General features: G+C 47.6%; 47 protein-coding genes and 4 tRNA genes (1 of these 51 only partly in view). 20 read left to right on the top strand and 31 right to left on the bottom strand.

The genetic code is table 11. The features are described 5' to 3' along the window. The 16 genes from ACP7H9_RS07410 to ACP7H9_RS07335 all read right to left on the bottom strand — a co-directional run. The coding region (locus tag ACP7H9_RS07410; RefSeq protein WP_439222489.1) for an elongation factor Tu at positions 1-764 on the bottom strand (764 nt) is incomplete at its 3' end. An 82-nt stretch (positions 765-846) separates the two neighbouring features. Continuing rightward, positions 847-922 (bottom strand) — tRNA-Thr (locus ACP7H9_RS07405). Positions 923-934: 12 nt separating this feature from the next. After that, positions 935-1009: transfer RNA gene (locus tag ACP7H9_RS07400), tRNA-Gly, on the bottom strand. A 45-nt stretch (positions 1010-1054) separates the two neighbouring features. After that, a tRNA-Tyr gene (locus tag ACP7H9_RS07395) sits at positions 1055-1139 on the bottom strand. A 19-nt stretch (positions 1140-1158) separates the two neighbouring features. Then, positions 1159-1234: transfer RNA gene (locus ACP7H9_RS07390), tRNA-Thr, on the bottom strand. Positions 1235-1385: 151 nt separating this feature from the next. Then, a complete protein-coding gene (locus ACP7H9_RS07385) occupies positions 1386-2684 on the bottom strand; it encodes an adenylosuccinate synthase (RefSeq protein ID WP_034818786.1) in 1299 nt (432 codons plus the stop codon). 102 nt (positions 2685-2786) lie between these two features. Further along, complete coding sequence (gene hflC, locus ACP7H9_RS07380) at positions 2787-3680, bottom strand: protease modulator HflC (protein ID WP_034818788.1); 894 nt, start codon at positions 3678-3680, stop codon at positions 2787-2789. After that, on the bottom strand, positions 3680-4834 hold the full coding sequence (hflK, locus tag ACP7H9_RS07375) for an FtsH protease activity modulator HflK (protein ID WP_034818790.1): 1155 nt from the start codon (positions 4832-4834) through the stop codon (positions 3680-3682). The genes hflC and hflK overlap by 1 nt, the downstream gene beginning before the upstream one ends. 44 nt (positions 4835-4878) lie before the next feature. Next, positions 4879-6168 (bottom strand): ribosome rescue GTPase HflX, encoded by a 1290-nt coding sequence (hflX, locus tag ACP7H9_RS07370; protein WP_034818792.1) that lies wholly within the window; start codon positions 6166-6168, stop codon positions 4879-4881. A 24-nt stretch (positions 6169-6192) separates the two neighbouring features. After that, positions 6193-6450 carry an RNA chaperone Hfq gene (hfq, locus tag ACP7H9_RS07365; RefSeq protein ID WP_011233595.1) on the bottom strand — a complete coding sequence of 86 codons (258 nt, stop codon included), beginning with the start codon at positions 6448-6450 and terminating at the stop codon, positions 6193-6195. Positions 6451-6627: 177 nt separating this feature from the next. Continuing rightward, positions 6628-7578, bottom strand: a complete 951-nt coding sequence (gene miaA, locus ACP7H9_RS07360; protein ID WP_439222488.1) for a tRNA (adenosine(37)-N6)-dimethylallyltransferase MiaA — start codon at positions 7576-7578, stop codon at positions 6628-6630. Beyond that, positions 7571-9304, bottom strand: a complete 1734-nt coding sequence (mutL, locus tag ACP7H9_RS07355; RefSeq protein ID WP_110014154.1) for a DNA mismatch repair endonuclease MutL — start codon at positions 9302-9304, stop codon at positions 7571-7573. The genes miaA and mutL overlap by 8 nt, the downstream gene beginning before the upstream one ends. Next, positions 9304-10614 carry an N-acetylmuramoyl-L-alanine amidase gene (locus tag ACP7H9_RS07350; RefSeq protein WP_110014155.1) on the bottom strand — a complete coding sequence of 437 codons (1311 nt, stop codon included), beginning with the start codon at positions 10612-10614 and terminating at the stop codon, positions 9304-9306. Before ACP7H9_RS07350 ends, mutL begins: the two co-directional genes overlap by 1 nt. Beyond that, positions 10611-11069 (bottom strand): tRNA (adenosine(37)-N6)-threonylcarbamoyltransferase complex ATPase subunit type 1 TsaE, encoded by a 459-nt coding sequence (tsaE, locus tag ACP7H9_RS07345; RefSeq protein WP_034818801.1) that lies wholly within the window; start codon positions 11067-11069, stop codon positions 10611-10613. The genes ACP7H9_RS07350 and tsaE overlap by 4 nt, the downstream gene beginning before the upstream one ends. Continuing rightward, positions 11062-12582 (bottom strand): bifunctional ADP-dependent NAD(P)H-hydrate dehydratase/NAD(P)H-hydrate epimerase, encoded by a 1521-nt coding sequence (locus tag ACP7H9_RS07340; protein WP_034818803.1) that lies wholly within the window; start codon positions 12580-12582, stop codon positions 11062-11064. Before ACP7H9_RS07340 ends, tsaE begins: the two co-directional genes overlap by 8 nt. A 20-nt stretch (positions 12583-12602) precedes the next feature. Further along, positions 12603-12806, bottom strand: coding sequence for a YheV family putative zinc ribbon protein (locus tag ACP7H9_RS07335; protein WP_011233589.1), 204 nt, complete (start codon positions 12804-12806; stop codon positions 12603-12605). An 81-nt stretch (positions 12807-12887) separates the two neighbouring features. On the opposite strand from ACP7H9_RS07335, the gene ACP7H9_RS07330 reads away from it, so the two are divergent. Further along, positions 12888-14801 carry an ATP-binding cassette domain-containing protein gene (locus ACP7H9_RS07330; RefSeq protein WP_439222487.1) on the top strand — a complete coding sequence of 638 codons (1914 nt, stop codon included), beginning with the start codon at positions 12888-12890 and terminating at the stop codon, positions 14799-14801. Next, the gene (locus ACP7H9_RS07325) at positions 14798-15034 is read left to right on the top strand and encodes a YheU family protein (RefSeq protein WP_011233587.1); all 237 of its coding nucleotides are present in this window, start codon (positions 14798-14800) and stop codon (positions 15032-15034) included. Before ACP7H9_RS07330 ends, ACP7H9_RS07325 begins: the two co-directional genes overlap by 4 nt. Here the strand turns inward: ACP7H9_RS07325 and cysQ are convergent. Beyond that, positions 15006-15818 carry a 3'(2'),5'-bisphosphate nucleotidase CysQ gene (cysQ, locus tag ACP7H9_RS07320; RefSeq protein WP_439222491.1) on the bottom strand — a complete coding sequence of 271 codons (813 nt, stop codon included), beginning with the start codon at positions 15816-15818 and terminating at the stop codon, positions 15006-15008. The genes ACP7H9_RS07325 and cysQ overlap by 29 nt on opposite strands. A gap of 11 nt (positions 15819-15829) precedes the next feature. Then, on the bottom strand, positions 15830-16387 hold the full coding sequence (gene nudE, locus ACP7H9_RS07315; protein WP_417438574.1) for an ADP compounds hydrolase NudE: 558 nt from the start codon (positions 16385-16387) through the stop codon (positions 15830-15832). A 127-nt stretch (positions 16388-16514) separates the two neighbouring features. On the opposite strand from nudE, the gene sthA reads away from it, so the two are divergent. Then, positions 16515-17933, top strand: a complete 1419-nt coding sequence (gene sthA / locus ACP7H9_RS07310; protein ID WP_439222486.1) for a Si-specific NAD(P)(+) transhydrogenase — start codon at positions 16515-16517, stop codon at positions 17931-17933. A gap of 6 nt (positions 17934-17939) precedes the next feature. Here the strand turns inward: sthA and envZ are convergent, their stop codons facing one another. The 5 genes from envZ to ACP7H9_RS07285 all read right to left on the bottom strand — a co-directional run bounded on the left by envZ (position 17940) and on the right by ACP7H9_RS07285 (position 23457). Continuing rightward, positions 17940-19250, bottom strand: a complete 1311-nt coding sequence (gene envZ / locus ACP7H9_RS07305) for a two-component system sensor histidine kinase EnvZ (protein ID WP_439222485.1) — start codon at positions 19248-19250, stop codon at positions 17940-17942. Continuing rightward, on the bottom strand, positions 19250-19975 hold the full coding sequence (gene ompR / locus ACP7H9_RS07300; protein ID WP_146203639.1) for an osmolarity response regulator transcription factor OmpR: 726 nt from the start codon (positions 19973-19975) through the stop codon (positions 19250-19252). Before ompR ends, envZ begins: the two co-directional genes overlap by 1 nt. Positions 19976-20067: 92 nt before the next feature. Then, the gene (locus ACP7H9_RS07295) at positions 20068-20490 is read right to left on the bottom strand and encodes a potassium channel family protein (protein ID WP_011233581.1); all 423 of its coding nucleotides are present in this window, start codon (positions 20488-20490) and stop codon (positions 20068-20070) included. A 3-nt stretch (positions 20491-20493) separates the two neighbouring features. Beyond that, a complete protein-coding gene (locus tag ACP7H9_RS07290; protein WP_439222484.1) occupies positions 20494-23046 on the bottom strand; it encodes an EAL domain-containing protein in 2553 nt (850 codons plus the stop codon). Between the two features lie 156 nt (positions 23047-23202). After that, positions 23203-23457: a DUF4282 domain-containing protein gene (locus ACP7H9_RS07285; protein ID WP_011233579.1), complete on the bottom strand. Its 255-nt coding sequence runs from the start codon at positions 23455-23457 to the stop codon at positions 23203-23205. A 257-nt stretch (positions 23458-23714) separates the two neighbouring features. Here ACP7H9_RS07285 and ACP7H9_RS07280 point away from each other — a divergent pair, with 257 nt between their 5' ends. Then, positions 23715-24713 (top strand): NADP-dependent oxidoreductase, encoded by a 999-nt coding sequence (locus ACP7H9_RS07280; protein ID WP_034818807.1) that lies wholly within the window; start codon positions 23715-23717, stop codon positions 24711-24713. 26 nt (positions 24714-24739) lie between these two features. On the opposite strand, the gene ACP7H9_RS07275 is transcribed toward ACP7H9_RS07280, so the two are convergent. Then, entirely contained in the window at positions 24740-25336 is a 597-nt protein-coding gene (locus tag ACP7H9_RS07275) for a response regulator (protein WP_439222483.1), read from the bottom strand. Then, positions 25333-26415 (bottom strand): sensor histidine kinase, encoded by a 1083-nt coding sequence (locus tag ACP7H9_RS07270; protein ID WP_439222482.1) that lies wholly within the window; start codon positions 26413-26415, stop codon positions 25333-25335. Before ACP7H9_RS07270 ends, ACP7H9_RS07275 begins: the two co-directional genes overlap by 4 nt. Positions 26416-26571: 156 nt before the next feature. Here ACP7H9_RS07270 and ACP7H9_RS07265 point away from each other — a divergent pair, with 156 nt between their 5' ends. Beyond that, positions 26572-27297: an ABC transporter ATP-binding protein gene (locus ACP7H9_RS07265; protein ID WP_439222481.1), complete on the top strand. Its 726-nt coding sequence runs from the start codon at positions 26572-26574 to the stop codon at positions 27295-27297. After that, positions 27290-28027, top strand: a complete 738-nt coding sequence (locus ACP7H9_RS07260; protein ID WP_439222480.1) for an ABC transporter permease — start codon at positions 27290-27292, stop codon at positions 28025-28027. The genes ACP7H9_RS07265 and ACP7H9_RS07260 overlap by 8 nt, the downstream gene beginning before the upstream one ends. A gap of 495 nt (positions 28028-28522) precedes the next feature. On the opposite strand, the gene ybaK is transcribed toward ACP7H9_RS07260, so the two are convergent. Further along, complete coding sequence (gene ybaK, locus ACP7H9_RS07255; RefSeq protein WP_439222479.1) at positions 28523-28987, bottom strand: Cys-tRNA(Pro) deacylase; 465 nt, start codon at positions 28985-28987, stop codon at positions 28523-28525. A gap of 9 nt (positions 28988-28996) precedes the next feature. Then, positions 28997-29419, bottom strand: a complete 423-nt coding sequence (locus ACP7H9_RS07250) for a DUF3617 domain-containing protein (RefSeq protein WP_439222478.1) — start codon at positions 29417-29419, stop codon at positions 28997-28999. Positions 29420-29626: 207 nt separating this feature from the next. On the opposite strand from ACP7H9_RS07250, the gene ACP7H9_RS07245 reads away from it, so the two are divergent. Then, entirely contained in the window at positions 29627-30358 is a 732-nt protein-coding gene (locus ACP7H9_RS07245; protein ID WP_439222477.1) for a FadR/GntR family transcriptional regulator, read from the top strand. Positions 30359-30360: 2 nt separating this feature from the next. Here the strand turns inward: ACP7H9_RS07245 and araD1 are convergent, their stop codons facing one another. Continuing rightward, positions 30361-31356, bottom strand: a complete 996-nt coding sequence (gene araD1 / locus ACP7H9_RS07240; RefSeq protein ID WP_439222476.1) for an AraD1 family protein — start codon at positions 31354-31356, stop codon at positions 30361-30363. A 193-nt stretch (positions 31357-31549) separates the two neighbouring features. Here araD1 and ACP7H9_RS07235 point away from each other — a divergent pair, with 193 nt between their 5' ends. From ACP7H9_RS07235 to ACP7H9_RS07190, 10 genes are all read left to right on the top strand, one after another. Continuing rightward, complete coding sequence (locus ACP7H9_RS07235) at positions 31550-33289, top strand: IlvD/Edd family dehydratase (protein ID WP_439222475.1); 1740 nt, start codon at positions 31550-31552, stop codon at positions 33287-33289. 11 nt (positions 33290-33300) lie between these two features. Then, on the top strand, positions 33301-34083 hold the full coding sequence (locus ACP7H9_RS07230) for an SDR family NAD(P)-dependent oxidoreductase (RefSeq protein WP_439222474.1): 783 nt from the start codon (positions 33301-33303) through the stop codon (positions 34081-34083). Between the two features lie 58 nt (positions 34084-34141). Beyond that, the gene (locus ACP7H9_RS07225; protein WP_110014180.1) at positions 34142-35743 is read left to right on the top strand and encodes an aldehyde dehydrogenase (NADP(+)); all 1602 of its coding nucleotides are present in this window, start codon (positions 34142-34144) and stop codon (positions 35741-35743) included. A 3-nt stretch (positions 35744-35746) separates the two neighbouring features. After that, on the top strand, positions 35747-36787 hold the full coding sequence (locus ACP7H9_RS07220) for an aldose epimerase family protein (RefSeq protein ID WP_439222473.1): 1041 nt from the start codon (positions 35747-35749) through the stop codon (positions 36785-36787). Positions 36788-36859: 72 nt separating this feature from the next. After that, complete coding sequence (locus ACP7H9_RS07215; protein ID WP_417708023.1) at positions 36860-37792, top strand: ABC transporter substrate-binding protein; 933 nt, start codon at positions 36860-36862, stop codon at positions 37790-37792. Positions 37793-37818: 26 nt separating this feature from the next. Then, a complete protein-coding gene (locus tag ACP7H9_RS07210; protein ID WP_439222472.1) occupies positions 37819-39330 on the top strand; it encodes a sugar ABC transporter ATP-binding protein in 1512 nt (503 codons plus the stop codon). A 4-nt stretch (positions 39331-39334) separates the two neighbouring features. Next, positions 39335-40357, top strand: coding sequence for an ABC transporter permease (locus ACP7H9_RS07205; RefSeq protein WP_439222471.1), 1023 nt, complete (start codon positions 39335-39337; stop codon positions 40355-40357). After that, on the top strand, positions 40354-41313 hold the full coding sequence (yjfF, locus tag ACP7H9_RS07200) for a galactofuranose ABC transporter, permease protein YjfF (RefSeq protein WP_417708026.1): 960 nt from the start codon (positions 40354-40356) through the stop codon (positions 41311-41313). The genes ACP7H9_RS07205 and yjfF overlap by 4 nt, the downstream gene beginning before the upstream one ends. Beyond that, positions 41306-42187, top strand: coding sequence for an SMP-30/gluconolactonase/LRE family protein (locus ACP7H9_RS07195; protein WP_439222470.1), 882 nt, complete (start codon positions 41306-41308; stop codon positions 42185-42187). Before yjfF ends, ACP7H9_RS07195 begins: the two co-directional genes overlap by 8 nt. Further along, the gene (locus tag ACP7H9_RS07190; RefSeq protein ID WP_110014187.1) at positions 42180-43160 is read left to right on the top strand and encodes a glycoside hydrolase family 43 protein; all 981 of its coding nucleotides are present in this window, start codon (positions 42180-42182) and stop codon (positions 43158-43160) included. Before ACP7H9_RS07195 ends, ACP7H9_RS07190 begins: the two co-directional genes overlap by 8 nt. A gap of 10 nt (positions 43161-43170) precedes the next feature. Here ACP7H9_RS07190 and ACP7H9_RS07185 read toward each other — a convergent pair whose 3' ends face one another. The 3 genes from ACP7H9_RS07185 to ACP7H9_RS07175 all read right to left on the bottom strand — a co-directional run bounded on the left by ACP7H9_RS07185 (position 43171) and on the right by ACP7H9_RS07175 (position 47944). Then, positions 43171-45531: a beta-L-arabinofuranosidase domain-containing protein gene (locus ACP7H9_RS07185; RefSeq protein ID WP_439222469.1), complete on the bottom strand. Its 2361-nt coding sequence runs from the start codon at positions 45529-45531 to the stop codon at positions 43171-43173. Positions 45532-45592: 61 nt separating this feature from the next. Further along, positions 45593-46540 (bottom strand): glycoside hydrolase family 43 protein, encoded by a 948-nt coding sequence (locus ACP7H9_RS07180; protein WP_110014189.1) that lies wholly within the window; start codon positions 46538-46540, stop codon positions 45593-45595. A gap of 27 nt (positions 46541-46567) precedes the next feature. Continuing rightward, complete coding sequence (locus ACP7H9_RS07175) at positions 46568-47944, bottom strand: MFS transporter (RefSeq protein ID WP_110014190.1); 1377 nt, start codon at positions 47942-47944, stop codon at positions 46568-46570. A gap of 173 nt (positions 47945-48117) precedes the next feature. Between ACP7H9_RS07175 and ACP7H9_RS07170 the strand changes: the two genes are divergently transcribed. The 3 genes from ACP7H9_RS07170 to ACP7H9_RS07160 form a co-directional block, all read left to right on the top strand. Next, positions 48118-49152, top strand: coding sequence for an arabinan endo-1,5-alpha-L-arabinosidase (locus ACP7H9_RS07170; protein WP_110014191.1), 1035 nt, complete (start codon positions 48118-48120; stop codon positions 49150-49152). A gap of 250 nt (positions 49153-49402) precedes the next feature. Continuing rightward, a complete protein-coding gene (locus ACP7H9_RS07165; RefSeq protein WP_110014192.1) occupies positions 49403-51172 on the top strand; it encodes a family 43 glycosylhydrolase in 1770 nt (589 codons plus the stop codon). A gap of 107 nt (positions 51173-51279) precedes the next feature. Beyond that, on the top strand, positions 51280-51643 hold the 5' portion of the coding sequence (locus ACP7H9_RS07160; RefSeq protein ID WP_439222468.1) for a TonB-dependent receptor. 2480 nt of this gene lie beyond the right edge of the window; the window shows 364 of its 2844 coding nt (coding positions 1-364); the start codon lies at positions 51280-51282; its stop codon lies beyond the right edge, outside the window.

The raw sequence follows: 51643 nt of genomic DNA, 5'->3' as shown, positions 1-51643 counted from the left end.
GTGGTCTTCGTCGTATCTTTCATACCAACGATTTCACACTCGTCGCCTGTACGCACGATACCGCGCTCTACACGACCAGTAACAACTGTACCACGACCTGAAATCGAGAATACGTCTTCGATTGGCATGATGAACGGCTTATCGATGTCACGCTCTGGCTCTGGGATGTAGTTATCCAGTGCGTCAGCCAGCTCAACAATTTTCTTAGCGTACTCTTCGTCGCCTTCCAGCGCTTTCAGTGCAGAGCCCTGAATGACCGGCAGGTCGTCGCCCGGGAAGTCATATTCTGACAACAGTTCACGAACTTCCATTTCGACCAGCTCTAACAGCTCTTCGTCGTCGACCATGTCACATTTGTTCATGAATACAACGATGTAAGGTACGCCTACCTGACGTGAAAGCAGGATGTGCTCACGAGTCTGCGGCATTGGACCGTCTGTTGCCGCTACTACTAAGATTGCGCCGTCCATCTGCGCCGCACCGGTGATCATGTTTTTAACATAGTCAGCGTGCCCTGGGCAGTCTACGTGTGCGTAGTGACGAGTTGGTGTGTCATATTCAACGTGTGACGTTGAAATAGTAATACCACGCTCTTTCTCTTCTGGCGCGTTATCGATGGCTGCGAAGTCTTTCGCCGCACCACCATAAACTTTTGCCAAAACAGTTGTGATAGCAGCAGTTAGTGTTGTTTTACCGTGGTCAACGTGACCGATGGTGCCGACGTTTACGTGCGGCTTCGAACGTTCAAATTTTTCTTTAGACATTGCAGCCTCTCTAACAAAATTCTTCGGTGTGTTACCTAAGCTAAAAAGCATGACCGAGGTTTATTAGGGGCCTAAATTGAAATGGTGCTGATAGGCGGATTCGAACCGCCGACCTCACCCTTACCAAGGGTGCGCTCTACCAACTGAGCTATATCAGCACTGACGGAATGTGGAGCGGGTGGCGGGAATCGAACCCGCGTCATCAGCTTGGAAGGCTGAGGTAATAGCCACTATACGACACCCGCAAATTCACAATTTTATGAGGCCACTTCAAAACCAAGGAAATTGCGTGGTGGAGGGGGCAGGATTCGAACCTGCGAAGGCTGAGCCGTCAGATTTACAGTCTGATCCCTTTGGCCACTCGGGAACCCCTCCCGTGTCTTGCAATTTAAATTGGTGCCGGCACCAAGAGTCGAACTCGGGACCTACTGATTACAAGTCAGTTGCTCTACCAACTGAGCTATGCCGGCACCACCGGTTAGGTGGAGCGCATTCTATGGTACTAGATTTGATAGTGCAATAGGTGCGCGTAATTTTTTTAATTTTTTTGTTCTGACTGGTCAGTTTTTATCTACATCGAATAAAAACTGACCGTCTTTTAGTAACATACACTACTTTTTCTTACTGCCCAAATGGGTGACGTAAAACAATGGTTTCTTTACGATCAGGGCCGGTCGAAATGATATCTACCGGTACACCGGTTAACGCCTCGATACGAGCGATATAAGCTAAAGCTTCTGGCGGTAACTCTTTATGCTCTGTTATGCCAACAGTGCTTTGCTGCCAGCCCGGCATTGTTTCGTAAATGGGCTCTACCACTTCATAGTCTTCCGCAGACAGCGGCGGATGCTCTGTCACACTGCCATCGGAGAGCTGATAGCCAATACAAATCTTTAACTCTTCAAGACCGTCTAATACATCTAGCTTGGTTAAACAGAAGCCACTAATAGAGTTGATTTGTACTGCGCGTCGCATTGCCACGGCATCTATCCAGCCAGTACGACGTTTACGGCCGGTCGTTGCACCAAACTCATGGCCTTTTTCACCTAAATGCTGCCCCACTTCGCAATCAAGTTCAGTCGGGAACGGACCACTACCTACGCGAGTGGTATAGGCTTTGACAATGCCTAACACGTAATCAATATAACGAGGACCAAAACCGGCTCCGGTTGCAACACCACCAGCCGTTGTATTGGAAGAGGTCACATAAGGGTATGTACCGTGGTCGATATCCAGCAAAGTACCCTGCGCACCTTCAAACATGATTGATTCACCGTTTTTACGCGCTTTATCGAGTAAAGCAGGTACATCAATCACCATAGGTTTTAATACTTCCGCGAACTCTTCACATTGCTTAAGTACGGTATCGAAATCAATAGCGTCAGCTTTGTAGTATTCCACTAAAGAGAAGTTGTGATAATCCACCAACTCTTTCAGCTTCTCACCAAAGCGTTTCATATCAAATAAGTCACCAACACGCAGACCACGACGTGCAACTTTGTCTTCATACGCAGGGCCAATACCACGCCCCGTTGTGCCAATAGCCTCGCTGCCACGCGCGCGTTCACGTGCCTGATCAAGAGCTACATGGAACGGCAGGATTAATGGACAAGCTTTGCTGATACGCAAACGGTCAGCAACTGGAACATTTCGTTCTTTCAGCATTGCCATTTCTTCCATCAGTGCTTCGGGTGATAAAACCACACCGTTGCCAATAACGCATTGAACATTTTTGCGCAAAATACCTGAAGGAATTAAATGCAGAACGGTTTTTTCACCGTCAATAACCAATGTGTGCCCAGCGTTATGTCCGCCCTGATACCGCACAACCATAGTGGCCTTATCGGTTAACAGGTCAACAATTTTACCTTTGCCTTCGTCACCCCATTGGGTGCCTAGAATTACAACGTTCTGACTCATGATTGCCCCGCGTAAAAAAAATCGGAGCGATCTTACCTTTAATCGGAGGGTTTGTACATCGGAGGTGAGCGCCTGATGGTCACATCAGACGCTCGGTCATGATTACTCTTCGGTTTTTCCCATCATATTTTGTAAATAACGGAAAAAGTCACTGTTCGCATCAAGCACTAACATATCATTGCCAGAGCCAAAGGAACTGCCATAAGCTTCCATGCTGCGAATAAATGCAAAGAACTCTGCATCTTTCTGATAAGCATCAGCGTAGATTTTCGCTGCCTGCGCATCACCTTCACCACGTAATTCACGTGACTGACGTTTTGCATCAGCAAGCATTACCGTTACACGCGCGTCAACATCGGCACGGATAAACTCTGCCTGCTCTTTACCTTCAGAACGATGTTCTGTGGCCACAGCTTTACGCTCTGCACGCATACGTTGATAAATGGACTGACTCACTTCAGTTGGCAAGTTAATTTGCATAACACGAACATCCAGCACTTCAACACCTAAATCTGAAGCACTTTCTGAACCTTGTATTAAAGCTTCACGCATTAACTCATCACGCTCACCAGAAACAATGTCAGAAATGGTACGGTTACCAAATTCACTACGCAAACCGCTGTTAATACGACGAGTTAACAGAGCTTCAGCCTGGAGGTAGTTACCGCCATTAGTACTCAGATAGAAAGTAGAGAAGTCATTAATACGCCACATAACGTAGGTATCAACAATCAAATCCTTTTTCTCACTGGTGACAAAGCGGTCAGGATCTCCGTCTAATGTTTGCAGGCGGGCATCCAGTCTTTTCACTTGTTCAATGAAAGGGATTTTAAAGTGTAAACCAGGTTCGAAAACCATAGCTTCACCAGTTTCTGCATTACGCTCGACCTTACCGAACTGAATTAAGATGGCGCGTTCGCCTTCCTTAACTACATAAACGGAGGAAAGACCCAGAACGACCAGGACCACAACAATTATTGCGATTAGGTTTTTCATTAGTTTCGACCTCCGCTGCGGTTACTGCTGCGCGTATTTTGTGTCTCTGTTCCAGTACTTGAGGAACCACCTGAAACATCTTCAGGAATACGCGTCGGAGAGAATGAATTTGTATTACGACCTTGCTTTTCGAGAAGTTTTTCTAGTGGTAAGTACATCATGTTGTTACCACCTTCAACGTCAACCAGTACCTTAGGCGTTTTCGCATAAAGCTCCTGCAAAGTATCAAGATAAATACGCTGACGTGTGACTTCAGGTGCGTTTTGATATTGAGGCAGCAACTCTTCAAAGCGAGCAACTTCACCCTGAGCCTCAAGAATAATTTGCTCACGATAAGCTTGCGCTTCCTGCAACATACGACGTACCTGGCCTCGTGCCAAGGGTTCTACTTCGCGGGCATAAGCTTCAGCTTCTCTAATGAAGCGCTCTTCATCTTCCTGAGCCGATATAGCATCATCAAAGGCGTCTTTAACCGCCTCCGGTGGCCGTGCTGGCAGCAAGTTAATATCAACTACCTGCAAACCAACCGTGTATGGATTCATTGTTTTTTCGAGCATATCCAGAGTATTCGCTCTGACTTCCTCACGACCACGAGTCAGCACTTCATCCATGGTTGTGTGACCCACCACAAAACGTAAGGCACTGTCAGTAGCTCGTGATAAAACACCATCAGCATTTTCTACGTTAAATAAATACGCACGCGGATCAACAACGCGATACTGAACATCCAGCTCCACACGAACCACGTTCTCATCCTGAGTCAGCATGTAGCCATCAGTTTTATCTGAGCGGATGTTGTTTACGTCTACATGTTCTACCGAATCAATAAACACGGGGCGCCAGTGAAGTCCCGACTCAACCAGGGTATGAAACTGACCGAAACGCAGCACAACACCACGGTCTGCTTCTTTAACCGTATAAAAACCAGCGATAAACCAAACAATTATCGCAATAATTGCGATAATGCCGACGCCTTTTGCCGGGATACCTGAACTGCCGCCCGAGCCGCCGCCTTTTTTCCCACCAAAACCGAATTTGGAAAACAGTTTGCGAACTGCTTCGTCGAGATCAGGCGGCCCTTGATCTTTGCCGCCTTGATTTTTCCATGGGTCACGGTCATTGTTATTACCGTTTCCCGGTTGATTCCAAGCCATTGAGTGCTCCAAGTTTTTTAAGAAAACTGTTGCTATAAAAAATTCTATTGCTGCACGACTAAGTCGTCCAGTTGGTCGCCATAAGCCTTGTGTAAACGCTGCCAGTCTACCGATGACATGCGCACTTGCAACGCAAGTTCACCATTTTCGTTAACATCTTCCGATGTCACGCTATTCCAACGGTATAATGTACCACGTAATTTACCCATTGAGTGGGGGATTTTCAGAGTCAGCTCGACCATCTGCGGGCCAAGTATCTGCCGTAAAGCCTCCAGTACTTCCTCAATGCCAAGGTCTTGCTGCGCTGAAACCCAGACCCTTATTGGCCTTTGATTGTCATCGTAATCAATCCGGGGCTCGGCCCCTTCCACTTGATCTATTTTATTACAAATAATTAACTGTGGTACATCGCCAGCATCGATTTCTTCCAAAACCTCAGCAACCTGATCAATATTATTTTGCTGCTGTTCGTCGCTGACATCAACCACATGTAACAATAAATCGGCCTCTTGAGTTTCCTGAAGCGTCGCTTTAAAAGCTGCGACCAGGTCATGAGGTAAGTGACGAATAAAACCAACGGTGTCAGCCAGAATCACTTCACCAATATCTTCTACTGCAAGTTTTCTAAGGGTTGGGTCAAGTGTTGCGAATAGCTGATCCGCGGCATAAACGCCGGCTTCAGTCAGGCGATTAAATAGCGTCGATTTACCTGCGTTGGTATAACCCACCAGCGATACGGTAGGAATATCCGCCTTTTTACGAGCCCGACGCCCCTGCTCCCGCTGTTTCTGGACTTTCTCCAGGCGCTTTAAGATATTTTTAATACGCCCGCGAATTAAACGTCTGTCGGTCTCGAGCTGGGTTTCACCCGGGCCACGTAAACCAATACCACCTTTTTGTCTCTCAAGGTGGGTCCAGCCTCGCACCAGTCGTGTCGATATATGACGCAGCTGCGCTAATTCAACCTGCAACTTACCTTCGTGGGTCCGTGCCCGCTGCGCAAAAATGTCGAGAATAAGACCCGTACGGTCTAACACCCGACACTTGCAAATGGCTTCCAAGTTTCGCTCTTGCGTTGGTGATAACGCGTGATTAAAGATAACAATGTTAGCGTCCAGCAGTTTTACCTGCTCGGCAATTTCTTCTGCCTTACCACTACCAACAAAGTATCTGGGGGTTGGGGAGTTACGACTTGTGGTCATCACTCCCATAGTTTTCACGCCCGAAGAATCAGCTAAAAGTTGTAATTCAGAGAGATCTTCTCGGTCAACTTCTGCGGGTAAATCCACATGAACCAATATTGCGTAGTCGCCACCTTCATACCTATCGAACAAGTTGTTCAGACCTCTCTTTCACCATTAATCTTCTATTTCAGCCATATCTTCGCCAGCTTGTTGCGGCAAATAATTTTGAGGAATACGCGCAGGTACAACTGTTGAAATTGCATGCTTATAAACCATTTGGCTAACCGTATTCTTTAATAAGACAACGAATTGATCAAAAGACTCAATTTGTCCTTGCAGTTTAATGCCATTAACTAAGTAAATAGATACTGGTATGCGCTCACGACGTAACGCATTTAAGAATGGGTCTTGTAAAGTTTGCCCCTTAGCCATCTTGGATTCCTTTTTATCGTTATTAATATCCAATGTGTAAATAGTAAGCTACAGCACTGCCAATTTGCAGTTCCCTGTAAAGACACACTAGACCAGTAAAGAATTTTTGCAATAAGAAAAACGTTAAGAATTACTCATTTAGTTCAGAATTGGATCTGCGGCCTTGGTCGTCTAATTTCAATCCTTAGTATCAAAAATCTCTGCGGGATGCTGCATTGCCGTCATGAGTTTCGCCTGCATATTGAGGTCACCGGTCTCCAGCCAGTGCACTCCCGGCCAGCCCCGCAGCCACGTCATTTGTCTTTTCGCCAACTGTCGAGTGGCAATAATTCCGCGCTCCCGCATTTCATCATAGCTTAGCTCTCCGGCGAGGTGCTGCCACATTTGCCGATACCCAACACTGCGTATGGACGGAAGATCCGGGTGCAAATCGGGTCTGGCAAACAAGGTTTCAACTTCTTCTTTAAAAGGTTGCGCCAACATTTGGTCAAAACGCTGCTCGATACGCTGGTGTAAAACTTCCCGTTCAACCGGCGCTACCGCAAACTGATAAATGGGCTTAGTTAACTGACCATGACGCTCTTTGGTGAGTTCCGTCAAAGGTTTGCCTGAAATTTCATAAACCTCCAAAGCTCGCAGAATTCGCTGAGGATCGTTAGGGTGAATACGTTTTGCGCTTGTGGGGTCAATCTTTTGCAGCCGACTGTGCAATTCGGCTAAACCTTTCTCATGCAGTTCGCCGGTCAGCTTTTCACGTACGCTGGTATCAGACTCGGGCAAATGGGAAAGCCCTTCAAGCAAAGCCTTAAAGTACAACATGGTCCCGCCAACCAACAAAGGCACTTTGCCACGTTGCTGAATATCATCAATTAAAGCCAAAGCATCTTTTTGGAAATCGGCCGCCGAGTAAGTTTCAGCAGGGTCACGAATATCCAGTAAGTGATGAGGAACTAGGTTTTGCTCTTCGGTGCTGGGTTTCGCAGTACCAATATCCATTCCCCGATAAATCAACGCGGAATCGACAGAAATAATCTCACAATCCAGTTGCTCACAAAGCGCCAGCGACAACGCTGTTTTGCCTGAAGCTGTTGGCCCATAAATGGCAATAACGGCGTCCTTGCTATGCATTATTCTCTCCGGGTAACGGCAACTTTTGTAACGCATCCGCGCTTTCAGCCAATTGCGAACGCCACTGAATAAGCCAGTGCTCCGCCTGAGTCAGACTGTACGACTCAAGACCAGCAAACTGTGCCAACCAACGAGCCAGTTGGTCAGTTTCAGCGTCTTCGGTCAGTAAGGTTAATAAGTCAGTAAAACCACTCACTACATTGCCCTGACGTAACATTTCCGGCATTTGCTCAATAATTGCCTGCTCACGCTGAATTTTATACACCACACCGCACTGGTTTAATTGCTGTTGCGGCCACTGGCTCGCAGGCCCGGGCAGGTTCGCCAAACTGACTGCCACAGGAACCAGTAACGGCTGCCCGTTCAGTCCGTCCTGCAATTGCTGAGTAAGTTTTCTGCTGACACATTCAGTATGAACTTTAGCCAGATTAAGCCAGGCCAGACTGTACTCATTGCGAATAAGGGCATAAACATCATTAAACACAGACAGAACACGCCAGTTTTGTTCCGCCTTTGACTTTGCCTCTGGCTCGGTGCTTAGCTGCGCTCCAGCATTACCATGAGGAATCCTGGCAGCATTCGGCAACAACGAACCCGATGCTTTTCTCTCGCCCAGAAAGCTCGCACCTGACGCTCCCCGACAGGAGTCCGACGTCACGCCTGATGACCGTTCTTGCAAGCTGTAAGAATGCTGATGACTCATCGCAGGTTGTTCATTTTCTATCGCAACCAGCTGGTTTAAAGCCTGTTCAATGCGGGTCAGAATAAAGTCATGCACTTGTCGCTGGCGGTGAAAACGGACTTCATGCTTTGCCGGATGTACATTCACATCGACTTCTTCAGCAGGAAGTTCAAAATAAAGCACAAACGTCGGAACGCGCTCGTTCGGCAAATATTTTTCGTAGGCCTGACGTACCGCATGCGATAACAATTTATCGCGCATCATTCGGCCGTTGACAAAAAAATGCTGAATATCCCCCTGATGCCGACAATGCTCCGGCGGGACTAACCAGCCACTTAAGTGGAAGTCACCATCAACAGCGTCAATTGCTGAAGCCTGCTCAGCAAATCCACCGCCGCAAATTTTCGCCAACCGTTGTAATTGCTGTTTTTCAGTCTGAGCAGAAGGAAACGCTCTTACCGATTTGCCGTTATGATTAAGCTGGAATCCAACTTCAAAACGGCTAAGCGCAATCCGTTTTATAACTTCATCTATGTGGCTGAATTCAGTTTTTTCTGTGCGTAAAAACTTACGTCTGGCTGGCGTATTAAAGAATAGATCCTGTATATCGACGGTTGTGCCGTCCGGATGCGCAGCTGGTTCAACAGTCACTTGCATATCCCTACCTTCGGCCCACGCCTGCCAAGCTTCTTTCTGCTCTGGCGGCTTGGATATTAAGCGCAATCGCGACACAGAACTGATACTGGCCAGAGCTTCTCCCCGAAACCCCAGGCTACCAATATGCTCTAAATCGTCCAGACTCTGAATTTTACTGGTGGCGTGACGGCTCAGTGCCAGTGTCAGCTCCTGCTTAACAATACCACCGCCGTTATCGCGAATTCGAATGCGTTTGCTACCGCCCTGCTCAATATCCAGAATTAATTGCGTAGCCCCGGCATCCAATGCATTTTCTACCAGTTCTTTAACCACCGACGAAGGGCGCTCAACCACTTCGCCCGCAGCAATTTGGTTCGCGAGCTCTATCGGTAATTGTTGAATGGCCATCAGCGACTCGGAATTGTCAGTTTCTGACCAATTTTCAAGCTACTGGTGGTCAGGTTATTCTCGGTTTTAATGGCTTTGACGGTAGTATTATACTTCTGTGCCAGCACCGATAAGGAATCTCCGGACTTAACGGTATAAGTAAAACTGCTTTGGTTAGCTAAGTAGGTATTGTCTATTGGGTTGCTAACAAAATAACGGCGAATCCCGTTGTAAAGAGCCCGCGCCAGCTTTTGCTGATGAGCATTACTGGTTAACAACTGCTCTTCACGCGGATTTGAAATGAATCCAGTTTCCACCAGCAATGACGGTTTATCCGGTGACTTCAAAACCGCGAAACTCGCTGCCTGAGGGGTCTTTTTATGCATTTTGGTTACCGTCGACATTTCATCGATTATATGTTTCGCGGCACTGTAGGCCCCGGCAATGGAACTGTCCATTGACATATCCAACAGAGTCTCGGCCAAATAGGGTTCGTGCCCGTTCTTCCGCAAAATATCAGTAACGCCACCCAATAACTCAGATTGCTGCTCCCGATTTTCTAACCAGCGACCAACTTCGGATTCTGCCCGGCGTTTGGACAACACCCAGACCGAGCCACCGCTGGGCTGTGGTGTTCGAAAAGCGTCTGCATGAATCGAAACAAAAAAATCCGCTTTTACATCCCAGGCTTTTTGCGGTCGCTCGTTAAGGCCAACATAGTAGTCCCCGGTTCGAATCAAATAAGCCTGCATACCAGGGTCATCATTAATGAGTTTGGCCAATGCACGGGCAATACGAATAACGACGTGTTTTTCGTAAGTTCCGCGTGGACCAATAGAGCCGGGGTCATCACCACCATGCCCGGCATCAATTGCTATGGTTACGCGCCTGTCTTTCAGCTCTGAAACCGATTTTGCCGGCCCGCTCAGCTCTTTGGATTTACCGGGTAAATCAACCACCAACCGATCTTTATAGGACTCATTAGCTGGCAAGGTAAAAAGGTTAGCGTCGCTTTTAGAGTCCAGCTCAATAACAATACGGGTACTGTTAGCGTTTTTAGGTGAGCTTGTACGAATTTTATCGACCAGCAGCGATTCTTCGCCCAAGTTCGCCAAACCCGCTTTTAACGAAGTATTGTTAAAATCAATAACCAGCCGGTAAGGCTTTTGCTGATACAACGTAAAGTAAGAATAGTCGGGAGTGTCCGACAAGTCGAAAACCACCCGCGTTTTATCCGGAGATGGCCACACACGCACACTGTCTATACTGTTGTCGGCCCAGGCCCACAAAGGAACACAAGCAAACAAAAACACCCAAAATCGCTTCATCATAATGTTTTAATTATTTGTTGTCCGGCTTCAGTTAGCGCACTGAAAGTAAGTTTACGACCCGTGCCAGCATACTCGATTCTTATCTCAATGTCCGCACCGGGAAGCCAACCATAGCCTTTATCGGGCCACTCTATAAAGTTTAACGTATCTTCAGAAAAATAATCTCGAATTCCCATATATTCGAGCTCTTCCGGATCTGCCAGTCGATATAAATCGAAATGATGAATACGCCAGCCTTGCAGCTGGTAGGGCTCAACAAGAGTATAGGTCGGACTTTTCACCGCCCCTGAATGCCCCATAGCCTGAATAACACCGCGACAAAACGCCGTTTTTCCGGCACCTAACTCGCCTCTCAGATAAACCACTAAAGGGGTCTGTAAAACTTGTGAAAATTTCTTCGCAAGTGCTAACGTTTCCTCTTCATCAGCCAACTCACATTGGTGTACCTCAGTCATCATCCCTTCCATATCCGTTCACCAACTGTCGTATATAAGGCAACAGATCCGAAGCTAAGGTTCCCCTCTCACCATCGTTTCCTGCCTCTTCGCCCGCTATAGCATGCCATAGGCTACCCGCAATCAGCGCTTGTGCCGGAGCCATTCTTTGCGCTAATAAGCCCGCGATTAATCCGGTTAACAGGTCGCCCATGCCACCGGAGGCCATTGCTGGTGAACCGCGGTCAATCAAACACCTACCTCTGTCGGTTACCAGCAAAGACCCCGCACCTTTAAGTAGTACCTGCGCACCGTATTTTTCACGTAGTTTTGTTGCCGCAGCAAAACGATCCGACGCTATTTCATCGGTCGTAATTTGCAGTAACCGTGCGGCTTCACCAGGGTGCGGTGTTAGTAATAATTTGGGTGAATGAACGGGGTTACTGGCTAATAGATTTAAACCATCGGCATCAATAACTTTCAGCACATCGGTTTCCATCACCTGCGAAAAAACCTCCTGACTCCAGGAGCCTTGCCCCAACCCGGGCCCCAAAGCAACAGCAGAAGCTTCTCGCAGCAGCGGCTTAAGAGCATCGGTTTCTTTTATGCCATGCACCATAGCTTCAGGCTGAGCTGCCGCAACAATTGCCTGCACCTGCGGATGACACGCCACGGACACTTTGCCCGCCCCCGCACGCAGCGCCGACTGCATTGCCAATATCACAGCTCCGGACATGCCCGGCTGACCACCGACAATTAGCACGTGTCCTTGCTCACCTTTGTGAGTGCAGCGTGAACGAGGCGCTAGCCAGCCGCCAACCCGGCCTGCATTAACCCTGAACCAGTCGGCTTCATTTTGCTGTCTAAACGTGCCGCCAATACCTAAATCTTCAAGTTTTAACTCACCGGTATGCTCTTGAGCCTTCCCGGTCAGCAAGCCGCGCTTTAACGCCACCAGACAGACGGTCAGATGAGCGCGAACCGCCGCACCGGGCACATGACCCGTATCAGCATTCAGCCCCGACGGCACATCCACTGACACCACTGGCGTCGTGCTGCCATTCACCCGCTGAACCCAGCTTACCGGGTCACCCTCAAGCGCACGATTCAAACCGACACCAAATAAGGCATCCACCAACACATCAAACTGCTCGGGCGAGCAATCCAGCAAGGGCTTTTCACTTCCGCCTTGTTCACGCCACGCAGCGCGGGCTTTGTGCGCGTCAGACTCCATTGGCTCCGGCAATTCAACATTGGGTTTAAGCGCAAAAACTTGCACCTGATAACCGGCCTTCTGAGCCAGTCGGGCGACAATATAGCCATCACCACCGTTATTGCCTTCACCACAACAGACCGCAATGCGTGCCGGTGCCGGAAAGTAAGATTGTAGCTGATGAAAAACCGCTTTCCCGGCCGCCGACATCAGTTGCGTCATGTTCATCGAGCAAGCTTCAGCGGCTTTTTGTTCGCCCTGCTGTACTTGCTCAACGCGATAAAGACAGTTGATAAAACGGCTGCCGTCGGTGTCTGTCATAATGGCTCCCTACAATTTGTTTAGTCTGGCTTAAATACCCCAATGACCTGATCAAACTGACGCTGGCTACCACCACCCTGCTCTTTAGGTTCACTAAACCGGTGCTTACATTGCACGCACTCAACTTGTTCGGTATCGTTTTCGATGAAGAGCATGAGTGTGTCCATGGCATCGCATTTGGGGCAAACGGCCCCGGCAATAAATCGCTTCTTTTCTCTAGCCACAACAGCTCCTGTGTTAGAATTGTGAGCAGAACACGTCTATGATACCGCAGCTGAACAGCTGTACAAAATGAAGAGTAGTTTATGATCCGTGCTGAAGCTATCACCTTATTGCGTGGCGGTGATGTTTTATTTGAAGACAGTGACTTACAAGTATTCCCGGGACATCGCGTTGGCTTAGTAGGCCGTAATGGCTGCGGCAAGTCCTCGTTGTTTGCCATGCTGCGTGGTGAACTCAGTGCCGACAGCGGTAATATTCACCTGCCAGCGGAGTGGCGAATTGCCAGCGTAGCCCAGGACACTCCCGCACTGGATAAATCCGCTATCGATTACGTAATGGACGGTGACGCCGAGTTTCGGCAGTTGGAAGCGCAACTCGCGCAGGCCGAAAGCGATAACAACGGCGAAGCCATTGCAAACTGTCATGATAAACTAGCCGCCATTGGCGCCTACGACATTCAGCCCAGAACCGCCAGTTTAATGGCTGGCCTTGGCTTTACTCAGGAACAACTGCAACAGCCGGTAAAGGCATTTTCCGGTGGTTGGCGCATGCGCCTTAATTTGGCACAGGTACTCATAGCCCGCGCCGACTTAATGCTGCTGGATGAGCCAACCAACCACCTGGACGTTGATGCCATTTTCTGGCTGGAAAGCTGGCTGAAACAGTACGACGGAACGCTTTTGTTGATATCGCACGACCGGGATTTTCTGGATTCCGTCACTACCGACATTACGCATATTGAGCATAAAAAACTGAACAGCTACCGCGGTAACTACTCTCTGTTTGAGCGGCAGCGCGCCGAGCACATGGCTCAGCAACAAAGCGAGTACGAAAAAGCTCAGGTTATGCGTCAGCACTTACAAGCTTACGTTGACCGTTTTCGTTATAAAGCCAGCAAAGCCAAACAAGCACAGAGCCGTTTAAAAGCTATTGAGAAGTTGCCTAACCAGGCGCCACTGCGCGCCGAAAGTGGTATCGACTTTCACTTTTTAACACCAGAGAAGCTGCCAAATCCGCTGCTAACGCTGCGCGACGCCAAAGCTGGCTATGGTGACACCACCATTCTTGAGCAGATTAAGCTAAATTTGGTGCCGGGAACTAGGTTAGGCTTGCTTGGCCGAAACGGCGCCGGTAAATCAACGCTGATTAAACTGCTGGCGGGTGAATTGGAGCCGATGGCTGGTGAGCGGTTGGTTAACCCAGGTCTCAGCATTGGTTATTTTGCTCAGCATCAGCTGGAAACTCTGGACTTGGCAGCCTCAGCGCTGCTGCACTTGCAGCGCATTGATAAACAAGCGACTGAACAAAAGTTGCGTGACTTTTTAGGTAACTTTGGTTTTTCCGGTGATCAGGCCACACGATCGGTCGAACCCATGTCCGGTGGGGAAAAAGCCCGATTGGCGTTAGCCCTCATTATTTACCAGCGTCCTAACCTGTTACTGCTAGATGAGCCGACTAACCACCTGGATCTCGGCTTGCGCGACGCACTGGTCGCGGCTTTGCAGGAATATGAAGGCGCGTTGATTGTGGTTTCGCACGACAGACATTTGCTACGTACCACGGTAGATGAATTTTGTCTGGTTGCCGACGGCAAAGCAGAAACTTTCGACGGCGATTTAGATGCCTATCACGATTGGTTACAGCAACAGGCGGCTAATGACAAACGTAGCGAGCAACCCGCCACTCGCCAACGTGACGATCGCAAGCAGCAGAAACGCAAAGAAGCCGAAGCGCGGCAAAAAACCAAGCCTTTACGCCAACAAATAGAGAAGGCAGAAAAGAATATTCATTCGCTGGAGCTGACGCTAGCCGATATTCACGAGCAACTGAGTGACAGCACCTTGTATGACGATGCCAATAAAGCCAAATTGCAAAAGCTGTTAGACCAGCAGGCACAGGCGCAAAAAGATCTGCAACAACAGGAAAACCTCTGGATGACAGCAGAAGAAGAACTGGCAGAATTAACAGAAGAGTTGCAGCAAGCGGAGGATAAATGATCATTCCCTGGCAGGAAATTGATCAGGAAACCCTGAACAATTTAATGGAATCTATTGTACTGCGCGAAGGAACCGATTACGGCAGTCAGGAGCTCAGCTTTGAAACGAAAGTGGAGCAACTGAAGCAACGCCTGAAGTCCGGCGAAGCCGTCATTGTTTACTCCGAGCTGCATGAAAGTGTCGATGTAGTCAACAAAGACAGTGTTACCGGAAACGAGCCTGACGGGCAATAAAGACTTCTTCCCAGGGAACGCTTTGGTCGCCCAAAACCAGAAAGTTAGGGTTCAGCAGGCTAACCGTACGGTTGTAGGTAATGGGCTCAAAGTTCTCATTCACTATGCGACCGCCAGCTTCTCCTACAATAACTTGCGATGCAGCGGTATCCCATTCTCCGGTAGGTCCCAGACGTAAAAAACAATCGGCTTTGCCCTCGGCAATAAAACAGGCTTTTAGTGAACAGCTACCCGTTGGTAAAGGCTGAATATCACGTTTTGTCTGCAAACGATTAAACACAGGCTCTCGTGCCTGTTGGCGACTTATTGCAATAATAATAGGGGCAGCCTGAGGGTCACTAAACTTGCGCACGCTTATGGACTGCTTTTCGTTCTCTTTTTGTTTAAAGGCGCCAGCGCCTTTGCGAGCATAGTAAAGCGTTTCGCCGACCGGCCAGAAAATAACGCCAATGACAGGTTCGTTGTTTTCTACGTAAGCAATGTTGACCGCAAAGTCCCCGGAGCGGGAAATAAACTCCTGAGTACCATCTATCGGGTCAATAATAAAATAAGCCTTCCATTGACGGCGCTCATTATAGTCCTGGTGTTCGCTTTCTTCAGAAATAACCGGAATCTCAGGGAATGACTGCTTGAGTCGATCTTCTATTAGCTCGCTGGCAACAAGATCGGCGGTAGTCACTGGAGAATCGTCTTTTTTCTCGGCGGTTTTATAGTCATGCCGCTCGTACATTGACAAAATAACGCCACCTGCCTCGCAGGCTATTTCCTTCAGTCTCTCCAGCATTGTCTCTGCCACTACTGTGCCTCACTCAAATTACGCAAAAGCATTAAAAGCGCCGCAACACTGCGCGCTTCAGAAAAGTCGGGTTGAGCCAGCAGGTTGTCAATATCGTCTAATGGCCAGGTCACTTTTTCCAGTGGCTCAGGTTCGTCGCCCGGCAAGCTTTCGGGGTATAAGTCGCGAGCTACGAAAACACTCATTTTGGCAGAAAAAAACTGAGGCGCGAGAGACACTTCCATTAAGAATTCAAGTTGACGGCTGCCGTAACCAACTTCTTCTTTTAGCTCACGCTGAGCAGCCTCTTCCGGGGTTTCGCCCGGGTCAATCAGGCCTTTGGGGAAACCGAGTTGATAGTCGTGAAGGCCTGCAGCGTATTCCCGAATCAGTAACAAAGTTTCTTCATCCAGGCAGGGAACAATCATAACCGCGCCGCGACCGCTGCCTTTCATGCGCTCAAACTGACGCTGCTCACCATTGCTAAATTTAAGATCGACGGCCTCAATACGCATTAAGCGGCTTTGCGCTACAACACGACGAGCCAGAATTTGCGGGACTTGTTTTTCTTTACTCATACAACGGTTCCAAGTCATTGTCTCTCTTTACTATAACGACTCTGCGCACAGAAAACAGTGTCAATTTACGCTTTTCTTATACAGTGCTACTATCTAAAGCCCGTACACCGGTAGTGAAGCGAGTAATATGACTGCAATAAAGCCTGAAACCGAAACAGAATTCGATGTCGTTGTCATCGGTACTGGTCCCGGCGGCGAAGGCGCTGCCATGCAATTGGCCAAAAGCGGCTACAACGTTGCCATAGTAGAAAAACATAAAGCCCTTGGCGGCGGTTGCACGCATTGGGGAACCATTCCATCCAAAGCTTTGCGACACTCCGTCAGTCGTCTAATTGAATACAATAATAATCCATTGTTTTCCGGCCCTGGCTGGCAGAGCGGTATGACTTTCAGTCACATACTGCACTATGCAGAATCGGTTATTCGTAAACAGGTGAAATTACGCAGTTCGTTTTACGACCGTAACGACGTTACTGTGGTGCACGGTACAGCTTCTTTTTTAGACAAGAACCGCATTCGGGTCACCAAACTGGACGGCTCTGTCGATGACTTGATCACAAAACATGTCGTTATCGCTACAGGGTCACGCCCATACAACCCGAAAGACGTCGACTTTTCGCATCCGCGCATTTACGACTCAGATAAAGTGTTGTCGTTGTCTCATGAACCTAAAACCATTCTGATATACGGTGCCGGTGTGGTGGGCAGTGAATACGCCAGTATTTTCCGGGGTATGGGCGTTAAAGTGGACTTAATAAACCAGCGTGAACGCCTGCTTTCTTTTCTGGATGCTGAAATTTCAGATGCGCTGAGTTATCACTTGCGCAACAGTGGCGTTGTCATTCGCCACAATGAAGAATACGAAAGCATTACCGGGCATGACGATAAAGTAGTTCTAAAAACCAAGTCAGGTAAGACCATGGCTGCCGACTGTCTGCTTTTTGCTAATGGTCGTTCCGGTAACATTGAACAGCTTGACTGCCAGTCGGTGGGGCTGGAACCCAACTATCGCGGCCAGCTGGAGGTAAATGAAAATTACCAGACCAGTGTCGATAATATTTATGCAGTCGGCGACATTATTGGTTACCCCAGTTTAGCCAGCGCAGCATACGATCAGGGGCGGATCTGTGCTTCCGCTATTATTAACGGTAATTGCGACAAAGCACTTATCAGCGATATTCCTACCGGTATTTACACCATTCCGGAAATTAGCTCGGTTGGTAAAACCGAAGAAGAACTGACTGAAATGAAAGTGCCTTATGAGGTTGGCCGTGCGCAGTTTAAGCACCTTGCGCGGGCGCAAATCTCCGGTGCCGATGTGGGCTGCCTGAAGTTGTTATTCCACCGGGAAACGCGCGAGCTGCTGGGGCTTCATTGTTTTGGCGAGCGAGCTTCAGAAATTATCCACATTGGTCAGGCTATTATGGAGCAGAAAAACGGTGGTAACACCATCGACTACTTCGTCAACACCACCTTTAACTATCCGACCATGGCGGAAGCCTACCGTGTTGCGGCTCTTAACGGTATTAACCGCCTGTTGCTATAATCAAGATTACTGCCGTTGCTGATTCAGCGGCAGTTCAATCCGCACGCACAAGCCGCCTTCCGGGCGGTTTTGCAGTTGTATACTGCCGTCGTGCCGGTCGACAATGCGCTTAATAATAGCCAGCCCCAGACCGGAACCAACGCCGCCACGCGCTTTATCGCCCTGAGTAAAAGGCTCAAATAATGTGGCCTGCTGCTCTTCGGGAATGCCCGGGCCGTCATCTGTTACCCTGAACCAGACACGTTTTTGCTTTTTATCATGCCCGGAGCTGACCACTACGTGATGTTTCCCGTAACGTTCGGCGTTTTCCAGCAAATTAATAATGACTCGTTTCATAGATAAGGGGCGTAACCAAACTCTGGGCAACTTGCCTAAATCCAGCTCAAACTGCTTTTGCCAGTTATCCGGAACATTCGCCACAGTTTGCTCTATCAGCTCATTCAGCGACTCTCTGCTGCTCGACTCCTGCTGATCAAGACGAACGTAATCAATAAACTGATCAATAATGTCGTTCATGTCGTCTATATCTTCAATAATGCCCTGAGCCAGGCAGTCTTCGCCCTGCGGCATCATTTCCGCAGCCAGACGAATGCGAGTAAGAGGGGTTCTTAAGTCGTGAGAAACACCGGCCATTAAAAGGTTACGGTCATTTTCCAGTTCACGGATACCGCGCGACATTTGATTAAAAGCGCGAGTCACTGCCACAATTTCGGTCGCACCTTTTTCAGACAGCTGCTCAGGGAACTCTCCCCGTCCAACTCTTCGGGCGGAGTCCTCCAGAGCTTTTAACGGTCGGTTTAACCAGTTGGCAAATAGCATACCGCCGAACACGCTCAGCAAACCAATGAGTACCAGGTACATCACCAATGGCGAGAAGCGTCCCTGCTGCATACTATCCAGGGGCACGCGTATCCAGAAGTCAGGTGCACGCGGAGGTTTTACCCACAAATAGAATTTATTACCCTGAGCTACCCGCACCTGGGCTTCGCCACCCAGCATGTCGCTCATGTCATCCGATAAATAACCATAATAGGTTGAGTTACCTAAGCCCTGCTTTTCAGCTGCTTCATCATTAAAGACTTCGATACCGGTGGCTTCAGTATAATTGGTCATGAGCTCCCGCTCGGTTTCAGCTAAATGCTGACGGGGGATAAACATGGTGCGGATGTGTTTCGCAACCAGTTCATTAATTTGTTCTATGGAGGGCCTGACAACATAATTGCTGACCATCACGTAAGAAACGAGCTGGTTGATAAGCAACACCAGAGCCAGCAGCGCAACCGTGCGGGCAAACGCTGACTTAGGAAAAAGTTTCATCAGGACTTCAGTTGACCATCCGGCACAAACACGTAGCCCAAACCCCACACCGTCTGAATATATCGGGGTTTAGTCGGGTCGGCTTCCAGCATACGTCTTAAACGTGACACCTGAACGTCAATAGAGCGCTCAAGCGCACTGTAGTCACGACCACGAGCCAGATGCATTAACTTGTCGCGCGAAAGTGGCTGCCGTGCATTATTAACAAGAGCTTTTAGTACCGCAAATTCACCACTGGTCAGCGGCATAGGTGTGTCGCCGCGAAACATTTCGCGAGTACCCAGATTCAGCCGGAATTCACCGAAGGTTATTTCCTGATCTTCCTGCGAGGGAGCACCAGGAGCTTCGGTACCCCGCCGGCGCAGTACCGCTCTGACGCGAGCTAACAGCTCTCTAGGGTTAAAAGGCTTAGCCAGATAGTCATCAGCACCGAGTTCCAGGCCAATAATACGGTCCACTTCGTCGCCCTTTGCGGTTAGCATAATGACCGGCAGATTGTTTCCCTGGCTACGCAAACGCTTGCAAATGGAGAGTCCGTCTTCGCCCGGCAGCATTAAATCCAGTACGAGTAAATTAAAGTTTTCCCGGGTCAGCAAGCGGTCCATTTGCTCAGAGTCCTGCGCCACCCGTACCTGAAAGTTTTGCTCAGTAAGATAACGCTCCAGCAAGCTTCGCAGCCGTGCGTCATCATCTACCACTAAAATTTTTAATGTTTCCTGCATCATCAGTTTTGTTTTCCAAGCTGGTATGCCTCAGCCATAAAGATACACCGCCTGACAGCTTTATAGAAGCAGGCTTCTGTTAGCAAATGTTTCAGTTAACGGTGCCAGTAACGCTGCATTTCAACGTATAGAAACGAAGCCGTCCAGGTAATTAAAACTAAACCAGTTAAACTCTCCACACCAGTTAAAAAGCGGAGTGCTCCCGAAGGCTCTATATCGCCAAAACCAACCGTACTAAAAACCGTGAAAGAAAAGTATAAAGCATCCAAAAAACTTCCATCAAAATTACCGACTAAGGTGCCAAAACCTTCTTCGTGATGCATAAAGTAATAAGCAAGCGCAAAAATAGAAACCTCTACGGTATGCGCTATGATTGCGAGCATGACCCCAAACATCAGTCGAATTTGACTGAACATTCTCATGTGAGTGATCAGCCAGCCTATTCGGTTAAGTGCTTCGTAGTGAAAAATAACCGCTAAGCCGACAATAATCGAGTTACAGATAAAGGAAATTAGCATTGCTTAAACTCGCTCATCAGACATCCAGAAGTGGCTTGGTTCTGGCCTGGCAAAATAGTACCCCTGAAAACAAAAACACCCCATTTCCTGTAGTTTATGCAAGTGCTCCTCCGTTTCGACGCCTTCGGCGATAATGGCTAAATCAAGACTTTTGCCCAGTGCTATCACCGTTCTTACTATAGCTTCATCACTGTTACCGTTTTTCATGTCTCGCACAAAAGATTGATCTATCTTTAACGAATTTAAGGGCAAACGTTTCAGATAGCCCAAAGAGGCGTAACCGGTTCCAAAATCATCCAACGCAAAGGTCACTCCCAGGCGTTTTAGCCTTTCCATATTCGCAGCCGTGTTTTCAATATCATCAATGAGTAAACTCTCGGTTACTTCCAGCTCAAGCAACTCTCCGGGAATACCAGCCGCCGTTAAACGGGCTTCAATATCTTCTACAAATCCGGGGGATTTAAACTGGCTGGCACTGACGTTTATCGCAACACGTCCGCCTTTATCACTTATAGCGTGTTGCAATTTGGGAATGGCTGCCAGTACCTGATTCAGCACCAACCGATGCAGGTCGGGCATGAGTCCCTGACTTTCGGCTAACGGAATAAACTCTGCGGGAGACACCCAGCCAAGTTCTTCGTCGTACCAACGGAGTAACGCTTCAAAGCCCAAACAACGCTGGCTGGCCTCATCCGTTAGCTGTTGGTACTGCGGCTGAAAATACACTTCCAGTGACTCTGTCGTTATTGCCTGTCGTAACCCAGTTATCATCTTTTGCCGATAATTAAATTCGCGCTGTATGCCCGTATTAAAAAATTGCAGCTTTGATGCATTGGTCTCTTTTGCCTGCGACAGCGCCAGGTCGGCTCCCTGAAGTAGATCTCCGGTGTTTTGCGCATCGGAAAACAAAGTGACGCCCATACTGACTGATATCGACTCCGTTTTTTCGCCTAATTGGTAAGGCTCACTTAAACGCTCTACCAACACCTGCAGGCGCTGACGCAGATTCTTATCGTCCAGCAGATTAATACCGCTTTTACTCTTTAACAGCACCATAAATTCATCGGCCCCCAGACGTCCGGCAGTTTCAGTCTGAAGCAGCTCAGACTCCAGTCTCTGGCCAAACAGAACCAAAAGCTCGTCTCCCGCGTCATGGCTTACGCTGTCATTCACTTTCTTGAACTGGTCGATATCCAACATTGCCAGCACACCATCATCGCCGCCATTCTGGTAACGATAAAACTCGTCTTTCAAACGCTCCAGCATGAAACGTCTATTCGCCAGGCCGGTTAAAGGGTCGAAGTACGCAAGAGACTGAATTTCTTCTTTCATGCTCTGGTATTCTGAAATGTCAGTACAAATTCCGCACAAGCCAATAACCTTCTTATTGGCATCATATAACGGCACTTTTACAGACCAAAAATGAAGCGGCTTTTTTTTGTCAGGCAGAAAGCTAATTTCTTCCTGAGCCGCCCGTTTACCGCTTTTTATTACTTTGTTGTCAAAAACTTTAAGCGTATCGGCGGTGCTTTTATCAAACAAATCGGCATCGGTTTTTCCGATGAAATCACCCAGTTTTAACTGAAACAGTTTTAAAACCTGCTGGTTCGCATACTGATACTTCAGCTCTTTATCTTTGATAAAAATATAAGCTTCAACACTGTCTAAAATGGTATTCAAACGATACTTACTTTCAGCCAGCGCTTGTGTTTTTTCGGTAACCTTGCGACGCAAAAGCAGATTAAACCCAACAACAGTCAAGAATAGTAAGACCAATGCCGTCATTAACCACCAAACGTAAACAGAAATTGTTAAGTGACTTTGCCCTGAACTCCAGCGTTCAATAATTTCATAGTAATCGGAGTTTTCATCGGCTTTTAAGCGCTTTAGCTCTCTGTCCAGAGTTGACAGAATATCTGCATGAGAACCTTTAGGAACGGCAAAGAAAACCTCATTAGGAAGAAACATGATGGGGGTCATTTCAATGGCATATTCTGTCACCTGCTTATCGCCAAAAAGCTGATCCGCCGAAGTGGCGTTGACCTTTCCCGCAACAACCGCATCAAACCCTTCGGCAAGGCTCTGCACCGGATAAAGCTCACTGTTTAGATCAAAATTCTCAATTAATTGTTTTAGATACTCTTCCTGAACAGAGTCCCGCAGTACCGCCACACGTTTGTTATTCAAATCTAAAAGGTTGGTAATTTTTTCTTCTTTCGGCGCATAAAGCTGTGACCAACTCAATAAAGCAGGCTCATTATGAAAACTAGCCCAAGTCTCTCTTTCATCGTTTTTCACAACATCCGGGAAAATATCAATTCGACCTTCGCGCAAGAGCTTTAAGCATTGATCCCATTCACATTCTACCGGCATCAGTTGCCAATTATGACGCTGTGCAATAGTCATAAGAAGCTGGCCATGAATACCGCTCAACTGGCCGTATTCATCGAACATGATTTTGGGCGGGTTGTCATAAACACCCACTTTCAATGTTACATCCTGAGCCATTGACCCCGAAGCAAGTAGCAATAAAGCAATAGCAATAAGGTTTCGCAAGAAGGGTGGCACCTAATGTTAGTGAGTTGTATAACCCTAGAATAGGCTCATTTGAGTCATGAGAAAAGACCTAAAATAAAAGGCCCTCCAACAGGAGGGCCGCGCAACTTATAGAAAGCTTCACTTAGAAGCGTTACATGTCTTTATTTCTATCATTTACTTCTTACGAAGATCCTGCAGAGCTTCGTTCATTTTAAACAGAACAATAAGAAGCTCACACCAAATTCTGGCACCAACGCCTCCGGCCAGAGCGTAAAATATCCCTTTAAGGAAGTTACCAAAGGTAAAACCTTCATATCCCATAAACATAGTGCTTACCCCACCAACAACGGCGGCCAAAAGCAAAATCCAATACACAAAGGTAATGATCTTCGGCGTCAGCATATTGTTAAAAAATAGAACGTCTTTCATTTTTTATCTCCTTGTTATATAGGCGTAAACAGTTTTTATAGTAAGAAAAGAATAAGCCGACAGAGTTTACGCAATGTCCGACATCCTTTTCAGAACAGCAACTATCTGTTTGATATTAATCGACTTAGATACAGTTCACAATATCCGGCAACTAGTGTTTACAAAAGAATGTGATAAATCTCACAGCATTGGCCTTTCATTAAGTAACCTGAGTAGCCATATATGGCTTACATACAACCTAATAAAGAGGGAACTCTATGACGACTTATAAAGCGATTAAACTGGTTAAGCGCCCTGAGCCGGGCCCAGTCTCAGCGGACATTTTTGAAGTAACGGAAAAGGAGCTCCCGAAAGCCGGTTCCGGTGAAATATTAATAAAACAGCGGCAAATGTCGCTTGATCCTGCGATGTTTGGCTGGATGAGCCCCGATACAGAGAGCTACATACCACCAGTTGAATTAAACACGGTAATGCGCAGTTCGGGTGTTGGAGAGGTTGTCGAGAGTAACCATCCTGAGTTTGAAGTCGGCGACCGGGTTATGGGCATGATGGGCTGGCAGGAATATGCACTGAGCGACGGAAAAGGTATTAACAAGGTTCAGGCCGACGTACCTGACGAAACTGTACTCTCAGTATTCGCCTTACCCGGGTTAACTGCTACGCAAGGGTTACTTAATGTAGGTAAACCTAAAAATGGAGAAACCATCGTAGTAACAGGCGCTGCAGGTTCAGTCGGCTCAATTGTCGGTCAGATAGCAAAAGCCGAAGGCCTTAAAGTGATAGGTGTTGTCGGGAGTGACGAAAAAGCCAACTGGATAGTCAACGAACTTGGTTTCGACGGCGCGATTAATTATAAAACTGATGATTTGCGCGACCAACTGACTAAGCTGACTCCTGATGGCGTAGATTTATACTTTGAAAATACCGGCGGCCCCATTCAAAACCTGGTGGTTGAACGTATGAACGCGCACGGTCGTGTGGTGGTTTGCGGCATGATAGCCGACTACGATAAAGAAGTGCCCAGCCCCGGACCAAGCTGGGTGCCTGTTATTAAAAAGCGGCTGACAATTCAGGGCTTTACCATGCCAGATCACTTCGACCAAATTCCAAGCTTGCTGCAACAACTGACGCCTTACGTTATGTCCGGCAAAATAAAACACCGTTCGCATATTCTTGAAGGGCTGGAATCAGCCATTGAGGGACTGAACATGTTCTTTACCGGCGACAATAAAGGTAAGTTGATTGTGAAGCTTTAAGCCTTTTATAAAAGGCGTATAGCTTATTACAACCAGCCTTTTTGATGAGCGATGCGAGCAGCCTCAGTCCGGTTGCTCGCATGCAGTTTATTGATTGCCTCAGAAAGGTAATTTCGAGCCGTACCTGGAGCAATGAATAACTGTTCTGCGATGGCTTGAGTGCTTAACCCCTGACTTGCCAGACGTAGTGCCTTACGCTCTTTTTCTGTCAACGGGTCACGCTCTCCAAGAGCCTGAAGAAGAAGCTCATTACTTATCACTTGCTCACCCAGACATACCCGTTGCAACGACACGATCAGTTCATTAATCGGCGCATCTTTTAATAGAAAACCACGGACACCGGAGTCAATAGCTCGCTTAATATAACCGGCACGGTTAAAGGTGGTGATAATAACCGAACGAAGGTTTGGTTGTTGCTGCTGCGCCCACTGGACAAGCTCAAGGCCGGAAAGGTTAGGCATCTCAATATCGCTCAGCAATACATCGTAATCAGCTTCTTGTAATTTTTTCTGAGCATCAACGCCATCCACGGCTTCATCGACGTGATAATCAGACTCCAGTCGCAACAAACTTGCCAGCGCAGTTCTCACCATGGTTTGATCTTCAGCTAAGAGAATTTTCATGGCTGTTGCTCTGCGAGTTTTGGTAAGAAGAGAGTCACCTCACACCCTTTGTTTGTTGAGATGGACATGGAGCCGCCAAGCTCCTGTATTCTCAGTTCAACGCCGCTCAAACCGTTGCCCAAACTCACGTCATGACAACGACCATTATCCACAACTTTAATACAGTAGGTGTTTGCTGTTTCGTCAAAATGAATCAAGCATTGTTGACCATTGCTGTGACGAATAATATTGGTTACCAATTCGGTTATTGCTAACACCAGTGAGGTTTCCCGTTGCTCATCTATTATCGGCGGTGTACCGGTTATCCGAGTACTGAAGCCTCCGTCAGCCAAACGCTGCTCAAGTCGTCTCAGCTCAAGCTGTAACCCTCCATGCTTGTACCCCGAAACACTTTGTCGCACCCGCGAAAGAGATTCACGAGCAATTTCACTCAGCTCTACTAACTGCTCAGAAGCTTCATCGTAACGCTGCTTAGAAAGTTGCGCCTTGGCGAGATCCGATTTCAAAATAATACTCGAAAGCGTGTGACCCAAAATGTCGTGCAAGTCCCTTGCTATCCTCTCCCGTTCAACACTGGTTGCTAAACGCTCAATCTCTTCAGCATCACGTTCTTGCTCTTCAGCGTGTTGTTGCCTGAGTCGTTCAACCCGGCCAAAAATAGAAACAGTGCCAACAATGACGATACCGTAGGGCAAAAAGAGATCCCAGCTGGTTCCCGGGCCAAAGTGGAATGCGGCTAAGGTAAGAATAATGCCGGCAACAGCCGCAAGCGCAACCCGCCAGTTATAGGCAAAGCCAACAAAAAATCCCGCGTAACTAAAAAGAGCAATAGATCCCGGGTTTAGTGGCGTCACTGCGCAAGCAATAATGTACATGCCAAGGATTGGCCACAGCATTTGCTGCCGCGGCACCGAATAACAACAGTAATAGAGGCCAATAAAAACCAACATCGCCGCCACCATGACAGCCATTTCCCAAATCTGATAAGGGAAAAGCACCATCGGTAAAATATAGAAACCGAGGTTAAAAAGGTAAATCCACGCATGTTTTTGCTCGCGTACCCGCTGCTTATCTGACATACCGCTGCTCTTTGCTGCTCCTCTTTTTATTATGGCCGCTACAAAGTAAGCACACCAGTGACAAATGTCATTCCTAATTGGTGACATACGCAACTACCAGCTCAAAGGCTGGCTGAATAGACTTATTAACATCGAATCAATTCACAGAGACTGCCAATGAGTCAGATAAACCTTAAAGTACAGTCGCTTAATAAACATTATGGCGCAAAAGCGGCGCTGACCAATGTCAGCCTTAATGCCTATGCGGGTGAAGTCATTGCCGTACTTGGAAAAAACGGAGCAGGCAAAACCACCTTAATTAACAGCATACTTGGCATGCATGATTATCAGGCTCAGCATTTAGAGGTTATGGGGACTCAACTCAATAGTCAGCATAGACCGTTAACCATCCGTCAGCGTGTTGGAGTCATGATGCAGCTTGGTACCTTAAACGCCAACTTAACCGTCGCTGAACAACTGGATTTATTTTGTAGTTATTATCCGTCAGGCGCCACTCCGGAATTTTTACTAGAGGAGTTTGATTTAACCGGCATTGCTAAACAACGCTTCGGGAAGTTATCAGGGGGGCAGCGTCAGCAAGTTCTGTTTGCCATCGCGGTAGCCGGAAACCCCGATTTACTTTTTCTTGATGAGCCTACCGTAGGTATGGATGTTGAAGCGCGCCACTTGCTTTGGGAGCAGATAAAAAAACGCCGACAGCATGGCTGCGCTTTAGTACTAACCACTCATTACATTGAAGAAGCAGAGCGACTTGCCGATCGTGTTGCTGTCTTGCAGGACGGACAAATTATTGCACAGGGTTCAGTCAACGAGGTTACCTCCGATCACGATTCTCTGGAGTCAGCTTACTTACACCTTATTCGGGAGCCCACTCATGCTTAATTCGGCCATTTATTTAAAAGAAAGCCTCTACGACTTACTTAGCTTGTGGCGCACCCCGGCATTCTTTTTACCTGCCATGCTTTTTCCACTCGTGTTTTACGTGTTCTTCGGTATTGTCTTTAACTTTAGCGCGGCACAAGGCGAGTATATGCTGGTTTCATACGCCTGTTTTGGCATGATGGGTCCAGCATTATTTAACTACGCAACCGCTGTTGCTAGCGACAGGGCACAAGGCTGGCTTACGCTGAAGCGTGTTTCTCCCATGCCTCTTTCTGCGTATCTGGTTGCTAAGTTCTCTAGTAGTTTAGTTTTTGCAGCCTGCATTGCCTTACTGTTGTTTATTACGGCAGCACTTTTTGCCGACGTACAATTATGGCTATGGCAGTGGAGTCTACTGTTCATTGTTCTGTTAGTAGGAACCCTACCATTTGCCTTAATTGGGTTACTCATGGGTCTGTGCCTGTCTGACAAAGCGGCCCCTGCTGTCGTCAACTTAGTTTATTTACCCATGGCGTTTTTATCCGGTCTATGGGTGCCAATTCAGTTCTTACCAGACACCGTTCGCTACATCGCTTATGGGCTTCCATCGTATCACTATTCTCAACTGGCACATGCCGTTATAGGTACGAATCAAGGTCATAACTTATGGCTACACGGGCTTTATCTTGTCGCTTTTTCTGGGGGGCTAGTGATGATGATTTATTGGCGTTATCAGCGGCTTTCTCGTTAAGGGCTATAGCGTAATGAAAACTAAAATCATCGCAGCCCGTTTTATAGCGGTTATTGTTCTAACCATTAAACAAATAATGGTCAACACATTATGACTAAAGACCCGACTTACATAGAAATCAGTTTGTCTCATACCAAATTAGTGGCCTTGCAATTAACCAGCAAAAAACCGTAATACACTCATTACTGCGCTGTACGCTATTGAAGCTATAGATTTGGCGCGTCGAGGCCGGAGTAACTCAGAAATAACGACATTACCGCTTTGCTCTAACTTTGCGCGCCATAAAACAAAAGAAATCACCTTTAAAGAATAGGCGCTGTTGGAAATAATTATATTTGAACGGATAAATGGCAACAGCAGCAAAGAACGGCTGTATATCACATCATCTCCATTAGAGATTTTAAACCGGCTAGTCAGGCGATCATAGGATACCAGTATTCGCGTATCGCCCACTTGATGACTTTGCCGCTGAATCCTTTTGAGCATGCTGCTCCATTAAGTAATATTAACAAACTCCCCGCTCACCATAGTTTTTAAATCCTCGGTATTCAACTCCATATCTAGCCCCCTACGCCCGGCGCTTATGAATACGGTGGAGTTATAAGTTGCAGAGGTATCAATTATGGTTCTGAGCTGCTTTTTCTGGCCAAGCGGACTAACGCCTCCCAGAACATAACCCGTAGCACGTTCGACATCACTTTTAGTTGCCATTGTAGCCTTCTTTGCACCCAAAGCTTTTGCTATCAACTTAAGGCTTAACCGTGACGAAACCGGGATGATGCCTACAGCCAATTCTTTACTATCAAGGCTGACAACTAAGGTTTTGAATACTTGTTCCTGCGGAACGCCCAACTTCTCGGCAGCTTCGCCACCATAAGATTCACTGGCCGGGTCATGGGAATACTCGTGTACTTTAAAAGAAATCTTATTCTTTCTGGCAACATCAATTGCGGGAGTCATTACATCCTCTTATTGCTCGCATTCCGACGATACCCAGGAAGCCTCGCGATAGGTCGTTACTGAGCTATCGTTAGTGGTTGTAACTTCACTGGAATAATGTTCGTTGCTGTGCACCGTAATCAATGCATCGACTTCCGTAGTGCGCCCACCGGCTTCGCACGACGCCGCAACTTCAATTTTATCGCCATCCCGGGAGATATCCATATCCTGACACCCGGTCTCATTCCAACGTTTGCGCATAGTAGCGACCATATCGCTACCTTCCTCAGCTGTGAGACACTCCTGCGAGCTTTGTTCTCGCGTAAGCTGCTTAGGAATACCCTCTCCTTCCATTGAAGAAGTAATTTCCCATACCCCCGGTTTCAGGTCATTAGCCAAAACCGAGAATGAGCAGGCTAGAAGCAGCATGCCTGATAGTACAATCCGTGACATAATTTTCTCCTTTAAGTGGGCGCGTACGCCCGTTAGTCATTTTTTGGATAAAGCTTAGAGTATTTAGACTAACTTGCATGCATTGCACCAGCTTTAGGCACGAAAATTACATTTATTTACACTCACTATTTCATGCGGGTTACGCTTACAGAGAAAAAACGCTAATATGAACAAAATCGCATCATCATTACATGCAAGGGAAGACACATGAAAAGCGCAACCCGAAACAGACCACAAAGTATCCATTCCTGGGTTGCTCAGGAACTGGGTTCTCGAATTGTGGGTGGCGTCTATTTGCCTGGTCAGTATATCCCGAATGAAAATGACATTGGTGAAGAGCTGGGCGTATCGCGTACAGCATTACGTGAGGCCTTTAAGCTGTTAACCGCTAAGGGCTTAATCGAATCCCGCCCGAAACTGGGCACAAGAGTCCGTCCGCGTAAAAACTGGAATATGTTTGACGCGGAAGTTTTGCGCTGGTGCTTTAGCAGCAACCCGGACACTAAGTTTTACATGTCGCTGTATGAAATGCGGGAAATTATTGAGCCTAATGCAGCCAGTTTGGCAGCCATGCATCGTACTGACGACCAGTTAGCGGCATTAACTGAAGCTTATCAGGCAATGGAGAAAGCTCAAATTGGTACTGACGCTGTATACAAAAGCGATTTAGAGTTCCACTTAGCCTTACTGGAAGCCACTAATAACGAGTTTATGGCGTCGTTAGGCGTAACCATTGAAACGGCTCTGGAAAATTCATTTCGCTTAAGTAGTGCTATAGCGGAAGAGTATGTCGACTCACTACCCGGTCACAAGGCAGTGTTCATGGCCATTAAAGAGCAGAATCCGGTAGTCGCACGGGAAGAAATGCAGACACTTTTAGTCAACGCCAGGCATGCTCTGGAGCACACACTGGCGGAACTGCACAAAACACCGGTTTAAGGTTACAGCTTGGTAACCTTTTGAATCGGGCTTTGTTTTTCTATCTGCAGTTTATTGCGCAACGGTTTACCAAAGGTATCCGCCGCAATTTCAAAGACATCACCCGCCTGAGTGCTAATTCCGTCACCGAAACTTAACGTTGCTGTGCCATAAAAGTGTATATGCGCGTCACCCGGTTGGCGGAAAATAGGATACTTAAAGTGGTGGTTCTCCAGGTTCTCAATAGTGTGAGACATATTCTCTTCACCACTCAAAAACTCTTTTTCCCACAATACTTCGTTGTCGCGGATAATGCGCGAAGAGCCTTTGATATTCGCCGGTAAATCGCCGATGAGAATTTCAGGTCCAATTGAGCATTGGCGCAATTTAGAGTGGGCTAATAACAGGTAGTTTTCTTTTTCCGTAATATGGTCAGAAAATTCGTTACCCAATGCAAAACCAATGCGGTGCGGTTGGCCGTCTCTATCATTTATATATAAGCCTGCAATTTCTGGTTCTTCGCCAGCGTCCAGAGCAAAATGTGGAGAAGTCAGGGCCTGGCCTGGCGCAACCACGATACTGCCATCACCTTTATAGAACCACTCAGGTTGAGCGCCCTGCTCACCAGATTTAGGCTTGCCGTTTTGTACTCCGGCTTTAAACATTTTCATAGAGTCCGTCAGTTCGGCGTTTGAACTGTCCGAGCCTTGTGCGTGCATATTTGCGCGCGTGTCAGCACTGCCTAAATGCGTCAGACCTGTGCCAGTTACGAACAGATGCGCAGGGTCTTCATGATGAAACGGGCTGAGTAAGCGGTTCTCGTTAATTAATTCAACGTAAGAAATTTGCTCATCGCTTTGCAGTTTTTCTATTAACGACTCTAAACCGGTTTTCTCCTGCAGAGCTTTTTCCGCAAGCTCATAAACACTGACAACTTCCTTTAAAGGGTGAATATGCTCACCGTTAACGACACCGGCCTGTTGCTTGCCAGCCTCTGTGACGTATTGAATCAGACGCATTAGATAGGCTCCTGCTATGAATTTATACTACAAAATTTAAAAAGTAATACTATATTACCTTTTAGGCTTGAGCAATGATCGAGCCCGCTATAAATTTTGGTTAATGCTGTACAGAATTGAGTCAGCGATTGACATTCGAAGGAAGAATCGCGACCATAACGTAGTATTGTATTACTAATTAACAGGTGTAGCCTTGAACAACGACGACAAAAATAAATCTAAACTGCGCTCCGCCCAGTGGTTTGGGACCGCAGACAAAAACGGTTTTATGTATCGTAGCTGGATGAAAAACCAGGGAATTCCTGATCATCACTTTGACAACAAGCCGGTTATTGGAATTTGTAACACATGGTCGGAACTGACCCCTTGTAACGCGCATTTTCGCGACTTAGCCGACCGTGTTAAGAACGGCATTCGCGAAGCGGGTGGTATTCCGGTGGAATTTCCCGTGTTTTCTAACGGTGAGTCAAACCTACGACCAACGGCTATGTTGACCCGTAATCTGGCGGCCATGGACACAGAAGAAGCGATTCGTGGCAACCCAATTGACGGTGTCGTTCTAATGGTCGGCTGCGATAAGACCACGCCAGCCTTGTTAATGGGTGCAGCGAGTTGCGACCTACCAACAATTGTAGTCAGCGGCGGCCCTATGCTTAACGGTAAGCATCACGGTAAAGATGTCGGCTCTGGCACCCTTGTATGGAAAATGCACGAAGAATACAAAGCCGGCAATATTTCTCTACAAGAGTTTATGGATGCCGAAGCCAGCATGTCTCGTTCAGCCGGTACCTGTAACACGATGGGCACGGCTTCTACTATGGCTTCTATGGCAGAGTCACTAGGCGTGAGCCTGCCGCATAACGCCGCTATTCCAGCGGTGGATTCACGGAGATACGTATTAGCTCATATGTCGGGCATGCGCGCTGTGGAAATGGTTCATGAAGACCTGAAACTGTCTAAAGTCCTCACCCGTGACGCGTTCTTAAATGCGATTAAAACCAATGCTGCAATCGGCGGTTCAACCAATGCGGTGATTCACCTTAAAGCCATCGCTGGCCGTATGGGCGTCGATCTGGATTTGGATGACTGGCTGGAAGGCAAAGAAGTTCCGACTATTGTTAACTTGCAGCCCTCGGGTCGCTACCTGATGGAAGACTTCTACTACTCCGGCGGACTACCGGTTGTGCTGCGCCGTTTAGGCGAGGAAGGCATACTGACCAAAGACGCTTTAACAGTTAATGGCAAATCTATCTGGAAAAACGTAGAGGAAGCGCCTTGCTATAACGATGATGTCATCCGTACCTTTAACGAGCCTTTACTGAAACATGGCGGAATCTGCGTATTACGCGGTAATCTGGCGCCACGTGGCGCGGTACTTAAGCCGTCGGCGGCAAGCCCTCATCTAATGAAGCATCGCGGTAAAGCCGTGGTCTTTGAGAGCTTCGAAGATTATAAAGCACGTATTGCCGACCCAGATTTGGATATTGATGAAAACAGCGTCATGGTGCTCAAAAACTGTGGGCCGAAAGGTTACCCGGGAATGGCAGAAGTCGGAAACATGGGTTTACCTCCTAAAGTTCTGAAAAAAGGGGTAAAAGACATGGTTCGAATATCTGATGCCCGCATGAGTGGCACAGCATTTGGTACGGTCGTGCTGCACGTTGCTCCCGAGGCTATGGAACTTGGTCCTCTGGCTGCGGTCGAGGAAGGCGATTACATTCAATTAGATGCGGATGCCGGAGTTCTTCAGTTAGAGGTCAGTGACGAAGAATTGAAAGCACGTCTGGAGAAACTGAAAGCAACTCAGGTAATCGCAAAATCTGGCGGTTATTTAGAAATTTACCGGGAACGGGTGCTACAAGCCGATGAAGGCTGTGACCTGGACTTTCTGGTGGGTTGCCGTGGTGCCGCAGTACCAAAACATTCACATTAAACAGGTGTTCAATGGCAGAACAAAAGACATTAACGAATCAATATCCTAGCCTCAGAGGCCGTACGGTATTTATCACCGGCGGCGGCTCTGGTATTGGCGCGGCATTAGTAGAAGCGTTTGTCGCGCAGGGAAGCCAAGTGGCTTTCGTCGACATTCTGGAAGATGAATCAAAAGCGCTGGTCGAGAAAGTTAATGAAAATTCAAGCTCAGGTAAGGCACATTTTTACCCGTGTAACCTGGTTGATATTGAGCACTTACGCAAAGTTGTTGAGCAAGTCAAAAGTGAACTTGGTGCCATTGGCGTACTGATAAACAACGCTGCCAGTGATACCCGTCACGACTTCCGTGATGTGACCCCGGAATACTGGGATGAACGCATGCATATTAATCTGCGTCCGCAGTTCTTTGCAGCACAGGCAGTGTACTCGCAAATGAAAGAACTGGGTGGCGGTTCCATCATTAACTTTGGCTCAATGAGCTGGCACGAAAGCCAGGGCAATATGCCTGGGTATACCAGTGCAAAGTCGGCCGTACTGGGCCTGACCCGAGGCCTGGCCCGTGATATGGGCGAGGATAATATCCGGGTCAATACACTAACCCCGGGATGGGTTATGACTGAACGTCAATTATCTTTGTGGGTTACTGAAGAAACCAAAAAAGACATTGCTAAAAACCAATGCATTAACGCACCGCTAATGCCCGAAAGCATCGCAGCAATGGCGTTATTTTTAGCGTCAGACGATAGCAGCATGTGTACTGCTCAAGACTTTATTGTCGATGCCGGGTGGGTGTAACAGGATATTTCGGGTCGCGCGACGCGCGGCAGAGTACCTCTAAGTAACAGGATTTATTATGACTATTACAGGTAAACAACTTATTCAAGGCGAATGGCAAGCAGGCAAAGGTGCCTCTTACCAGGCGGTCAATCCAGCTACAGGTGAAGCGCTGGAGCCAACAATAAACCATGCTGACGGCAGTCAGGTTGACGCAGCGGTTGAAGGCGCAGCGAAAGCGGCTCCTGTCTACGCAGCAACGACACTGAAGCAACGCGGCGAATTTTTACAAGCTTGTGCCGATGAAATTATGGCTTTAGGCGATGAATTATTAGATCGTTTAAAAGCTGAAACCGGCTACCCGCAGGCTCGTGTTGAAGGCGAGCGCGGTCGTACGTGCAACCAGTTAAAACTCTTCGCTAACACCATTCAAAGTGGCGAGTTCCTGGATGCGCGTATTGATAAAGCAATGCCGGATCGTCAGCCTATGCCACGCGCTGACATTCGCTTTTATAAACAAGCGCTTGGTCCAGTCGCTGTGTTTGGTGCTTCTAACTTTCCAATGGCCTTCTCTACTGCCGGCGGTGACACAGCGTCCGCATTAGCGGCAGGTTGTCCGGTTATTGTTAAAGGCCACAACTCTCACGCTGGCTCAGCAGAATTAGTTGCACAGGCAGTACAAAAAGCGGCTGACAAATGCCAAATGCCGAAAGGTACGTTCTCGTACGTAACGGGCCCTGGCAAAGATGTCGGCGCGGCATTAGTCAAAGCAGAACAAGTTAAAGCCGTTGGCTTTACCGGCTCTCACTCTGGCGGTATGGCGCTATACAAACTGGCCAGCGAACGTAAAAACCCAATTCCGGTATTTGCCGAAATGGGCAGCATTAACCCCATTGTTGTCTTACCAGAAGCATTAAAAAACTCAGCACAAAGCATTGCTGAAGGCTTTGTCGGTTCGCTAACACTGGGCGTGGGTCAGTTCTGTGTAAACCCAGGCTTGGTATTAGGTATTGAAGGCGATGAGCTGGATACCTTTATTGATTCTACTGCCAAAGCATTAGCTGATGTAAACGCTGGCGTTATGCTGAATCAAGGCATTGCTGAAACTTATCAGTCGGGTCGTCAAAAGCTGTCAGGCCAGCCAGGTGTTAAATCAGTTGCAACAGGCCAGCCAGTAAAAGAAGGTGAAAAAGGTTTCTGTGGACAGGCTGAATTATTTACGGTTTCAGCATCAGATTTTGTCAAAAACCCAGAGCTTCAGGCAGAAAACTTCGGCCCCAGCTCTTTAGTCATTAAATGTAAAAATGCTGAAGAACTGAATACAGTTGTCAGTCATTTAGGCGGCCAGCTAACCGGCACACTGCAGGCTACAGAAAGCGAACTGAAGAACTACTCTGAACTGCTAAGCCTGTTACAGGATAAAGTGGGTCGTATGGTTGTGAATAACTTCCCTACTGGCGTAGAAGTTTGTGACGCAATGATGCACGGTGGTCCTTCTCCGGCATCAACAGACAGCCGCTTTACTTCTGTCGGTACGAAAGCAATTGACCGTTTTGTACGTCCTATTTGCTTCCAGAACTATCCGCATGACTTACTGCCGGACGCTCTGAAGAACGAAAACCCATGGGGCATCAGCCGTTGGATAAATGGCGAACGCACTAACAAGGCTGTTGAGAACTAAGCCATGGCTTTGTTCATTACAGAAAGTAAAGAAGTGCACGCTGGCTTTAGCCAGCCTCTGCGCTTTTTTACGTTAAATAACAGCCAGGGTATGCAAGTTACTCTGGCTAACTTTGGCGCCAGCGTCCGTTCATTGAAAGTACCCGGAAACCAAGGCGTTCAGGAAGTTACCCTTAATTATCAGGACCCGACTCTGTGGTTGAAAAACCCTTACTACTTTGGCGTTATTGTTGGCCGTTGCGCTAACCGTATAGGCCAGAGTCAGTTTTCAGTCGATGATCAGAACATTCATCTGGTCAGTAATGAAGGCGAAAATCAGCTGCACGGCGGCCCGGAAGGGTTATCTTTCCGTTTTTGGGATACAGAGAGCAGGGAAGCAGCTGATAACGTTAGTGTCACATTCCATATTTTTAGTGCAGATGGTGACCAGGGCTACCCTGGTAACTTTAAAGCCGCGGTAACTTATTCACTGAATGAAAAGAACGAGTTGCTTATCGACTACCAGGCCACCACAGATAAAACATGCCCGGTCAATATGACCAGTCATATGTATTTTAATCTGGCAGGCAAGGATTCCATTCTCGATCATGAACTCACTATTCATGCAGACCGTTACGTAGAAGTTGACGAAGAACTCATTCCTACTGGTCGCTTAATTGGTACAGCAGGTTCACCTATGGATTTCCAACGGGCCAAAACCATAGGGCAGGATATTGCGAAAACCGAACAGGGCTATGACCATTTTTGGATAGCGCGAGACGAGAAAAGCCGTACCTTGCAAAAAATGGCTAAATTACGAGATCCGGTTTCCGGACGTACAATGGAGCTGTTCAGCACAGAGCCAGGCGTTCAATTTTACAGTGGCAACTTCCTGGACTCTTCAATACCCGGAGCTTCTGGTAAACCGTTACCACAATACGGGGGACTTTGTCTCGAGCCTCATATTCACCCCGATGCGGTAAATCAGTCCTCATTCCCTTCGGTCATTCTGTCCCCGGGGCAGAAGTATCAACAAAGTAGTCTCTATAAGTTTTCCAGCAGCTAAGTGGCGGCTGAAAACACAGCAACATGAATTTGCCCCAAATAATAAGTAAACAATAAGATAAAGGCGAAAAACATGAACATAAAGACATTAGCAATGATGTCGTTACTCCTGCTCAGTCAGAACGCAATGGCTGAAATTGTGGTAGGTTTTGCTCAAGTTGGCTCAGAAAGCGGCTGGCGAACTAACTTTAGTAACGACATGCGAGAAGAAGCCAAACGACGCGGCATCACGCTGAAATTTGCAGATTCTCAACAGCAACAAGCCAATCAAATTCGGGCGGTACGCACCTTTATTGCCATGCGGGTAGACGCCATTGTCATCGCCCCGGTAGTTGAAACCGGCTGGACACCCATTCTCCGCCAGGCACAACGCTCCGACATTCCAGTCATTATTCTGGACCGCAACATTCGCGCAGACGAAGACCTATACCTTACCCGCATTGCCTCAGACTTTGTTGAGGAGGGAGTGAAAGCGGCTCAATGGTTAGTTGAAAACGAGCAGGACGAATGCCGTGTGGTTGAATTACAAGGAACCGTTGGTTCCACTGCGGCTATTGACCGGGGAACGGGCTTCAACAGCGTTATCAATAAACACGACAACATTACCATAGTACGGAGTCAGACTGCGGAGTTCACCCGCAACCGTGGTAAAGAAGTAATGGAAAGCTTTCTCAGAGCAGAAGACCCAAACAGCATCTGTGCCCTTTGGGCACATAACGATGAGATGGCGTTAGGTGCCATTCAGGCAATTAAAGAGTCTGGCCTTGCTCCCGGAGAAGATATCAAAGTGATTTCCGTAGACGGTATTCCGGACTATTTCCTGGCTATGGCTAACGGCCTGGCGAATGTCACCGTTGAGTTAGACCCGCATTTAGGTGCACCTACTTACGACGTTATTCAACGCTATTTAAAGGGCGACACGGACATACCAAAACTGATCCGTACCACTGGCGATGTTTACACTCAAGCCACTGCAGCTGAGGAATATCAAAAGCGAAGTCAATAGGCCGCCTTTGTCGTTGGGAGAAAATCATGCAACAAGAACAATCAGAAAAAGCACTATTTGAACTCAGTAATATCAGTAAGCAATTCCCCGGAGTAAAAGCCCTGGATGCCGTTAATTTCCGCTTATTCCCGGGCGAAGTTCACGCGCTGCTGGGGGAAAATGGCGCCGGCAAATCCACGTTGGTAAAAATAATGACCGGCGTATTACCAAAAGACAGCGGAAGCATTCAGCTGCAGCAACAAGAAATAAGCCCGTCCAATACCGCAGAAGCCCAGAAGCTGGGAATAGCTCCTGTGTATCAAGAAGTGAATTTACTGCCGAACTTAAGCGTTGCCCATAACTTGTTCCTTGGGCGCGAACCGACGCGTTTCGGCTGCATTCGCTGGCAACAAATGGCGGAAGACGCCCGCCAGTTATTAAAGCGTTTCAAACTGAATATTGATGTCACAGAGTCTTTATCTCACTACTCCGTGGCCATACAACAATTAGTTGCTATTGCCCGTGGCGTTGCCATGAACGCTAAAGTTCTGGTACTGGACGAGCCCACCGCCAGCCTCGATAGCAGCGAAGTAGACACTCTTTTTGATATTCTGCGTCAGCTGAAAAGTGAAGGCATCGCCATTTTGTTTATTACTCACTTTCTGGAACAGGTCTATCAAATTTCTGATCGCATCACCGTTTTACGTTCCGGCAAGTTAATAGGTGAATACCCCATTGCTGATCTGCCGCGCAACCGCTTAATTGAAGCCATGCTGGGTCAGGAACTGCAACAGGTTACCGGAGAACAAACAGAGGCCACCGAGCCGACAAAACGTGAACCTTTACTGACGGTATCAAACGCCACTGTGCCGCACTCAGTCGATGATGTATCACTGACAGTCCATAAAGGTGAGGCCGTGGGCATGGCCGGCCTACTGGGGTCTGGTCGTACTGAGGTATGCCGCGCGTTATTCGGCATCGACACACTGAAAAGCGGAGAGATTAAAATACGCCAGCAGCCCGTTACTCTTAACCAGCCGGCAGACGCTATGCAGCAAGGCATTGCACTCTGCCCTGAAGATCGTAAAACTGACGGTATTATTGGCCCACTTTCCATCCGCGAGAATATCGCTCTGGCCCTTCAGGTGGAGGCTGGCTGGTGGCGCTATATATCACCGGAAAAACAAAGAACTCTGGCCAATCAGTACATTGAATCTTTTCACATCGCCACGCCCGATTCAGAAAAGCCGATTGAAGAACTCAGCGGTGGAAACCAGCAAAAAGTCATTCTTGCCCGCTGGCTGGCTATTAGCCCGCAGCTATTGATTTTAGACGAACCCACTCGCGGTATCGATATTGGTGCACACGCCGAAATCATTAAGTTAATTAAATCTCTGTGCGATGAAGGCATGTCGTTATTAGTGGCGTCATCCGAACTGGATGAGCTGGTCGCCTTTGCTAACCGTGTTGTCGTTATGCGTGACCACCGCAAAGTCGCGGAGCTACAAGGCGCAGAATTAACCTCTCAATCCATAATGCATTCGATAGCCGAGGTGTAAATCAATGAACACAGAAACATCACATTCTTTTGCAGAGCGGCTGCTTAAATCACGCTACATCTGGCCCCTGGCCGCCCTGCTGTTAATGTTAATATTCAATTTGCTGCTGGACGCCTCATTCTTAGACATTCATTTTGATAACGGCCGTTTCTACGGTAACCCCATTGATATTCTTCACCGCAGTGCCCCGGTCGCACTATTAGCCATTGGCATGACAGTTGTAATTGCCACCGGCGGAATAGATCTGTCGGTAGGTGCCGTGATGGCCATTGCCGGAGCAGTTTGTGCCAATTTACTGGTAGCTACGGACGTCAGCCTGTTTACGGTACTCGTGGCCGGTATCGCCAGCGGCTTGTTATGCGGCTTAATCAACGGCGCTCTGGTGAGTTATATGGGCATTCAGCCTATTATAGCGACGCTGCTATTAATGGTGACCGGTCGCGGCATCGCCCAGCTCCTTAACGACGGTCAGATAGTCACCTTTCAACATGCCGGTTTCAGCTGGTTGGGAAGCGGCACTCTGCTTGGCATTCCCGTCACTATATGGCTGGTGCTGCTGGTTTTTGGCATCAGTCAGTTAATGCTACGGCGCACTGCATTGGGGCTTTTTGTCGAAGCCGTTGGCTGCAATTCAAGCGCCAGCCGCTACCTCGGAATTAATGACCACACCGTAAAACTGATGGCCTATCTATTAACCGGGTTTTGCGCCGCGCTGGCCGGCATTATAAGCGCTGCCGATATCAACGGTTCAGATGCGAATAATGTGGGTTTGTGGCTCGAGCTCGATGCCATCCTGGCGGTGGTTCTCGGCGGTGCTGCGTTAAGCGGTGGGCGCTTTTCTATTCCCTTGTCACTAATTGGCGTACTCATTATTCAAACCCTGAACACAACCATTATGGTCAGCGGAATGCCCTCTAAACTTAATTTATTGATAAAAGCACTGGCAGTGGTGCTGGTATTGCTACTGCAGTCCGATATTTTCCGCAAGCAAATTAGCGGACTGGCCGGCAAATGGAGACACTCATGATTGCACGTCGATTTGTTCCCCTGCTCGCCACATTCTCTTTATTGGTGGTCATGTTTATTATTGGCGGCTTTCAGTTTGAAGGTTTCGCCAGTTTGCAGGTCGTTACTAACTTACTGACTGATAATGCGTTTTTATTAGTCGTCGCCTTAGGCATGACGCTGGTTATTCTCTCCGGCGGCATTGATTTATCTGTTGGTGCAGTGGTCGCACTAAGTGGTGTACTGTGCGCTGTACTCATAAGCGAATATCAATGGCACCCGCTGCTGGTCTTTCCTTTGGTACTGGTTATCGGGACGCTGTTCGGTACTCTAATGGGCAGCCTGATTTACTTTTACAAGCTACAGCCTTTTATTGTAACCCTGGCGGGTATGTTTTTTGCGCGAGGGCTGGCAACCACCATTAGTGAAGAGTCCGTAGGCATTGAGCATCCTTTATATTATGCCGTTGCTGATTCCGGCATTGCACTTCCCGGCAATGCCTGGCTCCCGAGTTACGCTATTATTGTTATTGCGATATTAGCCGGGCTTTTTTTGCTCACTCACTACAGTCGTTTTGGCGGCTACATTTACGCTATTGGAGGCAATAGCCAGTCAGCAGCACTAATGGGCGTACCTATAGCACGAAGTACTATTGGCATTTACGCCATGTCCAGTTTTCTGGCTGCTTTTGCCGGCATTCTCTATACCTTTTATACCTTTTCCGGCTATGCCTTAACCGGTATTGGCATGGAGCTCGACGCCATCGCCGCGGTGGTTATTGGTGGTACGCTACTAACCGGCGGTAGCGGATACATTTTAGGGACATTATTAGGGGTGATGCTAATGGGCATTATCCAGACCTATATTATCTTTGAGGGCACGTTAAATAGCTGGTGGGCGCGCATTGCTATAGGCTTACTGTTGTTCGTTTTCATTGCCTTACAGAAAGTTCTCAACCGGAGTTCTCAACGTGGATAATTGTCATTTTATAACCAGCATTGATGTGACTAACCGACTTGGTGAAGGCATTGTCTGGCATTCATTAACCAATACCCTGTGGTGGACAGACATTCACGGTTGCCAACTCTATTGTTACCACTGGCACACTAAAAAACTGGAAACCTGGAGCACACTGGAACGCCTGACTGCGTTTTCTATCATTGGCACAGAGCCCGTAAAAATGATGGTCAGTTTTGCTTCAGGTTTCGCCACTTACGAACCCGAAACACAGCAGATTGAATGGATAGCCCGACCAGAACAAGAGCTTAACGGGCACCGTTTTAACGACGGTCGCACTGATCGCCAGGGACGTTTTTGGTCAGCCACTATGGTCGAACAGGACGAAGGCCTAAAAGGTAGCCTCTATCGTGTTGATGTAACTGGCTGCCATGCGGTGCTTGGAGGTTTCCAAATTCCTAACGCACTGTGTTGGAACCCGGAAGGCACGCGTATGTATCACGCAGATACGCCAACAGGGACTATTCGTCAGTATGACTTTGATCCATTGAACGGGGTTCCTTCAAACTCTCAAGTATTTGCTTCGGTTCCACAGGGCGAGCCCGATGGGGCAATTGTCGATGCGCAAGGCCGTTTATGGGTTGCTCTTTGGGGTGGTAATGGCGTGGCGCGCTTTAGTTCTGCGGGAAAACTCGAAGGTATACTTGAACTGCCCGTGTCGCAGCCTACCTGTGTTGCTTTCGGCGGCCCTAATATGGACATACTTTTTGTCACCTCCGCCACCGAAGGACTTACACCGGAGCAAAAGGCCAGCGAGCCGTTAGCCGGTTCTGTTCTTATCTACCAGACAAGCGCTCGCGGCCTGCCAGAACCTAAAGTGAATTATTATGACTAACTATCTGGCCTTACTCAGTTTACTTTGCTTTCCTTTATTCGCTGCAGCCGACGTGTTAATTCCACAGCGTGCAGACCCCTGGGTGCTCAAAGTTGACAGTAACTACTATTTTACCGCTTCAGTGCCAGAGTTTAACCGCATTGAATTGCGACGTGCCGAGTCGGTAGCAGGTTTAGCCGAAGCTGACGTTAAAACCATATGGCAGCAACGCGAACAAGGGGATATGAGCGCCAATATCTGGGCTCCGGAAATACACCGCATTGATGACGCCTGGTACATTTATTTTGCTGCAGGCCGAGCCGACGCTCCTTTCAATATAAGAACCTACGTTTTAGAAAACAAAAGTGAAGACCCACTCACTGGTGAATGGAAGGAACTTGGACAGTTACAGACCGCCTGGGACACATTCAATCTGGATGCGACACATTTTCGTCATAAGGGTACCAATTATCTTGTCTGGGCTCAGCATCATCCTAAATATGATTATAACTCTGCCCTTTTCATAGCAGAACTGATCAGCCCGACAAAAGTAGGCCCACAGACCAAAATTTCGGAGCCTGAATTTGAATGGGAAACGAAAGGATACTCGGTGAATGAAGGGGCTTCGGCGTTAATTCGAAATGGCCGTATCTTCCTGAGCTTTTCAGCCAGCGCAACCGACGAAAACTATGCTACCGGGTTGTTATGGGCTGATGCCGATGCGGACTTACTGGATGCCAGCACCTGGCAGAAGTCAGAGGAGCCAGTATTTTATACTAACCCAGAACTAAGACGTTACGGACCAGGACATGGCAGCTTTACCGTTGATAAAGATGATCGCGATTTAGTGATTTATCATGCACGCAGCTACCGTGAAATTGACGGTAACTCACTACATGATCCCAATCGCAACACCCGGGTTCGGTTACTGCGCTGGAGCGACGACGAGTTCCCTGACTTTGCGCAACAGGAACCCGATCTGAAACTCCAATAAGTTAAGGTGGCTAATCTACGGCGTGTTTTAGCAAGCGAACGCCGTAGATGCCACCAGCAATGCTGCCTTCATGTGCTTCAAAACGTACTGTTAACTTACTTTCATCGTGCAACTCTTCAGGTAGCTCGTACTCGCGACTAAACAGCTTAGCCCCCTGCTCTCCCTTTAAGTGCACACTGGTCAATCGCTCACCGTTAACCAAAACGTCAAACCGACGATCGCTGTCGCCACCAAAGTAGGTCAGTCTTAATACTCTGGCCTGCCCTTTCGGATTCTTCATTTCATAACTGAACCAGCCAGAGGCATCACGCCAGTGATCACCGTTATTAACCCCTGCCTGAGTATCTTCCCCTTTGAAGTAATGATCCGCCTCAGGTTGCTGCTCGCCCGGTATTAAGCTGTCTACCGTCAGCTCTTCTAACTGTTGGCGCTCTTCACTCAACGACGACTGAGCGGCGCGGAATTGGTCGACCTTTTCTTCCGGGCTATAAGGCCAATACAGCATGTAACGCGAATCGTGCAGCCGGAAAAATGGAATTAACCGCGTACTGCCATTCTGTGCTGGCTGCACCAGATCTTTAACCTCAAAGGTCAGTGGTTCACCGGGTACTGGCTTTATTTTGTCCAAAAAGTCAGGACTGTCGGCAACAAACATAGGCACAGACTCAAGCGGGCACTGCTCTCCCTGAGCAATGTGTCCCATGCGGCTGTCGTCGGCGACAAAATTAAGCTGTTCGCCCGGCATTGGGTCGGTTTTCGCGGCCAGAACAATAGGCCCGAATAACACCGCATAGTAATCGCTTTTATCCGGCATTTGCTCTAAGGAAAGCTGCATAGGAAGCCTCAGTTCAACCTTATCACCCCGTTCCCAGTTGCGTTGAATGCTAATGTATTCCCCGGGTGACGCGCTTACCTCCTGCGCTTCGCCATTAACGCTGAGGCTCAGCTGATCCGCTTCCACCCATCTGGGGTAACGTAACTTCAGAGCCACATCAGTTTTTTGGTTAATGGTAATGCTAACGGAGTCGTCGTCCGGAAAGCGGGTGCTCATGGTTAAATCCAGTCCCCGCTCCTGCCATTGCAGACGTGAAGGAATAAACAGATTCACATATAAAGACTGTTCATCACTGGCATAAATCATACGCCCGTACTTGGCATGACTCTCAATACCCGAGCCAACACAGCACCACATGGCATCATGCACTGCAGAATAAACCCGGTAGTGATTCGGCCGCATAGGCGTGAAGTAAACCAAACCGCCACTTTGCGGATGCTGCGAAGATAAAATATGGTTGTACAGAGTGCGCTCATAGTAATCAATATAACGGGTTTCAGCACCGCGCTGATAAAGCAACCTGGACAGCTTGAGCATGTTATAACTGTTACAGGTTTCCGGCCCTTCAACGTCCTCAATCATGTCGCTGAAATCGTCACTGTCATGAAAGTGTTCACGCACACTGTTACCACCAATAGCAACAGTGCGTTTTTTGACAACATTCCGCCAGAAATACTCGGCGGCCTCACCATAAGCCTCATCACCCGCGACACCATGCACACGCTCAAAACCTACCACTTTTGGGATTTGGGTATTGGCATGCAGACCGTCCAGCTGGTCCTTATGCTGACTTAAAGGCTGTAAAATTTGCTGGTGGGAAAATTGCCGTGCCAGATGCAGGTATTTCTCTTCGCCCGTAATTTCATAGACATCGGCAAATACAATATTCAGTCCACCGTGCTCACTCACCAACATTTGCTGAATTTGTTCATCAGACAATTCACTGACTAATTCAATTGTCCAGTCTGTCAGAGCCAGCAACATCTGCAGCGCTTTCTCGTTATCTGTATAGCGATAAACGTCACGCAGTCCAGCATAGACTTTATCCAGGTTATACCAGGGAACCCATTTATCGTTCAGCACAAAAAGATCGGCATCAATATTACCAGCCTGAATCTCTTCCCACATGGCTTCACCACCTGGAATACCACCTAAATAACCATTACCATTGGCTTTCTGCACTTCTGCCAGTGAGTTCAGCATATACTGCAAACGCTGGTGTATTTCTTCATTGCCGGTTGCAGCATAAGTCAATGCTAACCCACTTAGGTAGTGTCCGCCTATGTGTCCACCCAAACCGTCGCCTTCCCAGTTACCGTAGCTTGGCTCTGGGCTCTCAATACCTGCCTGCTGGCGATAAGGTGCGAGCAAACGATCAGCATCCAGCTCAAGTAAGTAGTTTAGATTAGTATCCTGCGCGTGTTTAAAAGGGCTGGGTAACAAACTAACCTTCTGTAAAGGCACCGTCTCTACCGACTGACTTTGGGCATGGGAAAGGAAAGAAAGGGCAAACAATAATGGAATAAGGTATTTCATAGTCAACTCCAAAAAAGACCCCGCTTTGGCGTGGTCAAGGGGACACTACTCGTTTTCGTTGTTACTCGTCTCTGGACGCTTTGCCAAAAACAGGCATGCCATCTTCATCCCAGCGTAAATGCTTCACATAAGTATGGCGGTTTGGATCCCACAATGGGTCACCTTCAATTTCAGTATAAGTACGGGCATGGTAAACCAGCAATACAGACTCATCGTCTTCGGCGACAGTAAAACTGTTATGTCCGGGACCGAAAACGTCATCTTTAGGTTCGCTTACTAACACAGGTTTTGTCGACTTATGCCAGCTGGACGGATCCATTAAATCGGCGTTTTCATCCGCCCACAATAGACCCATGGCGTAGTTTTCGTCGGTTGCGCTGGCAGAGTAAGTCACGAAGACTTTACCGTTACGCTGCAGCACCGCGGGTCCTTCATTTACCATAAAGCCTCGGCACTCCCACTCAAATTCAGGAATGGTCAGGCGAACAGGCTCTGACGACAGCGTCCATGGGTTCTCCATCGTCGCGATCAGAAGGTTAGAGTTACCCGGAATGTCTTTCTCTTTTTGAGCCCACATGTAGTAAAGCTGGCCCTTGTGAGTAAAGGTAGTTGCATCAAGACAAAAGGTATCAATACCCGTGTCTATCTGCCCCAGAAATTCCCACTCCCCAGTTAGCGGATTTTCGTCTTTACAGCGAATGGCGTACATACGATGCTGGAACAAATCATCTTTAATTTCGCGACTGGGAGCCGCGGCAAAATACACATACCAGGCGCCTTCATTGAAATGAATTTCAGGAGCCCAGATAAGCTCAGAATAAGGGCCGGTATCCGGCTTATGCCATACCGAGACCGTTTCAGCAGCAGCAAGCCCCTCTATAGTCTGCGCTCTTCTTAACTCTATTCTGTCGTAGGCGGGCACCGACGCAGTAAAGTAATAGAATCCATCGCTATGCTTATAAATAAAAGGATCAGCTCGTTGTTCTATTAAAGGTTTTAAAATTGACATATGCCCTCTATCGCTATTGTTAATACTTTATTTCTTTTCAGATTTTAACGTTGGAATAACCACTTCTTCGCCTTCTAACCCATCGGCTTTGATGGTCTTGAAGTAACTGTCTGTAATTTTATATTTAAACATCAGCATGCCTGTTAACGTATGGAATAAGCCCGGAACAACACTAAGCATCAGGGCAATGCCAAACAGCGCAAAGTCTGACTGTTCCTGGTCAGGAACGTAACCGAAAAAGGTCAGAAGAGACCCGACAATAAATCCAGCTAGCCCCATTCCCGCTTTTTGCGCAAAAGAAATACCACCAAAAGCAAGACCCGAAACCCGTTCACCGGTTTCATGGTGACCGTAATCGACAGACTCTGATATAGCTGACCAGAAGACGGGAGCATGCAAATCAACCACGAAAGACACAAGAAAATACAAGACAAAAGCCATGACAACGTCGTTAGGGTTAACGAAAAAGAACAACATGACACTTAATACACCAACGGCTACCTGGCTATAGCGAAACAACTTTACTTTGCAATAGCGCTTAGTGATCCAGGTAGACGCTATCATAGCGAGTAATGCGGCTATCACCCCTGTCGCCAGGAACATTGATAACAGAGTACTTCCTCCCCCTAGATAATACTTAGCATAGTAAGCCGCGACAGAACCACGAATGACATAACCTATAGTTCCCAGAACACAGGCGCCCACCAGAACTTGCCATTGGTCATTTTTTAACAGGACTTTAAACTGCTGCCACAACGATTTCGGGTTAATTTCATGACGTACCCGCTCTGTTGTTGTAAAGAAGCAAAACAGGAAGAGTATTGTTGCCATTAAAGCCATTAGCCCCATAGCAAACTGATAGCCCTGAGCTTCCTGCCCTTCGCCCCAACGCGCCGCCAAAATAGGTACAATAATAGTGACCAGAAACGCCGCTATTTTCGCAAAAAACAGACGATAACCGTTGGCAGACAAGCGGTCTTTAGGGTCGTTGGTCAGCACCCCAATAAGCGAGATGTAAGGGATAGTGACCGCCGTCGTCATGATAGTCATGAAGATATAAGTGGAATATGCCCACACTAACTTGCTGGCGTAGTCTAAATCAGGCGTGGTAAATGTCAGGAAAACAGAAATGCCAAAGGGAACGGAGAAGAATAAAAAATAAGGACGATAACGTCCCCAGCGAGTATCCACTTTGTCCGTAATAACCCCCATCAACGGGTCGGTGAAAGCATCTACAAACCGGACTAAAAGTAAAAGTAGCCCGACATCTTCAGGTTTTAGACCGAAAATATCGGTGTAGAAGAAAGTTATAATGAGCATCATGGAGGATATGACGACGTTTACAGCCATATCCCCAGAGCCAAAACCAACCTTCTCCAGCGTTGTTAATTTTTGTGTTTTCACACATCCCCCGTCCGGCACATCATTATAAATTTGTTATCGAATTTTTTGATTGGTCATATTGTATTACTTATAAGTGGGTGTCAAGATACCTGACAGTAGGTAATTCAGTTTACGTTAACGTAAATAATTTTCTTATAATTAAAGCGTACATAGATAAATAAGGGGTTCCACCTATGCCTAAAAACAATTCAGTTAAGTGGCTTAGCGCACTGGCCATCTCAGCTTCTATCAGCCTGAGTTCCTTCGTCAATGCAGAACAAGTGAGTATTCACGATCCGGTCATGGCTAAAGAAGGGGATACCTATTACCTCTTTTCCACCGGCCCTGGTATTACGTTTTATAGCTCAGACGATATGGAAAACTGGCAACATGAAGGACGCGTTTTTGCCGGCGAACCCGAGTGGGCTAAAGAAGTTGCACCAGAATTTGGTGGTCACTTATGGGCTCCGGATGTTTTTCACCACAATGATCAGTACTACCTGTATTATTCTGTTTCACAATTTGGCGAAAATACTTCTGCTATTGGCGTGACAGTGAATAAAACTTTAGACCAAGACTCTTCTGAGTACGAATGGGAAGACAAAGGCATTGTCGTTCAGTCGGTACCTAACCGTGACCTCTGGAATGCAATTGATCCGAACATCATTATTGATGACGACGGTACGCCCTGGATGAGTTTTGGTTCTTTCTGGGCTGGTATGAAGCTGGTAAAAATGAAAGATAACCTGACCGAGATTGCCCAGCCCGAAGAGTGGTATACCCTGGCTAAACTCGACCGACCCGCGTTTACACCTGACGCTGAAGCCGGACCTGCTGAAATTGAAGCGCCCTTTATTTTCAAGCATAACGATTACTACTACTTATTCGTTTCCTATGGAAAATGCTGCCGGGGAGCAGATAGCACCTACCATATGGCCGTTGGTCGTTCAAAAGATGTAAAAGGCCCTTACCTCGATAAAGACGGTGTCGATATGGCGAAAGGTGGTGGCTCTATCGTGCTGAAGGGTAATGACGAATGGTACGGCGTTGGTCACAACAGTATTTATAATTTTGGAGACACTGATTATTTAGTTTTTCATGCTTATGAAGCCGCCGATAATGGATTGCAAAAGCTAAAAATAGCCCCGGTTAACTGGTCGGATGGGTGGCCAGAAATCGATAAGTCGGTACTTGAAAACTACAAAAGTGAGCTCATAAAAGAAGACTAAAATCAGCCTGACATCCTATACAGGGAAGCGTTTTGAGGAGTTAATCAACTCTGAAAAAGCTTCCCTTATTTTTGCCCTGAAAAAACCAGTTAACGTAAACGTCAACTGATTTTTTTTAACATTAGGGTTGCAACGGTTAAATACTGGTCATACACTCAACCGTAATATAGTAATACAAATACAGTTAACGTGAACGTCAACCTCATTAGCCGAGTGTTAATAAACGAATAAGAATAAGGCAGACGAGAATATGGCTTTAGGTAAGTTTTCATCATTGAAGTTAAAAGCATTGGTCATCGCAGGTTTCCTGCTGCCAGCTTTTGGCACTTACGCCGAAGAAAGTGCATCTGACACTTTTACAAACCCAATTTACGAAAACGGCGCAGACCCCTGGCTGGAGTACTTTGATGGTAACTATTACCTGACAACGACCACCTGGACGTCTCAGCTCGTCATGCGTAAATCCCCAACTTTAGCCGGTCTGGCCGACGCCGAGCCGGTTTACCTTTGGTCAGAAACAAGCGCTGAACGTTGCTGTAACTTTTGGGCATACGAATTTCATCGGTTAGAGGGTCCCGACGGTTACCGTTGGTACATGATGTTTACTTCTGGCCGTCAGGAAGATCTTGGCGGACAACACTTAACGGTACTCGAAAGTGCCGGTGATGATCCCATGGGTCCTTACACGCTTAAAGGCTCACCTATGCCTGACAGCTGGAACATTGACGGAAACTATCTACAGTACGACGACAAACTGTACTTACTGTGGTCCGAATGGGTAAACGCCGGCCAGGAAGACGAAGCTCAGTTGAACTGGATTGCTGAAATGGAAAACCCGTGGACCATAACCGGCGAGCGCAAGGTATTAACCCGCCCGGAATACGACTGGGAGCGCTCTGGTCGCCCAGTAACTGAAGGAGCCGAAACCTTACAGAAAGACGGCAGAACCTTTGTTATTTACTCTGCCAGTTATTGCGACACGCCGGACTATAAGTTGGGGCTTATCGAACTAACCGGGAGCGACCCTCTGAATCCAGACCATTGGGAGAAAAACCCAGAACCCGTTTTTGAACGCGGCAATGGTGTGTATGGTCCCGGACATAACGGCTTCTTTTCTTCTCCTGACGGTACCGAAGACTGGATCATATACCACGGCAACAGCAAAGAAACGGATGGGTGCAGCGCGACTCGCTCATTGCGGGCACAACCATTTACCTGGAACGACGATGGAACCCCGAACTTTGGCGAGCCTGTATCGGCAGGAGAACCCATAAAAGTACCTTCAGGCGAAGACGGTCCATTCAAGGTGACTCCACAAGGCACCTCTTTTGTTATTCGTAATGCTGCAGATAACCAATGTTTGGCTGATGCTGATTCGACAGCTGAATGCACCAACGAGAACCAGTGGGTTATTGACCCAGTTGGTCACGGTGAGTTTCGTCTGGCTAATGCTGAAGGTGAGTTTCTGACAGCAGCCAAATGCGGCACTGATAATAGTGCCTGGGAAAATAAAAGTTGCCAGAAATGGCAAGTCAGCACCGACGACAATGGCTACTTGTCCTTCACCAACCTTGAATCGGACGAGACATTGCAGGGCCAGTGGCAGTTAAGCACGAATGAGCCGGTCGTAATGCAGAGTCGTCAAAGCGGCAAAGTTGCCAGCCTGAAAAACAACACATTAGTACAACAGAATTGGATGAATGAGACTTCGCAACACTGGCATATTCGCAACGCCGAACACGGCTTTGTAAATCTGGTTAATACAGCAAACGAAAAGTGTCTGGCTATTGAAAATAACTCACTAGCCGCCGGTGCAACTGTCACCACAGGTGAGTGTGCGAGTGATGCTGGTCAGTGGAAACTACAACTTCATAGCAGCGGCGCTATGGAAGTTATTTCACGTCACTCTGGTTTAACGCTCGATTTAGCAAGCTGCGGACTTAAGGAGGGGATGTCCATTAACCAGGCTCCCGCTAATGACACCTTATGTCAGCATTTTTTTATAAGACAAGTGCAGTAGAACAATAACTTATAGCAGTAAGGTTACCTTCGGGTTTTATTCGAATAATAAACGCCACTATCAATAAAACAAAAAAAGTTAGCGGCAAGATAGGAAGGGAAATTTTCATGTTTAAGAAAAAATTACTAGCAACGTCAATTATGCTGGCTTTAATGCCAGGAATGGCTTTAGCCCAGCAACAAGCTGAAGACGAAAATGCGGCGCAACAAGAAGAATCCACTGATGCTATGGAAGTAATTCAGGTATCAGGCATACGTGGCAGTTTGAATCAGGCATTAGCTGAAAAGCGCGGCAGTGTGCAAATTGTCGATGCAATTATTGCTGAAGATATCGGTAAATTCCCTGATAACAACGTAGTTGAGGCATTGCAGCGTGTAACCGGTGTGCAAACTACAGGGCGTGGTGCGGGCGAAGTTAGCACTGTGTCAATCCGCGGCTTAACTGATGTGCATACGACAGTGAACGGCCGTA

Origin of the sequence: Idiomarina sp. ST20R2A10, assembly GCF_051842345.1 — a bacterium.
Lineage (GTDB): Bacteria > Pseudomonadota > Gammaproteobacteria > Enterobacterales > Alteromonadaceae > Idiomarina > Idiomarina loihiensis.
This window is presented reverse-complemented; position numbering and strand designations above follow the sequence as displayed.

What these genes read in the sequence shown, in the direction of transcription:
- mutL (WP_110014154.1), bottom strand. Translation starts at nt 9,304, where the DNA reads ATGGCCATTCAACAATTACCGATAGAGCTCGCGAACCAAATTGCTGCG.
- ybaK (WP_439222479.1), bottom strand. Translation starts at nt 28,987, where the DNA reads ATGACTCCCGCAATTGATGTTGCCAGAAAGAATAAGATTTCTTTTAAA.
- ACP7H9_RS07295 (WP_011233581.1), bottom strand. Translation starts at nt 20,490, where the DNA reads ATGCTAATTTCCTTTATCTGTAACTCGATTATTGTCGGCTTAGCGGTT.
- hflK (WP_034818790.1), bottom strand. Translation starts at nt 4,834, where the DNA reads ATGGCTTGGAATCAACCGGGAAACGGTAATAACAATGACCGTGACCCA.
- ACP7H9_RS07245 (WP_439222477.1), top strand. Translation starts at nt 29,627, where the DNA reads ATGAAAAGCGCAACCCGAAACAGACCACAAAGTATCCATTCCTGGGTT.
- hflC (WP_034818788.1), bottom strand. Translation starts at nt 3,680, where the DNA reads ATGAAAAACCTAATCGCAATAATTGTTGTGGTCCTGGTCGTTCTGGGT.
- araD1 (WP_439222476.1), bottom strand. Translation starts at nt 31,356, where the DNA reads ATGCGTCTGATTCAATACGTCACAGAGGCTGGCAAGCAACAGGCCGGT.
- ACP7H9_RS07265 (WP_439222481.1), top strand. Translation starts at nt 26,572, where the DNA reads ATGAGTCAGATAAACCTTAAAGTACAGTCGCTTAATAAACATTATGGC.
- ACP7H9_RS07225 (WP_110014180.1), top strand. Translation starts at nt 34,142, where the DNA reads ATGACTATTACAGGTAAACAACTTATTCAAGGCGAATGGCAAGCAGGC.
- ACP7H9_RS07330 (WP_439222487.1), top strand. Translation starts at nt 12,888, where the DNA reads ATGATCCGTGCTGAAGCTATCACCTTATTGCGTGGCGGTGATGTTTTA.
- nudE (WP_417438574.1), bottom strand. Translation starts at nt 16,387, where the DNA reads ATGAGTAAAGAAAAACAAGTCCCGCAAATTCTGGCTCGTCGTGTTGTA.
- miaA (WP_439222488.1), bottom strand. Translation starts at nt 7,578, where the DNA reads ATGCATAGCAAGGACGCCGTTATTGCCATTTATGGGCCAACAGCTTCA.
- ACP7H9_RS07275 (WP_439222483.1), bottom strand. Translation starts at nt 25,336, where the DNA reads ATGAAAATTCTCTTAGCTGAAGATCAAACCATGGTGAGAACTGCGCTG.
- ACP7H9_RS07325 (WP_011233587.1), top strand. Translation starts at nt 14,798, where the DNA reads ATGATCATTCCCTGGCAGGAAATTGATCAGGAAACCCTGAACAATTTA.
- sthA (WP_439222486.1), top strand. Translation starts at nt 16,515, where the DNA reads ATGACTGCAATAAAGCCTGAAACCGAAACAGAATTCGATGTCGTTGTC.
- ACP7H9_RS07260 (WP_439222480.1), top strand. Translation starts at nt 27,290, where the DNA reads ATGCTTAATTCGGCCATTTATTTAAAAGAAAGCCTCTACGACTTACTT.
- ACP7H9_RS07270 (WP_439222482.1), bottom strand. Translation starts at nt 26,415, where the DNA reads ATGTCAGATAAGCAGCGGGTACGCGAGCAAAAACATGCGTGGATTTAC.
- ACP7H9_RS07215 (WP_417708023.1), top strand. Translation starts at nt 36,860, where the DNA reads ATGAACATAAAGACATTAGCAATGATGTCGTTACTCCTGCTCAGTCAG.
- ACP7H9_RS07180 (WP_110014189.1), bottom strand. Translation starts at nt 46,540, where the DNA reads ATGTCAATTTTAAAACCTTTAATAGAACAACGAGCTGATCCTTTTATT.
- ACP7H9_RS07285 (WP_011233579.1), bottom strand. Translation starts at nt 23,457, where the DNA reads ATGAAAGACGTTCTATTTTTTAACAATATGCTGACGCCGAAGATCATT.
- ompR (WP_146203639.1), bottom strand. Translation starts at nt 19,975, where the DNA reads ATGATGCAGGAAACATTAAAAATTTTAGTGGTAGATGATGACGCACGG.
- tsaE (WP_034818801.1), bottom strand. Translation starts at nt 11,069, where the DNA reads ATGACTGAGGTACACCAATGTGAGTTGGCTGATGAAGAGGAAACGTTA.
- yjfF (WP_417708026.1), top strand. Translation starts at nt 40,354, where the DNA reads ATGATTGCACGTCGATTTGTTCCCCTGCTCGCCACATTCTCTTTATTG.
- ACP7H9_RS07205 (WP_439222471.1), top strand. Translation starts at nt 39,335, where the DNA reads ATGAACACAGAAACATCACATTCTTTTGCAGAGCGGCTGCTTAAATCA.
- ACP7H9_RS07170 (WP_110014191.1), top strand. Translation starts at nt 48,118, where the DNA reads ATGCCTAAAAACAATTCAGTTAAGTGGCTTAGCGCACTGGCCATCTCA.
- ACP7H9_RS07165 (WP_110014192.1), top strand. Translation starts at nt 49,403, where the DNA reads ATGGCTTTAGGTAAGTTTTCATCATTGAAGTTAAAAGCATTGGTCATC.
- ACP7H9_RS07210 (WP_439222472.1), top strand. Translation starts at nt 37,819, where the DNA reads ATGCAACAAGAACAATCAGAAAAAGCACTATTTGAACTCAGTAATATC.
- hfq (WP_011233595.1), bottom strand. Translation starts at nt 6,450, where the DNA reads ATGGCTAAGGGGCAAACTTTACAAGACCCATTCTTAAATGCGTTACGT.
- ACP7H9_RS07250 (WP_439222478.1), bottom strand. Translation starts at nt 29,419, where the DNA reads ATGTCACGGATTGTACTATCAGGCATGCTGCTTCTAGCCTGCTCATTC.
- ACP7H9_RS07280 (WP_034818807.1), top strand. Translation starts at nt 23,715, where the DNA reads ATGACGACTTATAAAGCGATTAAACTGGTTAAGCGCCCTGAGCCGGGC.
- cysQ (WP_439222491.1), bottom strand. Translation starts at nt 15,818, where the DNA reads ATGCTGGAGAGACTGAAGGAAATAGCCTGCGAGGCAGGTGGCGTTATT.
- ACP7H9_RS07220 (WP_439222473.1), top strand. Translation starts at nt 35,747, where the DNA reads ATGGCTTTGTTCATTACAGAAAGTAAAGAAGTGCACGCTGGCTTTAGC.
- ACP7H9_RS07340 (WP_034818803.1), bottom strand. Translation starts at nt 12,582, where the DNA reads ATGACAGACACCGACGGCAGCCGTTTTATCAACTGTCTTTATCGCGTT.
- ACP7H9_RS07185 (WP_439222469.1), bottom strand. Translation starts at nt 45,531, where the DNA reads ATGAAATACCTTATTCCATTATTGTTTGCCCTTTCTTTCCTTTCCCAT.
- envZ (WP_439222485.1), bottom strand. Translation starts at nt 19,250, where the DNA reads ATGAAACTTTTTCCTAAGTCAGCGTTTGCCCGCACGGTTGCGCTGCTG.
- ACP7H9_RS07350 (WP_110014155.1), bottom strand. Translation starts at nt 10,614, where the DNA reads ATGATGAAGCGATTTTGGGTGTTTTTGTTTGCTTGTGTTCCTTTGTGG.
- ACP7H9_RS07190 (WP_110014187.1), top strand. Translation starts at nt 42,180, where the DNA reads ATGACTAACTATCTGGCCTTACTCAGTTTACTTTGCTTTCCTTTATTC.
- ACP7H9_RS07385 (WP_034818786.1), bottom strand. Translation starts at nt 2,684, where the DNA reads ATGAGTCAGAACGTTGTAATTCTAGGCACCCAATGGGGTGACGAAGGC.
- ACP7H9_RS07230 (WP_439222474.1), top strand. Translation starts at nt 33,301, where the DNA reads ATGGCAGAACAAAAGACATTAACGAATCAATATCCTAGCCTCAGAGGC.